We start from the raw sequence: 45,159 nt of genomic DNA, 5'->3' as shown, positions 1-45,159 counted from the left end.
CGTTTGGTGATGATGGCGGAAGGGAACCACGCGTACCCATACCGAACACGACCGTTAAGCCTTCCAGCGTCGATGGTACTTGGACCGCAGGGTCCTGGGAGAGTAGAACGTCGCCAAGCAAATGTATTCAAAAAGCCTGCAAGTCATATTAAATGACTTGCAGGCTTTTTGTACTTCAGGATAATATTACGCTTATACATGGAAGCCTCCCTCGATGTAAATTGGATTTTAACATACATAACATTCCGATATTCCCTTTATTGGTAAAGAGCGGTTGAATGAATCAGGGCAAACAGACTGCATACTAACTGAAGATTTGCAACTTTAGAGCTGTAATGATATCCAGCAAGAAAGCTGATATATGGAGATGACGGATCTAGATTCGAATACTCCAAAAAGCTCGGAAGCTACGTCGAAGGAAAGCGTAAATTCACAAACCACACCTCAAGGAGGAATGAGTTCATGAGCAAAGTGCAAAATAACAACGAAAATGAAGAACTGGCCGAATTAGGAACCCATGCCGCGGGAGCAACCGACCTGCATCATACGCGGACAACGAATGAGGCCGTACAAATCGATCCTCCTGTAGGTAATCAGCCGGGAGCCGTTGATAACCGAAGCGGGAAGTTTGATGTGAAGAAGAACGGAAAGCCAATCTGACCTCATGGATCGGTTACAGGCCATTAGAGAAAGAGCAGGGATCCGGCGGAAGCACAAGGATGCCTGCTCCTGCTATTGGTCTTTTATGATTATTCCACATCTGCGAACAATTCCTTCAGCATCCGTTCCCGGTTTAGCAGGAACTGTTTCATAATGATATAATGATCGGTTTCTTCCAGAGTTATCTGTTCAATGCCCTTGTCCGTAAGATTGTACATCAGAGCGTCGGGATATCCCATTAAAATGGGAGAATGAGTAGAAATAATAAACTGGGAGTTTCGGTTCACTAAAGCGTGAATACGGGTTAGCATGGACAGCTGCTTAAAAGGAGACAAGGCCGCCTCGGGCTCATCCAAAATGTAAAGGCCATTCCCTCCGAAACGGTGAAGGAAAGCCGCGAAGAACGATTCTCCATGGGATTGCTCGTGCAGTGATTTGCCGCCATATGACCGTATGATAGGGGGGCCCGAGGACTGCTCACGATCCATTTCATCAATGTTCGTTGCCAGGTTGTAATAGGTTTCGGCGCGGAAAAAGAAGCCGTCTTTCGGTTTACGGACTCCGCGTACCAAACGGATATAGCGGTGCAGCTCGGAATGCGATGAACGGGTAGAAAATGTAAAATGGAGACTGCCGCCCTCCGGATTAAATCCCCATGCGATAGCCGCCGCTTCAAGCAGCGTGGATTTTCCCATTCCGTTCTCGCCTATAATATAGGTTACTTTGGGGTGCAAAGGCAAAGAGGTGAGTTCGCGCAAGGAAGGAAGATTAAACGGGTATGCTGTAAATGAGGGAATCCGGTCCCTTAACAGCTCGATACTCCTCAAGTAAGCGTGTTGCTCTCTGAAAACCATGCGGCGCCGCTCCTTTCCCATGATCCTGAACAAGTTTATGATACAAAAAACAAAGGCAAAGGCACCCCATCCCAACCAAGAGTGAGGTGCCTTCATTTGAACACCAAGCGTGGTCCTGAAACCCTAAGCGATAAAGCTACATACGTGAAAATCCTTCATCGTGCAGATATTCGATCGCCTCAGCATAGGTGTCAAAAGCGGACTCCAGATGAAGTCCCGAGTACACATACCACATTTCGTCTTCTTCCAGCAGCACAAGCGTATGGTTATCCGGACCGATCCATCTTTCTTCTTTTGCATCTCCAATAATGGCCTGTTCCTCTGTTGTTCTCGGGGAGAGAGAGCGGATGGAGGCCTCTATGATCGCATGAAGCTGTTCCTTGGAGAAATCACGAATATTGACCAAGCCTTTGTCATCCTGATCGTAACCATACAGAAGACCGGCATAAACAAAACCGTTACCGTTCGGATGCAGATGATAAACCACAATCTTTTTGTCATGGGCGCTTTTTTCATAATGATAATTGATCCGGCCCAAGGATACATTTTTACGTTCCAACTCCGGGAACGATTCCACAACGGCACGTTTTTCTTCAAAAGAAAGCATGATATCCCTCATAACATAGCTTATTGAATTCCAATTGATTATATCATAGGACATCCCGACCGCACCATGATCACATCTTTTGAAGATAAACGGTTTATTTGCGTGTTTTGGCAATCAAATCTGATACGGTGACGAACTGATAACCCCGCCGCGTCAGCTCGGGTAAAATTTGTTTAAGAGCCTCTACGGTCTGGGTGCAGTCCCCTTGAAGATCGTGGAACAGCACAATATCGCCGTTGTGGGCATTGTCCAGAACCTGGCGGACAATTTTGTCTACGCCCGGCTTTTTCCAATCCTGCGTATCCTGATACCAAGACCACATCACGACCGTAAGTTGATCCTTTTTGACAGATTGAAGCAAGGCATCATTGTAAAAACCTCCAGGGGGACGGAAAACGTGCGGCATTTGTTCTGTGATATCGAATATAACCTCCTGGGTTTGGCGGATTTCTTCTACGAGACGTTCGGGGGGAAAGTTTTTCAAGTAATGATGATCGAACGTATGATTGGCGATTTCATGTCCCTCGTTTACCTCGCGGATGGCAATGGCAGGGTACATCTGCACGCGTTTGCCAATAACGAAAAAAGTGCCTTTAGCCCCGTATTGATTCAGCAAATCCAAAATCTGCGGCGTATACACCGGATTCGGCCCATCATCAAACGTAAGTGCGATCAGCTTCTGATCCGTCTCGACGTTCCATACGACCTCGCTGTTTGAGGGTGCGGCGCCGGTAAGAAACAGGACCACCAAAGCAATCATGAACCTACACATACGGCGATGCATAACGAATCGACCTCCGTTCTGACATGACCATCTTAGGTTTTGGACGTCAGAACAAAAGTATGCGGCAAGTCCGGCAGCCAAAAAAAAGCAGCCGCCTCGATGGAGAGACGGCCGCTTCGTGCTATGGATGAGAATCAAATAAGATCATGAACCGAGAATATATACTTTTACTTGTTGAATTCCGAACATTCTTGCTTTATTTTTGCTCTCAGGCAGGAAAATGTCTATGCGGTTGCCTTTCACCGCACCTCCTGTATCGGTTGCCGTGGCGTACATTCCGCCGGCAGGAAGACCATCATACGTATAACCCTCGACATACACTTTAGAGCCGAGCGGGATCACGGACGGATCTACGGCAATGGTGCCCAGACGCAGCGGGTTGCCCATATAGTCGAGTCCCGCATAACCGCCGTTCTCATCGGCAGAAGCAGTATAGGCCGTAGCCTTGGCTACGATCACTTTGGAATAATTCGGTACCTTGCTAACCTTGTTCACCGGGCGGTACCATGCGGGAGCATGATATTGGCCGTCCGTGCTGAGAATCGCGATCCGGTTGATCTTGTCCCATTGGGTTTTGATTCCGAAAGTATCGGAAATCAGCCGAAAAGGGACATACACGCGTCCGTCTACAAACTTGGCCGGGTCCGTAATTTGAGTCGGCTTTCCATTAACCGTCATGCTCCGGTCACCGGTCGACAGCGAAACGGTTTTGTCGCTGCTCTGTATTGTAATGGTGAATCGGGAACCGTCTTGTTCCCACTGAAGCTTGTACCCGAGCTTGTCCGTAACCGCTCTCGCGGGGACCTGAAGTTTGTGATTCTCATCCACAAAAGGCTGTGCATCCGGAAATGCCACGAGCTTTTTGTTTACCTGTACCTTGACGTCATCAGCCAGGCGTACAGGTTCCTGCGCATGTGCGGGTATAGATGCCGTTAAAACTGAAGGCACGGCAAATACACATGCCAGGAGCATGTTTTTGAAACGAAAATTCATGATGCGTTCCCTCCTGTTTTTGCCTCCGAGGTTAGTTGTCGGGTTCGGGAAGAGGTTGTTCCCTAGCGCAGCCGTGCAGCCTGCAAGCATTCACCCCAAGTGCTTAGTCCCCCGTACGTACACATAATTAAGCTGTACGATTCGGCTTTTAAAAGCCTAACATAGGATAATGTTCCGGTTCAATGCACAAAATCATCCAATCATTCCCTCATAATGGAATTGCTTCTAGCGCCGGTTTTCCTCATGCTGCATAATCCTGTACAATAAAAAGAACGACACGGCCAGAATTGAAGGGAAGAGATCATGTACAGACGCGATTATCTCATGCGGTTGATTGAGCAGACGACGGAAGTGCTGCATAAAGTAATGTTCGCAAGGAAAAATCAACGTTTGCAGGAAGCCCTTGAACTGTTGAATCAGGCCATGCGTCAATTGTTAGGGCTGAATTCCAGGCTGATTCACGCTTTATCTACCAAGGATTTGCTCGCACTGCTTTCCAAGGACGGACATGTCGATCAAGGAAAAGTGCTGGCTTTAGGAGATATGCTGAATGCGCGGGGCGCTGCACAGAAAGAGAGCGGTCACGCGGCTGCTGCAATTAAGGACGGCTTAAAGGCGCTGGACTTGCTGCTCACCGCCAGGGAGATGGATCCCCGGGATGAATTGGGCGGGATGTTCAAAGAGCGGATCGATGCGGCGCTGGCTCTTGCGAACCGTGCGTCTATGCCGACGGATACCATGCATAAGCTTGTTTTTTATTATGAGGATTGCGGACAATATGCCAAAAGCGAGGATGTTTTATTTCATTTATTGGACGAGCTAAACGAGGATGAACATCTCCGTGAGGAGTGGATAACGGTGCTGGATGAAGGGATACGTATGTACGAACGCTGGCGTTCTGTCGAAGAAGAGCGGCTGGCTGCAGGCAATTTATCCAAGACAGAAGTCGAAGACGGCCTCGAGGAACTGAAGAATATAAAAATAAAACATGCCACTATCAGGAAAAATCTGAATGAATAGGGTACGAAATGCGAACTATTATTTATGTCTTTTTAGTTAATGTTCGTCTTTTGTAGTTGACATCCGGTGTTAAAGCCTGTTAAACTGAAAACGTATCAGCGAATGGATAATCATTCGGAAAAAGTCGAATAATCTCTCGTATATCATCGGGAATAAGGCCCGAAAGTTTCTACCCGAAAACCTTAAATTTTTGGACTACGAGTGAGCGATAGTATAGAAGGTCTGCACTGCGGTGCAATGGCCTTAGCTTTCGCTTGTGGATATTTCTTGTCGTCCTGCCGATAGACTGTGCATTAGCGGTCCAGCGTCTATCAAAAGGACGTTTTTGTTTTTATATCAGCCAGATGATAAACGACATGGAGGTTTACGGATGTCAGTTCTTGTAGGAGTCATTATGGGCAGTCAATCGGACTGGGAGACGATGAAGCATGCATGCGGCGTGCTGGAGGAACTGGGTGTGCCCTATGAAAAAAAAGTCGTTTCAGCACACAGAACGCCTGACCTGATGTTCGAATATGCAGCGTCGGCACAAGAGCGGGGGCTGAAGGTGATTATTGCGGGCGCGGGCGGAGCCGCGCATCTGCCGGGTATGGTAGCCTCCAAGACAGTGCTGCCTGTGATCGGCGTTCCGGTCAAAACGTCCACGTTGAACGGTCTGGATTCTCTGCTGTCCATCGTACAGATGCCAGGCGGCGTTCCCGTCGCTACGGTGGCCATCGGACATGCCGGGGCGACGAATGCCGGTCTTCTCGCAGCGCAGATGCTTGGGGCATTCGATCCGGAGCTGCAGCGGAAAATAACGCAACGGCGCGAGCGCATCGCAAAGACGGTAGTGGAAAAGAGCGTGCTGGAATGACGCAAGAGAATATGGCAAGCAAGGCGTACAATCCTGATCGGGTGCATGCACCGGGGGCAACCATAGGCATCCTTGGAGGCGGGCAGCTTGGCCGGATGCTGGCTTTGGCCGGACGCGCGATGGGCTACCGCTTTGTTACGTTGGATCCGATGCCGGATGCGCCCTGCGGACAGGTGGCCGATCGCCAGATCGTTGCAGAATATTACGATACGGCGGCGGCAAGGCAGTTAGCGGAACAGTCGGATGTCATTACGTATGAATTCGAGAACGTGGATGCGGGAGTGACTTCCCTGTTGATGGCCGAATCGTATGTACCGCAGGGCAGCCGATTGCTTTACACCACGCAGCATCGGCTGCGCGAGAAACGGGCGATTGAAGCTGCCGGAGTCAAGGTAGCACCTTATGCGGAGATCAAAAATGAAGAGGAGCTGCGTAAAGCGGTACGGCGGTTTGGAACCCCCTGCGTGCTCAAAACGGCAACGGGCGGCTATGACGGCAAGGGCCAATGGATCATCCGTTCGCTGGAAGAAGTGCATGAGGCTTATGACGCTTTGAGCAAGGCCAAAACGGAGCTGGTACTTGAGCAGTTTATCCGGTTTGAGAAAGAAATATCTGTGATTGCGGCCAGAAGCCCGCGGGGGGAAGTCAAGGTATTTCCGCCGGCCGAGAACGTGCATGTGAACAATATTTTGCATCTGTCCATTGTTCCGGCTCGTGCGCCGGAAGCCGTGTTGAAGAAGGCGGAAGCGATGGCGCGGCAAATTGCCGAAGAACTCGATGTGATCGGTCTGATTGCAGTAGAGATGTTTCTGACGGCCGATGGAGAGCTGTACGTCAACGAGCTTGCGCCGCGTCCGCATAACTCCGGTCATTATACGATGGAAGCGTGCCGGACATCGCAATTCGAGCAGCATATCCGGGCGATATGCAACCTTCCGCTGGGGGATACGGCGCTGCTCTCTTCTGTAGTGATGGTTAACGTATTGGGCGAGCACGTACAGCCGTTGCTGGATTGGATCGTGAATCCGGAATCGGAGCGGGTTGTGCCCGGCGTGACGGCGAAGCTCCACTTGTACGGCAAGCATGAAGCCAAAACAGGAAGGAAAATGGGACACGTCAATCTGCTGTCCGAAACGGTGGAAGCGGCATTTCATTGGATAGAGGCTTCACATATTTGGGAATCTATAGAAAAGAATTAAACGAAGGATGGGGAACAATGATCAATCGCTATACAAGACCCGAAATGGGCGCTATTTGGACGGAAGAAAACAAATTCAAGGCTTGGCTGGAAGTGGAGTTGCTTTCTTGTGAAGCCTGGTCCGAGTTGGGCGTCATTCCGAAGGAAGATGTTGTCGAGCTGCGCAAAAAGGCAAGCTTTGATATTGAGCGCATCTACGAAATTGAACAGGAAACCCGCCACGACGTCATTGCGTTCACCCGTGCGGTATCCGAAACGTTGGGACCTGAACGCAAATGGGTGCATTACGGTCTGACCTCGACGGACGTGGTGGATACGGCTCTCGGTTATTTGCTCAAGCAAGCCAACGAAATTCTGGAACGGGACATCATAAACTTCATCGATATTGTTCGTGACAAAGCCATCGCTTATAAACATACGCCGATGATGGGACGGACGCATGGCGTACATGCCGAGCCTACGACCTTCGGCTTGAAAATGGCGCTCTGGTATGAGGAAATGAAACGCAATCTGGAGCGGTTCCGCTTTGCTGCCGACGGCGTACAGTACGGTAAAATCTCCGGCGCCGTAGGCACATACGCCAACATCGACCCGTTCGTAGAGGAATACGTCTGCGGCAAGCTCGGCACGAAGCCCGCGCCGATCTCGACGCAGACGCTGCAGCGCGACCGCCACGCGGAGTATATGGCTACGCTCGCTTTGATCGCGACTTCGCTGGACAAATTTGCGACGGAAATCCGCGCGCTGCAAAAGAGCGAGTTCCGCGAGGTGGAGGAGCCGTTCGCCAAGGGACAGAAGGGCTCGTCGGCTATGCCGCACAAACGCAATCCGATCGGCTGCGAAAGCATCTCCGGTTTGGCGCGTGTGATCCGCGGTCATATGGTGTCCGCATACGAGAACGTTACGCTGTGGCATGAGAGAGATATTTCCCATTCGTCCGTGGAACGTATTATTTTACCGGATGCGACGATTTTGCTTAACTATATGCTGAACCGTTTGGGCAGCATCGTGAAAAACTTGACGGTGTTCCCGGAAAATATGAAGCGCAACATGCAAAGCACATACGGCGTACCTTTCTCCGGTCGCGTAATGACAAAGCTGATCGACAAGGGCTTCAGCCGCGAGCAGGCATACGATACGGTTCAGCCGCGAGCGATGCAGGCGTGGGAAGAGCAGCGCTCGTTCCGCGAAATTATTGAGAATACGCCGGCGGTACGGGAAGTTTTGAGCTTGGAAGAGATCGAGGATGCATTTGATCCGAGCTGGCATTTAAAGCATGTGGATACGATTTTCAAGCGTTTGGGCTTGAGCTGATAAAGGGGAGGCCAGAAGGACGATGAGCGCTGCGACAACGGCCATTTCAAGCGCGGAAGCCTATGTGAAGGCTCCGCTGCTGTATAAGGGCAAGGTACGGGAACTGTACGATCTCGGCGAACACTATCTGATTGCGGTCACCGACCGGATCTCGGCATTCGACTGGGTGCTCAGCCCGGCCGTGCCGGACAAGGGCAACGTACTGAACAGCTTGAGCAAGTTCTGGTTTGAGCGGACGGCTTCGATACAGCCGAATCATATGGTTCATGGGGATGTGGATAAGCTCGGCGATCTGATTACGGACCGCGAGGTGATGAAGGACCGCTTTATGGTTACGCGCAAAGCAGAGCGGATCGATATCGAATGCGTGGTCCGCGGGTATATTACGGGCGGCGGTTGGCGCCAGTATCAGCAGACAGGCGAGGTGAACGGACATAAGCTTCCGGCAGGAATGCGGAAAAACGAGCGGTTTCCCCAACCGATTTTCACCCCTGCTGCAAAGAACGATGTCGGACATGACGAAGACATTTCCATCGAGCGGATGAAAGAGCTGGTTGGAGCGGAGCTCACGGAACAGCTGCAGGAAAAGAGCATCCGGCTGTACGAGTTTGCTCATGCGATTTGTGCCGAGCGCGGCATCATTTTGGCGGATACGAAATTTGAGTTTGGACTTATTGACGGCGAAATTATATTAATTGATGAAATTTTTACTCCGGACTCCTCCCGATTCTGGGCGCAGGAAAAGTACGAGCTCGATATTGAGATCGACGGTATGGATAAGGAGCCGGTACGTACGTATTTGGCAGGCACAGGCTGGGACAAGAACAGCGAGCCGGATCCTTTGCCGCTGCATGTAGTGGAAGAAACATCCAAGCGTTACCGCGATATTTATAACCGTTTGGTGCAAGGGTAATTGCCGCTCTGCGGTAGATCGAACGAACAAACATTTTGCAGGAGGTACTTATCCGATGTTTAAAGCGACCGTGTATGTAACGATCAAGCAAAGCGTACTAGATGTTCAGGGAACCGCCGTTCAAGGCGCGCTCCATTCAATGGGTTTTGACGAGGTGGAGAAAGTAAGAATCGGCAAGTATCTGGAAGTGGAATTGAACACCGATGACCGCGCGGCTGCGGAAGAGCGTTTAAAGGCCATGTGTGAAAAGTTGTTGGCCAACACGGTGATCGAGGACTACCGTTTCGAGCTGGTACAGGCCTAATAAAAGGAGGAGCACGAACAATGAATTTTGCGGTACTGGTATTTCCGGGCTCCAACTGCGATATCGACTGCTATAAAGCGGTGGAGGATACGATCGGACAGCCTGTGGATTATGTATGGCATACAGAGACGGATTTGTCGAAATATGACTGCATCATCCTTCCCGGGGGCTTTTCCTATGGCGATTATTTGCGTACAGGCGCTATCGCACGGTTTGCTCCTGTGATGAACGCTTTGGTTCAAGCCGCGGCGCTAGGCAAATATATACTCGGCATTTGTAACGGATTCCAAATCTTGCTCGAATCGGGGCTGCTTCCAGGCGCGATGCTGCGCAACCGGTCCTTGAAGTTCCGCTGCCACGCGGCACTTCTGCAAGTGGAAAACACGGATACCCCCTTCACCAAAGAATACAACAAGGGCGAACTGATCAACATTCCGATCGCTCACGGCGAAGGCAATTACTACTGCGACGAGGCGACGCTGGCTGAGCTGAAGGCCAATAACCAGATCGTATTCCGATATGAAGCAGGCAGCAATCCGAACGGTTCGGTCGACGATATTGCAGGGATTTGCAACCGTGAGGGCAACGTGCTTGGCATGATGCCTCACCCGGAGCGTGCGGTGCATGAGATCTTGGGCTCGGCGGACGGACGGAGGATGTTTACATCGATATTGAGCACTTGGAGGGAGAAGCATGGCGCAGCAGCTATCGGCTAAGGAACCAACAGCGGAACAAATTGCAGAGCAGCAGATTTACAGGCAGTTCGGCGTTACGGACTCGGAGTATGAACAGATTTGCGGGTTCCTCGGACGGAAACCGAATTACGTAGAGATCGGCGTATTCAGCGTCATGTGGTCGGAGCACTGCTCCTACAAAAACTCCAAGGTGGTATTGAAAAAATTCCCGACCAGTGGACCAAAAGTCCTGATGGGACCTGGTGAAGGGGCCGGTATCGTGGATATCGGAGACAACCAGGCGGTGGTGTTTAAGATCGAAAGCCACAACCACCCGTCGGCCGTCGAGCCGTATCAAGGCGCGGCTACCGGCGTGGGCGGCATTATCCGCGATATTTTCTCGATGGGCGCGCGTCCGGTTGCTTTATTGAACAGCCTGCGTTTCGGCAAGCTGACCAACGATCGCGTGAAATATTTATTTGAGAACGTCGTATCGGGCATTGCGGGGTACGGTAACTGTATCGGAATTCCGACGGTGGGCGGCGAAGTGATGTTCGACGAGAGCTATGAGGGCAATCCGCTCGTCAACGCGATGTGTGTCGGTATCATTGAGCATGACAAAATTCAAAAAGGCGTGGCCAAAGGCGTCGGCAACCCGGTATTCTACGTGGGTCCGGCAACAGGACGCGACGGCATTCACGGGGCGACGTTCGCTTCCGAGGATTTGTCTGAAAAGTCGGAATCCAAGCGCTCGGCCGTTCAAGTGGGCGATCCGTTCATGGAGAAGCTGGTGCTCGAAGCCTGCCTTGAGCTGATCAACTCGGGAATCGTTGTCGGCATTCAAGATATGGGCGCCGCCGGGCTTACCTGTTCCAGCTCCGAGATGGCCAGCAAAGCGGGCAACGGCATGGAGCTTTATCTCGATGAGGTGCCGCAGCGCGAAGAAGGCATGACGCCTTACGAGATGATGCTGTCAGAATCCCAGGAACGGATGCTGTTCGTGGTGAAGCCCGAGCATGAAGCGCAGGCGAAAGCGATTTTTGAACGTTGGGGCTTACCTTGTCATAAGGTCGGTAAGGTGACGGACGACGGCAACCTGAAGCTTTACCATAAGGGCGAGCTGGTCGGCAATATGCCGGTTAAAGCGCTTGTGGACGATGTTCCGATGTACCATAAGCCTTCGGCTGTGCCTGCTTATTATGAGGAAAACGGCCGTATCGACACCCTTCGCTACCCTGAGGTTACCGATCTGAACGATGCGCTCATGAAGGTATTGGCATCGCCTACGGTAGCCAGCAAGGAATGGATATACAACCAATATGATTATATGGTGCGGACTTCGACCGCGGTTCAACCGGGCTCGGATGCGGCGGTGATCACGATTCGCGGCTCCCGTAAGGCGCTGTCAATGTCGACGGACTGCAACGGACGTTTTGTCTACCTGGATCCTGAGGTTGGCGGACGCATCGCCGTAGCTGAAGCGGCTCGGAACAACGTGTGCTCGGGAGCGGAGCCACTGGCCATTACGGATAACCTGAACTTCGGCAGTCCGGAGAAGCCGGAAATTTTCTGGCAGCTGGAGAAAGCGGTCGACGGGATGGCGGAAGCATGCCGCAAGCTGAATACGCCGGTAATCGGAGGAAATGTCAGCTTGTACAACGAGAACGCCAAAGGTGCGATTTACCCGACTCCGGTTGTCGGTATGGTCGGTCTGGTTCATGATATCGACCATATTACGACACAGAGCTTTAAACGCGAAGGCGATATCGTTCTCTTGCTTGGCGAGACGAAAGCGGAACTTGGCGGCAGCGAGTTCCAATACGTATTGCACGGCGTAACGGAAGGCCGTCCGCCGCAGATCGACCTCGATGTGGAGCAAACGCTGCTGAATGCCGTGCTGCGTGCGATTCAAAGCGGACTTGTAGCCTCCGCTCACGACTTGTCGGAAGGCGGTCTGGCCGTGGCATTGGCAGAGAGCTGTATTAGCGGGAAGATCGGTGCAAAGGTGAACTTTGTCAGCGAACTGCGCAATGACGTAGCGCTGTTTAGCGAAAGCCAGTCGCGCATTCTGCTCAGCGCCGCGCCGGACAAGGCGGAAGAACTGCGGAAGCTGCTGTCGGAAGCGGGCGTACCTGTGCAGGTATTGGGTACGGTTGGCGGACAGGAATTGAACGTTCAAGTCAATGGAAAATCGGTTATTGATGCATCTGTAACACAACTAGAAAAGGTTTGGAAGGATGCGATTCCATGTCTGATGAACTGAGAGTCGGCGGACAAGGACTAGGCAATATCAAGGGCAAAGGGGCGAGTTCCGTCAAGGTGCCGAAGCTGTGGACCGGAGATTATTATAATGAAGGGGTCGGCAGCAGCCATGACGGACTGTTCGATAAGCTGAGAGAAGAGTGCGGTGTCTTCGGAGTGTTCGGCCACTCCGAAGCAGCCTCGCTTTCCTACTACGGCTTGCATGCTCTCCAGCATCGCGGCCAGGAGAGTGCGGGAATCTGCGTAACCGGAGGAGATTCGTTCAACTATCATCGCGGCATGGGTCTCGTGAAGGAAGTGTTCAATAACGAAAACCTTGGAACGTTGGTTGGCTCCAACGCGATCGCCCACGTGCGTTACTCTACGTCGGGCGAAAGCAAGCTGGCCAATGCGCAGCCGCTCGTATTCAAGTATCGGGAAGGGGATCTGGCGATTGCAACGAACGGCAACCTGACCAATGCCCCGGCCATCAAGCGCCAGTTGGAGAAGGAAGGCTCCATCTTCCAAACAACGAGCGATACGGAAGTCGTTGCGCACTTGATTGCGCGTTCCAAGCACGACGATATTGTCAGCGCCGTGAAAGAAACGCTCCTGAAGGTAGAGGGCGCCTATGCGTTCCTTTTCATGACCAAGGATAAGCTCATTGCCGCAAGGGACCCATATGGGCTGCGTCCCTTTGTCATGGGCCGTCTTGGAACCGCGAAGCTGTTCGCATCCGAGTCGTGCGCATTCGATACGGTCGGCGGCCAGTACTATCGGGACATTGAACCCGGCGAACTGTTGGTCATGGACCTCAAGACCGGCACATTGACGGAAGACCGTTTCTCACCGATTAAACAGCGCGCCATTTGCGCGATGGAATACATTTATTTTGCCCGGCCGGACAGCGACATCGATTCGACGAACATTCACTCCGCGCGCAAACGCATGGGGCGCCAGCTGGCGATCGAATCGTTCGTCGATGCGGATGTCGTCACCGGTGTGCCGGACTCCAGCATCTCTGCCGCTATCGGTTACGCCGAGCAGACAGGCATCCCCTATGAGCTGGGGCTGATCAAAAACCGCTATACCGGCCGGACGTTCATCCAGCCGAGCCAAGAGCTGCGCGAGCAGGGCGTGAAAATGAAGCTGTCTGCGGTACGCAGCATTGTGGAAGGCAAGCGCGTCGTCATGATCGACGACTCGATCGTGCGCGGGACGACGTCCTTGCGCATCGTGAATCTGCTCCGCGAAGCGGGTGCTTCGGAGGTGCACGTGCGGATCAGTTCGCCGCCGTTTCAAAACCCGTGCTTCTACGGCATCGATACGCCCAGCCGCAAGGAGCTTATTGCCGCGGTGAAGTCGGTGGAAGAGATTCGCCAGGCGATCAACGCGGATTCTCTTCACTTCCTGAGCAAGGAAGGCTTGCTCACGGCCATTGGCCGTCCCGGCGGCGAATACAACCGCGGGCATTGCACCGCTTGCTTCGACAACCATTATCCGACGCCGGTCCCAGACGAAGCCGCGCTCAGCTGTGGCTGCGATTGAGGCGGATCGTGCTTGAAAAGTGACGGGGCAGGGACCGTGCAGCGGCCCTCAGTCTCGAAGCTGTAAGGGTGAAAAACAGCGCAGCAATCCGCGCGGCTAGCCTCGATTGGCGTTCAGATGGCTAGTAAAAACCACAAGGCGGCCAACTACTGCATTGCGCGGGCGGTGTAACGATGATTTAGGCGTCGCACAGCGGCGAAATTAGGGTCATATCGATTTGGGGAGGAAATACCAAGTGTCCGATGCATATAAAAAGGCCGGTGTTGACATCGCAGCCGGTAACGAAGCGGTGGAACGCATGAAGAAGCACGTCAAGACGACGTTCCGACCGGAAGTATTGACGGAGCTCGGCGGTTTCGGCGGACTGTTCGGCTTGAACAAAGATAAATATGAAGAGCCGGTGCTTGTCTCTGGAACCGACGGAGTCGGCACGAAGCTCAAAATCGCGTTCGCGATGGATAAACACGATACGATCGGCATCGATGCCGTGGCGATGTGTGTGAACGACATCGTGGTACAGGGAGCGGAGCCGCTCTTTTTCCTCGATTATCTCGCTTGCGACAAGGTCATTCCCGAGAAAATCGAAGCGATCGTCAAGGGCATCAGCGATGGCTGCGTGCAATCGGGATGTGCTTTGATCGGCGGCGAAACGGCGGAGATGCCGGGCATGTACAGCGAAGGCGAATACGATATCGCCGGCTTTACCGTCGGTGTCGTAGACAAAAAGAAGATCATCGACGGCAAGACGATTCGTCCGGGAGATGTTGTGCTTGGCCTGGCTTCAAGCGGCGTGCACAGCAACGGCTTCTCGCTTGTCCGCAAGCTTCTGCTGGAGGAGAAGGGTTACAGCCTGCACGATCACGTAGAGGCATTGGGCGGGAGTCTCGGCGATACGCTCCTGGCGCCGACGAAGATTTATGTCAAACCGGTGCTTGCCGTTCTGGAGCAGGTAGAGATCAAGGGCATGGCGCACATTACCGGTGGAGGCTTCCTGGAGAATATTCCGCGCGTGCTGCCTGAAGGCGTGAACGTGGAGATTGATTATGGTTCATGGCCGATTCTTCCGATTTTTGAACTGATGCAGCAAGAAGGCGAAATCAGCAATAACGATATGTTCCGTACGTTCAACATGGGGATCGGGATGGTCGTTATCGTAGCCGAAGACCAAGCGGCGAAAGCGGCGGAGCTATTCGAGCGTCACGGTGAAAAGGCCTATACGCTTGGACGTGTAACGGCAGGGGAGCGCATTGTCACATTTAACGGGGCAGCCGTATGAGAAGGGCTCCTCTCGGCATTGCCGTGTTCGCATCGGGGAACGGAAGCAATTTTCAAGCGATTGCGGATGCGGTGAAGGAAGGACGGCTCGATGCACGCATCGAGCTTTTGGTTTGTGACCGCCCTAAGGCCAAGGTAGTGGAGAGGGCGGAAGCGGCCGGTATCCCTGTATTTGCGTTTAACCCGAAAGAGTATGCCTCCCGAGAAGCGTATGAGCGTGAAATTTTACAACAGCTGCAGCTAAGGAACGTCGATCTTGTCGTTCTTGCGGGATATATGCGAATTATTACCAAGGTATTGGTGGATGCGTATTGGGGACGTATGATCAATATCCATCCCTCGCTGCTGCCGTCTTTTCCGGGGCTTGACGCGGTGGGACAAGCGCTCCGTCACGGCGTGAAGGTCACCGGAGTGACGGTGCATCTGGTCGATGGAGGGCTCGATAGCGGGCCTATCCTGGCTCAACGCGCGATCGACGTTCAGCCCGGCGATACGGAGGCGTCGATCACCGAACGCATACACCAAATAGAGCACCGGCTGTATCCGGAAGTGATACAAGGCATTTGCGACGGCAGCATCCACCTGGAACAAGCTGCTGATCATAAACCAAAGGATGGGATAACACCATGAGCCAAACGACAAGCTCTAAGAACGTGTTGAATCTGCGGTACGGAATGAATCCGCATCAAAAACAAGCGAAGCTCATTAGTGAAGGAGCACTGCCGGTTAAGGTTCTGAACGGCGATCCCGGCTTCATCAATTTGCTGGATGCCCTCAACGGGTTTCAGCTGGCCCGCGAATTGCGCCGTGCTACCGGACTCCCTGCGGCCGCATCCTTCAAGCATGTAAGCCCGGCAGGGGCTGCCGTTGCCGCTCCGCTGTCACCCGAACTGAAGAAGGCTTACTTCGTTGAAGGCCTGGAGCTTTCTCCTCTGGCGACGGCCTATGCGCGTGCCCGCGGCGCCGACCGTATGTCCTCATTCGGCGACGCCGCCGCACTTAGCGATATCGTGGATGCTTCGACGGCTCAATTGTTGAAGCGGGAGGTATCCGATCTTGTTGTGGCGCCCGGCTACACGGACGAGGCGCTGGAAATACTCAAGGCTAAAAAGAACGGAGGCTATCTGATTCTTCAGATTGATCCTGACTATGTGCCGAATCCGATCGAAACCCGCACCCTGTTCGGTCTTACACTGCAGCAGGAACGCAACGACGCGGTCATTGATGAATCGGCTCTGGAAAAAATCGTTACGAAGAACAAAGAGCTGCCGGAACATGCGAAGCGGGATCTTTTAGTTGCCCTTGTCACCCTCAAATATACGCAATCCAATTCTATTTGCTATACGCTGGACGGCCAAACCATCGGCATCGGAGCCGGGCAGCAGTCGCGGATTCACTGTACGAGGCTGGCGGGAGACAAAGCTGACCGTTGGTTTCTTCGCCAGCATCCAACGGCCCTGAACATGAAATTCCGTCAAGGCTTATCCCGTGCAGAGCAGAACAATGCGATCGACCTTTGGCTTGAAGAGGAGTTGACCTCGGTGGAGCAAGCCGCTTGGGAAGCTTGCTTCGAAGAGGTGCCGGCGCGCTTGTCGCGTGAAGAGAAGCGGGAGTGGCTGAACAAGCTGCAGGGCGTTTCTTACGGTTCGGATGCTTTCCTTCCGTTCCGCGATAATCTGGATCGCGCCAGCCGCAGCGGCGTGAAATACGTCGTACAGGCGGGAAGCTCGATGCGGGACGAGGAAGTCGTGCAGGCGGCCAACGATTACGGAATGGTCATGATGTATTCCGGCGTTCGTCTGTTCCACCACTAAGCAAGCCATTAAACCGGGGAGGAAAACAACGTGTCGACGAATAGAGCCGCAAAAGCGGATCAATATATAAATGGTTTGAAAGAGAATGCTTATCCCGGCCGCGGGATCGTGATCGGTTTAACGCCGGACGGCACGCGTCTGGTACAGGTTTACTGGATTATGGGACGCAGCGAAAACAGCCGTAACCGCGTGTTTGTTCAAGAAGAGAACGGGTTTGTCCGCACGGAAGCGAAAGATCCGGCGAAGCTGACGGATCCTTCATTGATTATCTATTACCCGGTCAAGCATGTGAACGGGGCGCATATTGTGACCAACGGCGACCAGACCAACACGATTCATGAAGCGCTGCAGGCGGGCGGATCTTTCGAGATTGCGCTGGCTACCCGGACGTATGAACCGGATGCGCCGAATTTCACTCCCCGCATCAGCGGTCTCGTAGATCTGAAGGACGGTCAGTTTGCCTACAAGCTGTCAATTTTGAAGTCCGGCGACAATACGGAAGAACAGACGCTTCGGCATACCTATACTTATGAGAAGGCACTTCCCGGCTTCGGTCACTGCATCCATACGTATGCGGGCGACGGAAACCCGCTGCCTTCCTTCCAAGGCGAGCCGGCGCTCGTTCCGCTTCAAAATGATGCGAAGCAAATCGCGGACACCTACTGGCACGTTTTGAACGACGAAAATAAAATTTCACTGCTGGTCAAAACGATTCGCCTCGGAAGCGGAGAGACCGAGCTGCTGATCGTAAACAAAGATTAAGGGGGAGCCAAACGTGCGGATATTGGTAGTGGGCGGCGGCGGCCGCGAGCATGCGATTTGTTGGGCGCTCAAAAAAAGTCCGAAAGTGCAGGAGTTGTTCTGTGCGCCGGGCAACGGAGGCATTGCCGGTGTGGCTGAATGTGTGCCTATCCAGGTGAATCAATTTGAAGAGATCGCCCAATTTGCGATCGACCGTTCGATCGACCTCGTCGTGATCGGACCGGATGACCCGTTGTACGAGGGCATTGTCGACCATCTGGAGGCCAAGCAAATTCCGGTTTTCGGTCCCCGAAAGAATGCGGCGATCATTGAAGGAAGCAAAGTGTTTACCAAGCAGCTGCTGAAAAAATACAACATTCCGACGGCGGCTTATGAATCCTTTGACAACTATGAGGATGCCGCGGCCTATCTTCGTAAGCAAAAGGCGCCGATAGTCATTAAGGCAGACGGTCTGGCCGCGGGCAAAGGCGTTGTGGTGGCTCAGACGCTGGAAGAAGCGGAGAAGGCGCTGCACGACATCATGGTTGCCAAAGTATTCGGCGAGTCCGGCAACCAGGTGGTGATCGAGGAATTTCTGACCGGACAAGAAATGTCCATCCTGTCGTTCGTAGACGGGGAAACGGTACGTCCGATGGTTCCGGCACAGGACCATAAGCCGGTTTTCGATAATGATAAAGGACCGAATACGGGCGGTATGGGCACGTATACACCGCTGCCGCACATTCCGCAGTCGATTATCGATGAGGCGATTGAAACGATCATCAAGCCTACGGCCAAGGCCATGGTAGCCGAAGGCCGACCGTTCTGCGGCGTGTTGTTCGCGGGACTGATGCTTACGCCGAATGGACCGAAGACGATTGAATTCAACGCACGCTTCGGCGACCCGGAGACACAGGTCGTGCTGCCTCGGCTGAAGACCGATCTGCTGGACATTTTCCTTGCTGCGATCAACGGATGTCTCGACCGGATGAACATCGAGTGGAGCGACGAAGCTGCGGTATGCGTCATTCTCGCTTCCGAGGGCTATCCGGGATCGTACTCGAAAGGGCTGCCGATCGAAGGGTTGGACGAGGTTCAAGATGCGCTCGTGTTTCATGCCGGGACCGCTGTGAAGGATGGAAGCATCGTCACCAGCGGCGGCAGGGTGCTTGGCGTAACCGCACTGGGCCGCGATATCGCGGAAGCTCGTGCCAAAGCCTATGCGGAAGCCGACCGCATCCGTTTCCAGGGAAAACACTATCGGACGGATATTGCAAAGAAAGCTTTAGTATAAAACAAATAACGCCGGATTTGAGGGCATAGCCTTCAAATCCGGCTTTTTTTAGTATGGTCTAAGGCATATCGAAAACAGTATGGCAAAAATATTACTAGAAAACTAGCATAAGGGGGAACCGCTGCGAGTATATATTTTAATAGATCCATTTCAGTGAAGATAAGGAAGTTGATACCGTATGCATGGATTCCGTAATAAAGAGGTACTTCATGATGTCATAAAGCTGATTTTATTTCAAGTGTATCTTTTTCTCTTTCATATGACAATGACGTATGATGCAGTTTCCAGAATGATGGTATATGCAGGCTGTTTACTTTTTTTAGGCCTGTTTTTCTTTTCTATTTCCTCTTTGAACAGGCAAAAAGAAAAGGCTCGAGGCATTTTCAATCAGTTATTTATTTCTCTGATCTGTTTCCATTTGCTAATCAGCTTCATCAGCGGTTCAAAGCAAAGAGAAAGCATTATGTTATTTGCATTGACGGCGATTTTTGTGCTGACCATGAACGGATATATGTCGGTGGAGGACAGGACGGATAGGCTCATGGTCAAGCTGTTCTACTGCCTGCTGATCGGATGTATTGCCGCGGCCGCCGTACATAAATTAGTTACCGGTGTGACTTCATTCGGATAAAGGGCTTATGGCCGGGGGCTATAAGCCCGGGAACTCCGGCGGCTCATTTTCTGCCGCTGCCCTTAATGACGATATGATCCCAGTATTTATACACGAACACGGCGGCAAGGACAATCCCGGTGATCAGCACAACCGATAGCCAGTGGTGCTGCATGAAATACATGAACGAATGCATTGCTTGGGACACGCTCCTTTCAAGATCTCCTTTTATTTTTCCCAACTGTGTCCAAGGTCATCAAGGATACGCAAAATAAAAAACGCTGAGACTCATCGCAGAGCTCAGCGTTTGAATTGTTATACCACTAATGCGGCAGGCGTCTCCGTATCTGAAGCGCCATGAAGCTGTCCTGGCTGTTTGCCGCTGCCGTAAGGAACCACCATCGGGGTGCCGAACAACGGATCTTCGATAATACGGCATTCCAGATCGAACACACTGTTAATCAGTTCTTCGGTGATCACGTCCTGCGGCTGTCCTTCCGCCCATACCTTCCGGTCCTTGATGGCCACAATATTATCCGCATACCGGCAAGCCAGATTGATATCGTGCAGTACCATGACAATGGTGCGCCGCTCCCGTACGTTCAGATCGAACAGCAGGTCGAGTACCTCAATCTGGTGAGCAAGGTCAAGGTACGTTGTTGGTTCGTCGAGTAAAATGGTCGGAGTCCCTTGAGCCAGTGTCATGGCGATCCATGCGCGCTGTCTTTGACCGCCGGACAGAGAGTCGACGGAACGTTCGGCAAGGTGCTTCATGTTGGTGAGCTCCAGCGCCCGTTGAACCATCGATTCGTCTTCTTTCGACCACTGCTGCAGCCAATTCTGATACGGATACCGTCCTTGCTTGACGAGCTGAAGCACAGTTAGTCCTTCCGGAGCCGACGGACCTTGCGGGAGCATAGCCATTCGCCGTGCGACTTCCTTCGTCTTCAAAGTAGCGATATCGCTGCCGTCCAGTACCACCTGGCCGCTTTTCGGCGTCAACAGCCGGGCGAGCGAACGCAACAGCGTCGATTTGCCGCAGCCGTTGCTGCCGATAAATACGGTAATTTTTCCTTTGGGCAGGCAGATGTTCAGGTCCTGGAAGATACAAGTTTCACCGTAGCTGAGACACAGGTCGTTCGATTGAATGGCGGTCATAGGAATCTTCTCCTTCATTCGCTTTTTTGGCAAAGAGATTGTGGATATTCAATTATCCGCGATTGCGGCTGTGATATAACAAATAAATAAAGAAAGGTGCACCGATGCAGGCGGTGAACACTCCGGCAGGAATGTCCAGCGGCGTAAATAGCGAACGTCCTGCAAGATCAGCCAGCAGCAGGATGAGCGCTCCGATCAGCGCCGACACCGGCAGCAAAGCGCCAAAAGCCGGTCCCACCAGTTTGCGTGCCATATGCGGCGCCATCAATCCGATGAAGCCGATGGCCCCGCCGAATGCAACGGCCGCACCGGCCAGCGCGACGCTGAGCAAAATCAGCAGCATACGCTGCCGCTGCACAGAACTGCCGACGCTGCGCGCCACATCCTCGCCGAGCTCTTGAATATTGACGTGCCGGGAGTAAATGAATACCGCCGGCAGCAGAATCGTTACCCAAGGCAGAAGCGGAAGCACGTCTCCGTCCCAAGAAACCCCGTAAATGCTCCCGGTCATGAACGTAAGTGATTGATTCGCCATCACGATGGGGGCGGAAATCATCAGCATGTAAGATAAGGAACTCATGGCCGCCGTGAACCCGATTCCGATGAGCACAAGGCGAAGCGGGGTGACTCCGCCGTTTTTCCACGAGAGTAAGTACACGACGACCGTTGCCAGAAACGCTCCGATGATCGCGGTTAAAGGAAGCCATTGAATACTTGCTCTCTCGGATAAAAAGAAAAAAAACGAAACGGCTCCGAACGTAGCTCCGCCGGTGATGCTGATCGTATCGGGGGAAGCCAGCGGATTGCGTACCACCCCTTGGAGGATAGCGCCCGATACTGCAAGCGAGGCCCCGATCAGGACGGCAATGACGACGCGAGGCAAACGCAAGGAGCGAATGATGGTGTCGTTAGTATCCGCTCCGATTCCGAGAACAGAACGGACGACATCCGCCGGCGTGACATATACGCTTCCGATGCCTGTGCTGAGAATCATCACCAAGATCGTAACGAGGAACAAGACCGATGTTACGAGCAGCGCTTTTTTGCTGACCAGAAAAGAATACGCCTTACTGCGTACGGAAATGTATTTGCTTTTGGTTTCGCTCATCTCCATTGACCTCCTTTGCGTGCAATATACACAAAGAAGGGAACGCCGATCAATGCAGTGGTTACCCCGACGTGTACTTCCTTCGGCATGACGATAAACCTCGCGCCGATATCCGCGCCGACCAGCAGCAAAGCCCCCAGCACCGCGCAATAAGGAAGGACCCAGCGGTAATCGATGCCAACGAGATAGCGGACGATATGCGGCACGATGATGCCGACAAACACAACAGGACCCGCTACTGCGACGGAACCACCGGCAAGCAAAACGATGACGACGGCCGCCGAGGCTTTGATGATCAGGGTATGCTGCCCCAAGCCTTTGGCGACGTCTTCGCCCATTGTCAGAACATTGATATGGGGAGACAGCAGCAGTGCGCCGACCAATGCGATGAGCATATAAGGAAGCACCGAAAGCAGCATTTCCATCGTCCGTCCGGCGACAGAGCCTACGAGCCAGAAGAGTACCTGATCGAATGCTTTGCCGTCCGCCAGCAGGATTCCCTGCGTAAGCGAGGAGAACAAAGCCGTAATGGCTGACCCGGCAAGCGTTATTTTGATCGGCGTCAAGCCATCCCTGCCTACGGAACCTAACAAATAAACGGCGCATGAACTGACGGCGGCCCCGAGAAAGGCGATCCAAGCAAATTGCGATAAGCCGGACACATCAAAAAAAGCGACCGATAGTACGATAGCAAAAGCGGCACCGGCATTCACGCCGAAGATGCTTGGAGAAGCGAGAGGATTGCGCGTGATCGCTTGCATAAGGGCTCCGGCCACCGCAAGACTCCCCCCGACGATGGCGGCAATCAGCGCCCGCGGAATCCTGGACGTTTGGATGATGAGATGATCATTCGAACCGTCAGGCTGCGTATAAGACGCTACGATGGTGTCCCATGAATAATGGTTCACGCCGAACATGACGCTTGCCAGCATAAATGCAGCGAGCAGCAGCAGGGCTGCAGCCAAACCGCCGATTTTGAAGGAAAGGTTAGTATGAAGTTTTTTGCGCATGAAAAATTAGCCTGCTCTCTGTTGTAAGGTTACCTTTTGATCCGTTTAGGAATGATGCAAGAATAATGAACTAAACTCATTGTATGAGAATCATTATCAGCTGTCAATGATTCTGAGAATCATTATCAAAAAAAGATTGACAATATTTGAATACCCCATTATGATTTACTTTGTTATTGATAATCATTATCATCATTGTTCAATTTCCGGGAGGTCCAGTCAATGTTTAGTACACGCAAATCATTTCAATGGAAAACGGCGATATTTCTCGCTGCAATGCTGCTCATGACCGTATGGTTAACCGCTTGCGGGGCGAAGCAGTCGGCCGAGCCCAAGCCTTCTGCGGATCAGGCGGGGACACAGGCGGGGACAACAGAAGGATCGCGTAAAATCAAGCATGCGATGGGCGAAACCGAGGTGCCGGCAAACCCGAAGAAGATCGTCATTCTCACAAATGAAGGAACCGAAGCTCTGCTGGCATTGGGAATCAAGCCGGTAGGCGCGGTGAAGTCTTTCACCGGAAAACCTTGGTATGATCATATTAAAGCCGACATGGAAGGCGTTCAAGTGGTCGGTGATGAAAGCCAGCCGAATCTGGAGATGATCGCCGCGCTTAAACCGGATCTGATCATCGGCAATAAAATGCGTCAGGAGAAAGTCTACGAACAGCTGAAAGCGATCGCTCCGACGGTATTCTCTGAAACGCTGCGCGGCGAATGGAAAAACAATTTCAAGCTGTATGCTGAAACCGTGGGCAAGAAGGAAGAAGGCGATAAAATCATCGCAGCCTTCGACAAACGGATCGAAGACTTTAAATCGAAAGCCGGAGATAAGCTGAAGGAGAAAGTGTCTGTCGTTCGTTTTATGGCGGGGAAAACCAGAATTTACCTGAACGATACGTTTACGGGAATCATTTTCTCGCAGATTGGCATTGCACGTACTGAATTTAAGGATAAAGAAACGTTCGCAATTGAAATTAACAAAGAGCGTCTGCCGGAAGTGGACGCCGATCGATTGTTCTATTTCACTTATGAGACCGGAGACGGAAAGGGAAGCAACCAGGAACAGGAATGGACCAACGATCCGTTATGGAAAAATTTGAACGTAGTGAAGAACGGCAAAGCGTTTAAAGTAAACGACGTGACCTGGAACACCGCCGGCGGGGTGAAGGCCGCGAACATTTTGCTGGACGATTTGTATAAATTCTACGATATTCAACCATAAGCCAATGAAACCGGACCGGCTCTTACCGACAGGGAAGGAGCCGGTTTTTTTCTTTAGGCCTGCATAACCTTCGGGCGGTTAAAGCACAATAGGATGGGAATTTACAACAGCCCACTTTATAACCCAAGGAGGATGCAAAGATATGCACAATGTCATTAACCAATTGAACCAATGCCAGCACATCATCGGGCAGCTGATCCAGCAAACAGAACAAGCGAGCATGAATTACCAAAGACTGCTGCAGCAGGAGCAGCAGAACGCGCAGCAGCTGGAAATGCTTGCCCAGCGGGAGCGTCAGGCGGCTCAGCTGATTCAAACGGCGCTGCAGGGTCACCAAACGGCGGTTCAACAAATGCAGCAGATCTCGCAAATGTGTCATCAAGCAGAGCAATCGATCGCACAAATGAGCACAGTGAGCCTGCAGCCTCAGCAATCCAGCTTTGCCCGCGGCAGCATGTATCAATAAGCCGCTTTTCTGCCAAAGCCGTTTCCGCATCAAGCGGGAACGGCTATTTTCACGTTTGTTAAGCAGGGGAGGAGCCTGCTTGACAGGTTAATCTGTAATAATTATAATAACAGTAAGACGAAAGAGGAGGAGACCAGACGTGAACAGTGAATTTACGATTGCGGTACACAGTCTGGTGCTGCTTGCTTATCGGCTGGATCATATGGCCACCAGCGATATGATTGCGGCGAATGTCTGCACTCATCCCGCCCGCGTGCGGAAGGTGATGAGCTGTTTGAAGAAGCAAGGCTATGTAGCTACGAAGGAAGGCACCGGAGGCGGATATGCCTTAAACTGCAACCCGGCTGAGGTCACTTTGGCGCAAATCTATCGTGCTACTTCGATCGGTTCCCTCAAGCCTTCCTGGTGCTCGGGGAACGAGGAGGAGGATTGCATGATTGCATGCAATATGGCCGACGTGATGGACCAAATATTCTCTGAGGCTGAGGAGCAGATGCTGGCCTTTCTGTCCCGCGTTACGATCCATGATGTGCTGAACCGGATTCGGGAAGTGCAGAGCGGGAAAACGTAAGCGCGGCTTTATGTACAAACTGTTACTTAATTTGTAGCAGATTATCGATCATAGGAGGGATTGGTATGGCTTCAATCTATGATGTGAAAGTGAACGAAGGCGATTGGGTGAGCGGTACGACGCTGGAGGACGAACGCTTTATCGGGTATGTGGAGTCGGTGGAAGGTAATGGCCTGGTCAAGGTTCGGATCACTCAATGCGACCGTCCGGAAATCATCGGAGATTGGGCCGAGGCCAAGCTTTCCAAGGTCGCCAAGATGTCCGAGTACGAGCCGTCCGGCGAGGCTGCCCTGCGCTCGCTGATCGAAATCGCATTGATGACCAGGGATCGGGAATGGTTCGCGGAGCTGAGCGGCAAGCTCACCGCAGCCGCCGCCGTTGAGGCGGAGAACCGGTCGGGACAGAACCGTATGGATACGGACTTTCTTTTGCAGCGCCCGTCCCGTTTGAATTAACAGCGAGTTGGGGAATAAATGCTCTATAACTACGTTATTTATTTTCAAAATTATAGAATAGGAGTGGATTCTCATGGCTATTGTTAATGTGAATGACGTACAATTTAAAGACACCATAAAAGAAGGCGTAGTATTGGTTGATTTCTGGGCGCCTTGGTGCGGACCCTGCAAAATGATCGCGCCGGTGCTTGAGGAGCTTGACGGAAAGCTTGGAGATGCGGTTACGATCGCCAAAGTGAATGTCGATGACAATCCTCAAACGGCCGGAAACTACGGAGTCATGAGCATTCCGACCTTGAAGCTGTTCAAAGACGGCGTCGAGGTTGGAACGAACATAGGCTTCAGACCGTTGGCCGAGCTGGAGGCTTGGGTACGGGAGCAGCTGTAAGAGGTTCAGCGGATGGACAACAAACCCGGCATTTCCATGTCATCATGGGAATGCCGGGTTTTTTCGTGGGAGCGGGGACCGGGTTACGTTAAGAACCGGCTTCATAAAAGAAAAAATATAGGAAACCAAGAGCCACATCATCCGATATGGAATATAAGGAAGATGTGGTTTTTGTCTTAATTTGAAAAAAAAGGATTCTAAAAACAGGTTTAATAGAATATAGTTTACTAGAGGACAAGCAGATGAGGTGACGTTAATTGAAACCAAAGCAATGCAAACAAAAATGGAGCCGCATGGGACGGAAAGGAGGAATGGCGCTGCTGGCGGGCTGGTTGGCCTTGACAGCGGCGGGCTGCCAGACCTCCGGGAATCCGCCGGCAGAAACCGTCAAGCCAGTCGTCGTGGAGCCGAAAGTGCCGCCTCCAAAAGCGGAACCTGCCTTCCAGGCGCCTTTGACGGGGCTGCCGAGCGACAGGAAAATTGAGGACAGACCGATCATGGTCATGATCAACAACGCCCCTCAGGCGAGGCCTCAAAGCGGTCTGACGCAAGCGGATATGCTGCTTGAGGTGCTGGCCGAAGGGGAAATTACCCGGATCGTCGGCATTTTCCAAAGCAGCAGGTCTAAGGATCCCGTCGGACCGGTGCGAAGCATCCGTCCTTATTTTATCGAGATCGGAAAATCATTCGGAGCGATTCAAGTCCATGCGGGCGGAAGCCCTGACGGTTATTCAAAGCTGAAGAAAGAGCGCATCCACGCGCTGGATGAAATTACGAACGCAGGTGCCGCATTTTGGAGGGAGCGTTCCCGAAAGGCCCCACATAATCTGTATACGGACCTGGAGAAAATACGGGAGACTGCTCAGGAACGAGGCTTTACCGCTAATGCCCTCGCCCAACCGGCGTACAGCTTTGTGAAGAAGGATGCGGATGCCGTCCCGGCCATGGCCAATGATGCGCAGGATGCGCCAAAGGTAGACATTACGTTTCTGATGCAAAGCTATAAGGTGACCTATGAATTTGACCAGACAAGCGGTTTGTACAAACGGTCGATCAACGGCAAGCAGCATATCGATCTGAACAACGAAGAACAATTGTCCGCGGCCAATGTGGTTGTCATGGGGACAAGACACCGGACACTGGACAGCGAGGGAAGACTCGACGTCAAACTGATCGGGACTGGCCCTGCGCTTCTGTTTGAACGGGGCAAGGTGAAGAAGGTGGAGTGGAAACGGGATAAAGAAAGCGACCCGATCCGTTTCTTGGATCTAGGCCGCGAGGCGGTTTTGCAGCAGGGACAGACGCATATCATGATCGTGCCCGATACGCCATCGTTTGAAAGTCATGTGAATTACGGGCAGCAGCCGTAGCCGCTGCCCTTTTGATTACGTTACGGCTCTAAAAAGGCTTTCACCTGCTGTTTCCAGGACTCGACATACCGGTCCGTCGCCCACTGCGCCATAACGACCGATTCATTCGGCTGGAGCGGGATCGTCATCAGCTGCGACGGAATCAGCTGGTCGATATAAGGGTATATAATGATGTTTCTGTCCGTGACTACTGCCACAAAATCGTGCTTTGGCGAAGTAAAGACGTCGACAGCCGAAGGCTGCAGCCGCTTGATTTCACTCCACGATACCGCCAGCTCGTCATGAGAGACGACAGATGCAGGCAGTTCCATCGGCACATCTTTCAAACGGTATCCGATCTTACCATCAAGATTCTCCGCCGAACCGTAATCGGCCAGCTGCGCGATCCACCGCCCTTGCTTGCGGACGATAGTCCAGCTTTCCCCCGAGAGATCCACGGCTCCGGCAGCTCTGCCGGATTCCCCTGGCTGAACGGGAAGCCTCGGCTTCAGCTCCTGAATGATCGGCTCGGCATAGGCGGCCAGCAGCCCGCGCAGCGACACGTGGGGCTCTTCCAGCGGAGTAAGCGATATTTCCTTCCTCGTAGGCGCGATTTGCAGCAGCTCCTTGACCCAAACGTATTCATACTGGACGGCCTTCCCGGAGGCAGGATCCCGGGATTGCACGGTTTGAGCTACGGTAATATACCGGTTCCCGGCAAAAAGGAGCTTCTCCGACAGCTTAACCGGTTTGGCGGAAACCAATGCGGAAACCTGCTCATCCTCGAATGCCGGATTGGCCGCCGCTTTGGATGCGGTAATGGTCCAGGCCTCTTTCTCCTCGTTGGCTATCCGCTGGCCCCCTATTTTCCAGAAGTCCATTTTGTAAGGCATAAGAATGCCTGCGCCTTCTGCGGTTTTTTGCAGCCGATTGTGCTCCGGGGCGATGAGTACGGTACGGTAAGTGCTGTATTCCCCCTGGCTCCCGGCCGCGGGAAGGTCCGTACGCAAACCGAGCAGCAGAGCGGAACGGATGGAAGCTTCCCAGCTTTCCTTAACGGGCGCTGCGGCATGCTGCGAATGCTCATCGTACGTCGATTGGTTTATGCGCAGCAGAGAGGACAGCCGTTCTCCGTCGACGAACAGGAGCATAACCGTGACCGCAAGCAGGGCACAGGCGGCGACGAACCCAGTCTTCCGCGGCTTCGGTCTGCTGCCTTCCTCTTCTATGCGTGCTTCGATACGCTGTCTTAAGCCGTCGGTAAAGCCCTCCCTCCCGAGCGGTCCCTCAGCCAGTTTTATCTTAAGCTCATTGTCCATCGGATCCAAGATTCCAATCCTCCTTCATCCGGGAAATTTTATTTCGTGCATGGAAAAGCCTCGATTTGACCGTTCCTTCACTGACGCCCAGCACCTCCGCTATTTCCTTCATGGACAGCTGATGATGGGCATAAAGAATCAGCACTTCTCTGTATTTGACGGGCAGCTTCAGCACCATTTCCCACATCTCGTTAATGGCCATACGCTCTACGACCTCTTTTTCCGGCTGAGAATCGGCTGCCTGTTCGCCGAAAGAAGTGAGGAAATCGACCAAAGTGACTTTACGGTAAAAGGCCGATCTCAGGTAATCGAGCGTCATATTGCGTGTAATGGCAAGCAGCCATGTTTTGACGGAGGATTCGCAGCGGAATGTGTAAAGATTGCGGTATACCTTAATAAACACCTCTTGGGTGATATCGTCTGCCTGGTCCCGCTTTCGGGTCATGCTGTAAGCATAGTTCCATACGTCTTTGCCGTAAGCCGTCATCAACTCATGCAGAATCGCCTTCGGATCCGAGCTTTCCGACAAATGCTTCAAATATTCAAAATTTGCTTTCGAATCCAAAGCTGCCACCTCAAATGTTTGACGATCTTCCGGCGGTACCGGTTCAACAACGCATTCCAAAGACGTCGAGAGAGTACATCGGATTGCCTCTGTCTTTCCAGTTTACTTTGAACGACAGGGTTTATAAAGAGGAAGCAGGTTTTTGCTGCGAAAAAAATTGATCATCAGATGTTTTGGTAATATAATGATAAACATCAGATGAATATTGGAGGGATAAGGAATTGGGTTATGTCAAAAAAACTAACTTATGAAACCGTTTACGATGAAATTAAACGAAAAATTAAGAGTGGCGTCTGGAAGCCTGGACAGCAAATTCCACCGCTGGAGCAGTTGTCAGTAGAGCTCGGCGTCGGAGTCTCGTCTGTTCGGGAGGCCGTGCGGATTCTCGGTAAGCAGAAAATTTTACGAGTAGAGCAGGGGCGGGGCACTTACGTTGAGAATGATGTGACCGGGGCCGAAGGCGGAAGGACGCTAGATTTCCTGGAGAAGGCGACGATGCTGCAGCTGACGGAGGCCAGGTTGATCATTGAGCCGGAGCTTGCTGCGCTGGCCGCAGAGAAGGCGACGGATACCGAGGCGGACGAGATCGTGCGGACGGCCGAAACGATGCGGCAGAAAATACGCAAGAAGCAGGATTTTTTTAAAGAGGATTTGCTGTTTCACGAGCTGATTGCCAGAGCCTCACATAATGAAATCATGTTTCACATGCTCGAGCTGATCGGCGACCTGCTGACGGACAGCCGCCGGCGTTCGATGAAATGGGAGGGGATGGACGAGAAGGCGGCCTCCTATCACCATTTGATCGCGCAGGCTATTGCGCAGCGCAATACTACCCAGGCGAGAACGCTGATGAAAAGCCATTTGGAAGATATGCTGACAGGGTTTCGCCAGGACGTTTGGACCGGATGACCGAATGCTGGACATTTTATGAACAGGGGAGAGGAGCTTTTTATGATCATCAAATCCATGGAGCTGTTTCAAGTACCGCCGAGATGGTTGTTTCTGAAGGTAACAACGGATGACGGAATTGTCGGATGGGGAGAGCCTATCGTGGAAGGGAAGGCCGATACGGTGCGCGCCGCAGTGGAGGAAATGAGCGATTATCTGATCGGCAAAGATCCGGGACATATCGAGGATCTGTGGCAGGTGCTGTACCGGGGCGGCTTTTACCGGGGAGGTCCGATTCTGACCAGTGCCATCTCCGGTATTGAACAGGCGCTGTGGGATATTAAGGGCAAACGGCTGGGTGTGCCGGTGTACGAGCTGCTTGGCGGTCCGGTCCGGGATAAAATGCGTGTCTATGCCTGGATCGGAGGCGATAAGCCTTCCGATGTGGCGGAGGAGGCCAGAAAGAAGATGGCCGAAGGGTATACCGCGGTCAAGATGAACGGTACGGCGGAGATGGAGTGGATCGATTCGCCGCTGAAGGTGCAGGAGGCAGTGGAACGGCTGGCCGCTGTACGTGAAGCCATCGGCTGGGACAAAGGCATCGGCGTCGATTTCCACGGTCGCGTACACAAAACGATGGCCAAAGTGCTGATCAAGGAAATGGAGCCTTTGAAGCCGATGTTCATCGAAGAGCCGGTGCTCCCCGAGAACAATGAGGTGATTCCCGAAATAACCAAGGGCGTCAGCATACCGATTGCAACAGGCGAGCGCATGTATACACGCTGGGATTTCAAACGGCTGCTCATGCAGGGAGGCGTCGATATCATCCAGCCGGATCTCAGTCATGCCGGCGGGATATGGGAGGTGCGCAAAATCGCGGCGATGGCGGAGGCCTTCGACGTTGCCGTTGCGCCGCACTGCCCGCTTGGTCCGATTGCGCTGGCTGCATCGCTGCAGTTGGATTTTTGCACGCCGAATGCGTTTATCCAGGAGCAGAGCTTGGGCATCCATTACAATCAAGGCTCCGACCTGCTGGATTATTTAACAGATCCGGCCGTGTTCCACTATCAGGACGGCTTCGTCCGACGGCTTGCCGCCCCCGGACTCGGTGTGGAGATTAACGAATCGAAGGTGCGTGAGATGGCGGCTGCCGGTCATCGTTGGCGCAATCCGGTTTGGAGGAACGAGGACGGCACAGTCACAGAATGGTAGGCGTGCTGCGGTATTAAACAGCTTTGGCAAGACTCGCGAGGCGTTGTGCCACGTTATTCAAAGAAATGCCGGAGGCTCCTTTGAACTGGAAGGTACGACGCTGCCGTTGCAGGCGGGCTGTTAAGAGAAGCGCTTGGCGGCCCTGATGGAGCATGATCGAGCCTGGAACGGGAGAACGGTCCGGAGGTTGAAAAAGGTGCGTCGTATGCCGGGACAATCCCGGAAATGCAGCACCTTTTCAGATTTTACTGTGCTGTATCTGTGGTCAGGGACTGATTCACACGGTTTTTGGCCACCTTTAGATAACCATACACATTTTGCAGCTCGCTGTCCTGCACAAAACGCAGCTTGATCGGTCCCGCGGCATCGATCAGATAGGGCTTGAGCGCGGCCGCACCGCCTCCAATGACATAGAAGCATTGAATATCAGGGCACTTTTTCCATCGTTTCTTGATTAAATCCACGATACGTTGGGCCGCACGGCTAAAATAAGTATCCACAATGGGTTTAATGCTGCTCTGCCCTTCCCCGATACGTTGAATGACATAATTCTGCAGCTTGATGCGTTGGGACAGCTTGGCGCGGCTCGGAAACGTATAGCCGAACTGGTCCTCGACCTCCCGGATGATCAGATCCAAATAACCCGCTAATCCCATCTGCTCCCCGTAGCTGAAATGGTTGTCGATGTTCATGCGCCGGATCACGGGCAAATCGGTGGTCAAGGCTCCTATTTCACATACCCCTATAACCCCGTTATAAATTTCTTCGTTCTGGATCTGGAGGTTTTCCTGAGTAGCCAGATTGAATAGCGCAGCCGCTCCTTCGATCGATATCACTGCTTTGCGTATGCGGATTTTCACCTTACGGCCCCGAAGCTGCGGAGTAGACATAAACATGACTTCGTGTTCTCCGACAAGCCGCTGCTCGAATTGCTCGCGAAACCTGGTGTATGTACGGACAGGCAGACCTGTGCCGATGACGTATTCCAGCTCATCCGTCTGCGAAAAGGAAGAGGTTTGGTAGGATGAATGGGTAATGCCGGTGAAAGCCAATGCGGTCAGAGCGACCACGAGCGATTGGTCGGACAACGCTTTGTTGTCCATATCCTCAAGCTCGATATTGTCTTCCAATTCCGAGGCCAGCAAACCAACGAACCAGCGGCGGTTGTTATGGGTCAGGGAAGGACTGTAGACGGTGACGTCCAACGCTTTTAACGGCGAATCCTCCTCCTGCAAAATATGTCTTTCGTACCCCGGTGTCACAATGTTCGGCACGATTACTGGTTCACGAGAACCATCATGAACGACTTTTATACTGTCATTGCCCAAATCAATTCCGGCTATCTTCACGGATCGAATTCCCCCCTTTAAAAATACTTTCAAATGATTACCACTTCCATATACCTACTAAATTTCGAGTTAAATCAATGAATTCCTCTGCAACTTTTTACCTATTTTTCGGATTTTCGACAAAAAATGAAGGTTTTTTACACCCGGTTGGAGAATAATTGCAGTAGTGCTTTCGATGGAAAATAAACCCAAAGACTGAGAGGCTACTATGAAATTCAAGTGGGGTATGAAAAAACTGACATTCGTTATTATTCCGGAAAACGCCCAACGCGCTGTCGTTAAGCTGCGTTTCACCCATGCGGTGCTCTATACTGCCGCACTGCTGTTGATAGGCTTGATTGGCTGGACTCTGGCGATGCAAAGCCTGCATCTGCGGTCTGAACTGGTTAATGAGCGGCTGAAAGCGGATTTAAACGATAAAATGCAGCATTACGACCAGATCGTGGCCGACAAAAACGAAATGATTGAGAAGCTGCAGAATGAAGTCGTACTTTTGTCCGAACAGGCCAAAGAAGTGAAGACACAGATGGAAGAAGTCATGAAGCTCGAAAAGGACCTGCGATCGATCACGGGCGGTGCTTCCGCACCAGTAAAGGAACCGGTTGCAGCAAAGGGGACGGACGATCAGGAAAGCGCTGTTGTTCAAGGGGAAACAGGGTTAGGAGGAATCATGATTCCTGTAGAGGCAACCGAGATTCTCAAGCTTTCAGATGATACTTCGGCCGAATTCGAAGGCTTATCGGAACAGGCCGGCGAACTGAAAAATCATCTCGCTGCCGCACGTGAGGAGCTGCAGCGGAAGCAGCGGCTGTGGAGAATAACGCCAAACATATGGCCGGTGGAATCCCGAAATGTGACGTCGTCCTTCGGCTACCGCAAGGACCCGTTTAATAACCGGTTAAGCTTTCATTCGGGAATGGACATTGCCGCTCCCGTGAATACAGAGGTCGTGGTTACCGCGGACGGTACCGTGGTATCGGCCGGATATGACAGCGGCAAAGGCAATTTTATTATCGTCGACCATACCGGCGGTATCCGTACTTCATATATGCATTTGAATCAAATTCTGGTAAGCGAGGGTGACAAGGTGGCCAAGGGCGATCGGATCGGAAAGGTCGGTTCCACCGGTCGAAGCACGGGAGCCCACCTGCATTATGAAGTGATCAAGCAAGGCCAAAGCATAGATCCCCGGCCGTATTTGAAATAAATGGTATACACTTTTGAGAGGAGATCGTCAGATGTTTAAAGCAAAGAAGCAATCGCTTAATCCGGATACGATGGATACGCTTATCGGTGAGGGAACGATATTTGAAGGGAAGATTACTTCGGCCGCAGGCGTTCGAATCGAAGGCCAGCTAACGGGCGATATTTTGTCCGAGGGCGACGTCACGATAGGGGAAAAGGCGACTGTGAAATCGTCCATCTCCTCAAGAGATATTACGATTGCAGGGATCGTTCACGGGAATATAAAAGCAAAAGGAAAAATTACGATTACTTCAAAGGGAGAGCTGTACGGCAATATAAGCGCCCCTTCTTTTATCATTGAGGAAGGGGGAATATTCGAGGGCAACAGCATGATGAAGGAGCAAAACGGCAAGGCGGAGAATCAGACGGAGTCCAACGTGAAGCCGATTCAAGAGAAGTCCTCCGGATCTCCTGCAGCATCGGCAAGCATGGGGGGAAATCCATTCGCGTTGTAAGTGACCCCTTGAAGCCGGCGGCGTTTCAGGAATCGTTCTACCAGCTGGCTGTTCGGCAGACCAAGGCCGTGCTGGGCGGTAGGATTACGCTGGATGAAGCGCTGAAGCAGCTGCAGGAAGCGGGGCAGCGCGCATTGATCCAAGCCGGGGAATGAAGCGCCGCCCCTGTAGTTGGCAAGCAGCGTATTTCAGATCAGGCATAAAATCGGATTTTCCGGATACTGGTTCCAAGTATTCCTGCCTAATCAAGGGCTGTGTTGGTTAGGCAAGAGGAATATAGGGATCTGCGGAAGGACTTGCTGGAGAGAAAGCTTAAGAAGATGCAAAAGCAAGCCGCAGAGTATGATGCTTCCATGGATGAGCTATTCAGCATGATTGAAAAGCAAGCCAGGGAAAATGCAGGCAGGGTCAAAAAACGAAAATAGCCCGGTCCAGTTTGTTATTGCCATTTTTCGATCCAAATCAAGCAATACATATTTTTTGAACAAGGGACTTGCATGTTTTCATAGGTGAGAGGACGGGGGTTAGCCGCCCTCTCCTACTCGATTATCAAACAACGGGGCTACGCCCGAGCGGGCACGGCGGTGCCGCCGAGGCCTGCGCCGCCGCGCATGCGCTGCCTGAACTCCTTCGGGGAGCAGTTGTTGTGGCGCTTGAACAGCTTGTAGAACTGCGCCATGTTCGGGATCCCGACCTCAAAGGCGACCTCCATGATGCTGAGATCGCGGGTAAGCAGCAGGCGCTCGGCTTTTTTGACGCGCTTGTAGTTGACGTAATCGACGAACGAAAGTCCCATCGCTTTTTTGAAATATTTAATGAAATAATGGTAGCTCAAATTCAGCAGGCTGCACACATCTTCAACGGCAATCCTCTCGCCGAGATGGCGGTCCACATAATCGAGCGCAGGCCGCAGACGCATCAGCCCGCTTTCATCGGAGCCGCGCAGCACGCCGCGGGTATCGCTGCGCATCATCAGGAGCATCAGCCGCTTAATGGCCGAGCTGATGGCCATCTCGTAGCCGCGCTGCCGGGTTTGGGATTCGCCGAAGATATCGGTAATTAAGGCGAACGCCTCTTGACGGGCCGCCGCATTCTCCCGGAAGATATAATTGAGCGTCCCCAGCGGCTGCGTCAGTTCCGAGAAGCAGTGTAAATAAGGCATCGTGCTTTGATCGAAATGCTGGGACAAATCGACCTGGAATACGACATAACGAAGCCCTTCGGAGCTGTTCTTATGGGTGCGATGAAGCTGCGAAGAGCCAAGCAGCAGCACGTCTCCGGGGCCGAGAAGATAATAGTCGTGCTTGGTTTGAATGCCGAGATGCCCCTCCGTTACCGCAAGAAACTCCACCTCTTTATGATAGTGCCATGGCCACGTTTCCGGGATGCCGAAATAGGGGGAGCCGACTTGAATCTCCCATATTTTTAAGAACAGCAGGGGATTCTGGTATACGACTTCCTCGTTAATCGCATCGATGTTCATGGCTTCTCCATTTATGATTTCCTTGCTCAGCCCGACGGCAGTTTCCATAGTACGAATGTGCACCCCGCTTTTTTCCATTCATTGGATAAACCATTTTTGGATAGGCATAGATTTATGCCTTTAAGCCTTATCAGCATCTAGTATACCACGAATCAAGTTGTGATGACACTTTTGCATAACGATGAAACAAGATTGAGCATATCTTTTGAGCGGTTGATTCACTATACTGAATAGTAATGAAACCTATTATGCTTGGGGGGAACCACGATGGGTCAAAAGCTTAGAGTTACCGTTTGGAACGAATTCCGTCATGAATTGGAGAACGAAAAAGTCCGGGCGGTCTATCCGCAAGGTATTCATAAGGCGATCGGCGAAGGCCTGGGAACCGATTTTGAAGTCGCTTACGCGACGCTGGATGAGCCGGAGCACGGCTTGACCGAGGAGAAGCTGAACAATACCGATGTCCTGATTTGGTGGGGGCACAAAGCGCACGACGAGGTTCAAGACGCCATTGTCGACCGCGTTCATCAGCGGGTGCTGCACGGCATGGGGCTGATCGTTCTGCACTCCGGCCATTTCTCGAAAGTGTTCAAAAAGCTGATGGGCACTTCCTGCGACCTGAAGTGGCGCGAAGCCGGGGAGAAGGAGCGCATTTGGGTCGTTTCTCCGGGACACCCGATCGCAGAAGGCATCGGAGAATATTTTGAGCTGCCGCAGGAGGAAATGTACGGCGAACACTTCGACATACCGCAGCCTGACGAGCTGATCTTGGTGAGCTGGTTCGAGGGCGGCGAGGTATTCCGCAGCGGCTGCACGTATTCCCGCGGCCAAGGTAAAATTTTCTACTTCCGTCCGGGGCACGAAACGTATCCGACCTACTTCAACGAGCAGGTACGCCGAGTCATCCGCAACGGTGTGCAGTGGGCCGCGCCAACGACCCGGGAATATCCGAAATACGGCAACCACAAGCCTTTGGAAGCGATCAAAGAGAAATCCCCGGTTTAATATATCTCACTGGAGAGTACCTTACAGAGCTGCTTGGTGTTGTTATTGCGGATCGTTGAGGAACAAGTGCAGCCTCAATGATCCGCAGTATCAATATGGATCTGCATTAATATAAATCACACTAAGTCCATTCCTTTAATTGTCCAATCCTATCACTTCACCATTGGAGATCATTATAAAAACATTAGTTTTTGAATCGTACACTTTCTCTAACGGATGATTTGAAACCGTTAAACCATATACTGTGATTTCTTTAAGGAAACAAAGGGTACGAAAGATAAATGAAACATACTGATCTGTTAATTCGTGTATCAGTATGTTTTTTTTGCTGATCAAAATGGGCGGGTGAAAGGATTTCATTGCGTCATATACTCTTGGTTAATTTATATATTGTGTCTTATTTAATTATATGATATATATTATATACAGGAGTAAAAAAGACAAATCGCACTGGAGGGAATGGCATGGCAGGGACGTTAGGCATTAGTGGGGTGGGACGTATCGGCAGGCTTTTAATCAGACGCGCTTTCGAGCGGAGTGAAGACGGCATGGGACTGAAAGCGATCAATTCCATATACCCGGCCGATACCATTGCTCACCTGTTAAAATATGACACAGTACATGGAACCTGGAAAGCGGAAGTGCGTGAGGAAGGCGATGAGCTGATCATCAACGGCCGCCGCATACGGATCGTGTCTGAACGCGACCCTGGCGCGATTCCTTGGAAAGAGCTCGGTGTAGACATTGCAATAGATGCAACGGGGAAGTTCAACGATAAAGAGGGTGCAACGAAGCATTTGAACGCAGGCGCCCGCAAGGTCATTATTACCGCACCGGGGAAACGGATGGACTTGACGGTCGTGATGGGCGTCAATGACGATAAATACGATGCCGAGAAGCATACGCTGCTGTCCGCCGCATCCTGCACGACCAACTGTGTGGCACCCGTGCTGCATGTGCTGGATTCGGCGTTTCAGGTGAAAAGCGGCTGGATGACAACGGTTCATTCATACACGAACGACCAGAGGCATATGGATAATCCACATAAAGATTTGCGCCGGGCCCGCGCCTGCACGCAATCGATCATTCCGACCAGCACGGGCGTCGGCAAAGCGCTTGTCGATGTGCTTCCGCATTTGGCTCCGCTAGTCAACGGCATTGCGGTCCGGGTTCCGACACCGGATGTATCGCTGGTCGATCTTACGGTGCAGGTTCAACGTCCGGTCGATGTCCAAGAGGTGCAAAAGGCCTTCATTGAAGCGGCCGAAGGGCCGATGGCGCCGTTTCTCGGATACAGCGACGAACCGCTTGTCTCTTCCGATTTTATCGGATGCGATAAGTCCGCCGTCATCGACGGAGGATCGATCATGACGGCATTTGATCAGATTAAAGTGCTCGCCTGGTATGACAATGAATGGGGCTATGCGAGCCGTGTCATGGATTTGGCTTCTACTGTTTCTGAATCTATGAATAAGGAGCGTGTCGAGTCGTGGAAAGAAGCGTTGGTGTAAACGAACTGCATCTGGGAACGATTCTGTGCAAGCATTGTCAACAAATCATAGGGACACAGGAAACGCGTAAAGTCACCGTATATTACAGCGAATGTCCATCCGGCGACTGTGTAGGCCGGGGAACGTCGTCAACCGATTCGCAGCCGATTTCTTCTTCAGTGAAAACAGTCATTATATAATCATTCATGGACCGATATCCGCGCCGGAAGGAAACGATTCTTCTCCGGCCCGGGTATCGGCCTTATTTGTATATGAGGACGTTATATCTGGTAAAAGTTGGGGGGAGGCAGGCCGATATTCTTGCTGTCACAGCAAGAAGACCGGATGGCCCTGCAGGCCTGGTGAACATCCGGTCTTCTTGTTTACCTGCGGTTACGCTGCCTGCGGTCTCGGCGGTTACGCCGTCTTCTGCGTCTTGGCTTAACTCTGCCGCTGCTTGTATCGTTCGACTTTTTCTTTTTAAAGGCGCCCATCAGCAGCTTGATCATGGGTGACATCTGATTGAGGCTTTCCACCATCTTTTGTATTTTGCCGAACGTATCCATAATGCCTTCAATGCCGCCCAGCCGATCCACTATATTTTTCAGCTGACCGAGGTTAAAGCCGCTGCCGGTACCCAAAGCGCTGCCGCTTCCTCCGCCAAACAATGAAGCAAGGCCGCCCCCGGAGGACGGTTCGGGTACGGCAGCCGGCGCTTGCACGGGAAGCGAGCTTCCGCCCCCCAATCCCGGGTAACCCGAAAACCCTGTATAATTGGAATAGGCGCCTGGTAACTCGGAGCCCTGAGTAACGCTCCGTGTGCGTACAGGATAGGAAGGGCGACGCAGCGGATGCGCATAGTGGCTTACACCCCGGTTTCCAATCCCTTGTCTTTGATAACTCATGGCTTCACAACCCTTTTTGTTCATAGTAATGTCGCATTATTCATCAGGCCGGACTTTTACCTATCAACGTTTTCCTAGTATACTGTATGTTATAGGCGAATGGATGGATTGGACTCCTGTCACGCTGCCGATGATTTTTGCCTAACTTCAGTTTAGTCCACTACCGCATAAAAATAGTAACGTTTTGCTAATCTAAAGGGAGGATTTCGCTCCCCGCGCGTCGAATATATAGATATGCGTCCATACGAATAGAAGCAGACCATCAAGGGGTTGAAAATGCCATGCAATTAAAAAAATTAAACGATAAAGCGATTGATCAACTGTTCGAGGCGATTTTGACACTTAAGGATATAGAAGAATGCTATGTGTTTTTTGACGATTTGTGCACGGTCAATGAGATACAATCCTTGTCCCAGCGGCTTGAAGTGGCGCGGATGCTGCGCAAAGGCAACACCTATAATCAGATTGAAGCCGAAACCGGGGCCAGCACGGCGACGATCTCCCGGGTTAAGCGATGCCTTAACTATGGCAATGACGGCTACAAAATGGCGCTGGAGCGTCTGGGGCGCTAATCGCTCACCGGGAGGAAGCCTTTTATCCGCTCCGTGTACGCTTTGTCGGTGAAGAAAGGGTTCCATCAAGCTGGAAATTTGAACTGCCGTAACGGAGATGCTGGCTCCGAGTTAAACGAATGAGCGCACGAATCCTTCTCGCCCGACGGGCCGAGCAGGATTTTTCTTGTTATTGAAAAGATGCGCATAAGCAGATAATCTTGTTAGTGCGAAGACCGTATGTGCGCAGCTTTTTTTGGCAAGGAGGGATAGGTTTTGGTAAAATACGGGATATTAGTCATTAGTCACGGGTCCCGGAGCGAGGACTGGGTTCGGCTTGTGGATGAAGCGGTTGAGGCGGTTCACGTGCCTGAAGACATACCGGTGTACTCCTCCTTTCTGGAAATTGTGGAAGGGCGGCTCATCCAGGACGGAATCACGCACCTGGAAGCGCTCGGCGTTACGGATATTATCACGGTCCCGCTGTTTGTATCCTCCGGCAGTACGCATATCGATGAAATCAGCTACGCGCTCGGGGTGAAAGACAAGCCGCTGCTGCCGACGGATATGAGGCCGTTTGCGGTGAAGGCACGAATCCACTTTACATCGCCCATTGATGACGATCCGATCATTGCCGATGTCCTTTATTCCAAGATCAAAGCATTATCGTCCGATCCGCAAAAGGAGATTCTGCTGCTCGTCGGACACGGAAGCATCGAGGAAGGGTTCCATCTTCAGTGGCAAAGAGGGCTGGAAAAGCTGGCCATGCGGCTTCAGGCGCTCGGCGGCTTTGACGAGGCGGATGTTGCGATGCTGCTCCCGGATCAAATTCCGCATAAAATGAACCGGTGGTTGAGGAGTAAACCGCAGCATACGGTTATCGTAGCGCCGCTTTTTCTAAGCGAGGGCTATTTTACCGGGGAGGTTATTCCCGAACGGTTGAACGGTTATGAATACAGGTACAACGGGAAAGCGCTGCTTCCGCATTCGGGGATCTCGAGGTGGATCGAGCGGCAGGCAGAGCCTTTTATACAAGGCAGGGCAGCAGGAGACTCTGTTCGGTTTGATTCTGAAGCAAACAGGTGAGAGAGAAATGGCAGGACAGACCAAAAGAGCAAGACTGATCTATAATCCATCGTCGGGCCGTGAGGAAATCAAGAAGCGGCTTCCGGACATTTTGCAGCGGCTGGAGCGGGGCGGGCTGGAGACCAGCACCCATGCGACGACCGGCGAAGGCGATGCCACGCTGGCGGCGGCCGATGCGGTAAAAAGAGGCTTCGACATCGTCATCGCGGCGGGCGGCGACGGTACGCTATACGAGGTGATCAACGGAATAGCGGAGAAAGAGTACCGACCTCAGCTGGGGATTTTGCCGCTGGGGACGACGAACGATTTTGCCCGGGCGCTGAACATTCCGCGCAGCTGGGAGGGTGCGGTGGACGTCATCCTGCGCCAGCATACGCGCGTGATCGACGTGGGCAAGGTGAATCAGCGCTATTTTATCAACATTGCCGGCGGCGGGTCGCTGACGGAGCTGACCTACGAGGTGCCAAGCAAGCTGAAGACGATGATCGGCCAGCTGGCCTATTATATGAAAGGGCTCGAGAAGCTGCCGCGGCTGCGGCCGATCGAGCTGTACATCAAGACCGCGGAGGTCGAACTGCACGAGGAAGTGATGCTGTTCCTTATCTCCAACAGCAACTCCGTCGGCGGGTTCGAGCGCCTGGCACCGGACGCGTCCCTAAGCGACGGCTTGTTCGACGTGCTGATCCTGCGCAAATGCAACCTTGCGGAGTTCATCCGTGTCGTCTCCTTGGCACTGCGCGGCGAGCATATCACCGATCCGAACGTGATTTATTTGCAGACGCGGCAAATTCAAGTCACCTCACCGGATTACGTGCAGTTGAACCTCGACGGAGAATTCGGCGGCACACTGCCGTGCGTATTTACCAATTTGCCGCAGCACCTGGACATCTTCGTCGATGAGACAGGCCAGTCCACCTATAAGACGCATACGCTGCAAATTAAGCTTCCGTGGAAGCAAAAGCCCGGAACAGATGGGCATAAAGAGGAAGAGCATGAATCTTGATCATCTCCCGGAAGCCGACGCTGGCTGGGACTGCGGTTAGAGCCGCTAGTTAGGGATGGTCAAGGTATTCAAGGTATGAACGCTAGAAGAAGAAATGAGCCTGTGAGGTTAACATGAGAAAGAAGAACAATCAACGCCGGGAACAACCTCCAGAGGGTGTGCCGGTGGAAAAGAACGGAGAATACATTGCCGACGTGGTCGGGTTCGGGCATGACGGGGAAGGGGTAGGCCGTGTGGACGGCTTTACCCTTTTTATTCATGGCGCCCTGCCGGGTGAGCGGGTACGGGTCAAGGTGCTGAAGGTCAAGAAGCAGTACGGCTACGCCAAGCTGCTCGAGATCCTGGAGGCCAGCCCTGACCGTGTCGACGCGCCGTGCCCGATCTACAAGCAGTGCGGCGGCTGTCAGCTGCAGCACCTGAGCTATGAGGCGCAGTTGCGCTGGAAGCGGCAGCTTGTCATCGATAACCTGACGCGGATCGGCAAGCTGCAGGTGGCCGGGGAGGAACAGGAAGAGGGTGTGGCGGTTCATCCCACCCTCGGCATGTCCGACCCGTGGCGCTACCGCAACAAAGCGCAGGTGCCCATCGGTTTGGGCAGTGAAGAGGGCGGTCTGGTCGGAGGCTTCTACGCCCAAGGCAGCCACCGCATCATCGACATGAAGGCATGCCTCATCCAGCATGAGAACAATGATACGGTAGTCGCCGCCGTCAAACGCATCGCCCGCGAGCTCGGCATCCGTCCCTATGACGAGGAGAGCGGCAAAGGCCTGCTGCGCCACGTCATCGCCCGCTGCGGCTTCAATACGGGCGAGATCATGGTCGTCCTGGTGACGAACGGCAAGGATATCAGCCGCGCGGACGAGCTCGTCGGCTTGATCCGTGAAGAGATCCCAGGCGTCCGCAGCATATGCCAAAATGTGAACATGGAGCGGACGAACGTCATTTTCGGCAGCGAGACGAAGGTGCTGTGGGGCAGCGATGTGATCTATGATACGATCGGAGACATCCGCTTCGCCATCTCCGCCCGCTCGTTCTATCAGGTCAACCCGGTGCAGACGGAAGTGCTGTACGGCAAAGCGCTGGAGTACGCGCAGCTGACCGGTGAGGAAATCGTAATCGATGCGTATTGCGGCATCGGCACGATTTCGCTTTTCCTGGCGCAGCGCGCAGGCAAGGTCTACGGCGTCGAGATCGTCCCCGAGGCGATCGAGGACGCGCGGCGCAATGCGCTGCTGAACGGCGTGCGCAACGCGGAGTTCGAGGTCGGCGCGGCGGAGGCCGTCATCCCCGCGTGGAAGCAGCAGGGCGTGACGCCCGACGTCATCGTCGTCGACCCGCCACGCAAAGGCTGCGACGCCGCGCTGCTGGAGACGATCGTCGCGATGCGCCCCGAGCGCGTGGTGTACGTCTCGTGCAACCCGTCAACGCTGGCGCGCGACCTGCGCGTGCTGGAGGACGGGGGCTACCGCACGGTGGAGGTGCAGCCTGTGGATATGTTTCCGCATACGGTGCATGTGGAGTGCTGTGTGTTGCTTATTAAGAAGTAATATCTCTGAGCCACATTTACCTATATCAAAAGCCCAATCCTTTGTGAGAGGGCTTTTGTTTTGCAATATGATATTTTAACAATACTGCTACTTCAATCGAGTATCTGTCTTAAGTTCTGATTTTGCTATTTTTGGGAGGATATTAGGTTCGCATAGTGAAACATCAATGTTGTGATTTTTGAAATGAAAAGTATGGAGCGTTGCAAGTGCTATAGAGATTACTGAGCAACAAAGTGAACTAGCCCGTATACCCTGATTGTAGAAAAACTTTAATTCACAGTGCAGATTCTAATATAAATAAAATGGCACGGCGATCAGGAGATCAAAATCCCACGCGATCGGCTGGTCGAATTCGAACCTGTCGTCGGTTGCAATTGAAAGATTTATTTGTAAAATTTTGCAGGACTTTGTACCGGGTCTATAGAAGTAATTCTAGCATCATGGGTATTTTATCATTCTAAATAAATAATTGACTAAACGGAAGAACGGCCGGGACGCCTACATTCGCTTGGTGACCAGCTATCTCATCGAATAGAGTGAAGTCGGGGCTACAGGTTGCTCCTACATCCATCCTAAGATCATTGAACAGATTAACCAAAGACCTGCATAAGCCTCTTGGGAGGGCTGATGGTTTTTGCAAACTTAGCAGGTCACAAAATATAAAACAAAGAAATACAGTTCAAAGAAATAAATAAATAAAACTAAGTGAGGGAAATATGGGGAAAATCCAAAATAATATTAATCAAAATAACTTTAATGAAAAAACAAATTTTAATGGACCAACACAAATTGCTGCAGGAGATATAATTAACAACATACCAAACACTTATCTTCAAGAGGCAAAATATACGCCAGAACCAAAATGGCGAAGCCCATTTACTATGGCTGTTTTATCATGGATTAGCTTTGCCATTGCAATTGGAGGGTTGCTTCCTATCGGTAGTAAAATAGTAAAAAGTGGTCTGAATGTTTTTAATGGAACTCTGAAGGCATCAGTAGGTTTTGAAATCCAGATTTATTTAATAATATTTGTAATACTGACTATCTTATTTGTGGTTTTTCTTAGTCTTAGGAGAATTGCTAAAAGTCAAACGAGGTACCCTCTGCTTTTTAATTTTGCAATCAGTGGTTATGGTAAAAGATTGACATTAGAGAAAATACATATTGATAAATGTCCTCAATGTGGGGGGAAGATGAAATATTATAATAAACCAGTGGAATGGAGAGAGGTACAGTACAGTGATGGTAGAAGAAAGCGTGAAACTACAAAAAGGGTTCCTGCATTAGAGTGTAAGCGAAATTCAGAGCATTCGTATAGAGTTGATCCTGCCGAAGATATGTTATCATAGTTTTTCGTTAAGTGAATCAATTCATAATGCATTGGCTTGAAAAGTTACAGAAGACTCCAATGTCATCGCATTGCATTTTTATTTTTATGCTGTTTGAATGTCTTGTTGCTTGCTGACACGAACTACGATGAGTTTCATGCTGTTGTAAACTAAGGTGTGGATTGTCAACAGTAAATCAGACAATTTTTTTAAGGGCTTCTTGGCGATACTGAACAGGCGTCATATAGCCTAAGGTTCCATGAATGCGATACTTGTTAAACCAGTTTACGTAATCGTAT

49 protein-coding genes, 1 rRNA gene and 2 riboswitches are annotated in these 45,159 nt (G+C 52.0%); of the genes, 36 read left to right on the top strand and 14 right to left on the bottom strand.

What is annotated here, in order from left to right:
* The first annotated feature begins 2 nt into the window (after window positions 1-2).
* A 5S ribosomal RNA gene (rrf, locus tag BLT35_RS22430) occupies window positions 3-119 on the top strand.
* 343 nt (window positions 120-462) lie between these two features.
* Complete coding sequence (locus tag BLT35_RS22425) at window positions 463-660, top strand: hypothetical protein (RefSeq protein WP_062410689.1); 198 nt, start codon at window positions 463-465, stop codon at window positions 658-660.
* Window positions 661-749: 89 nt separating this feature from the next.
* Here BLT35_RS22425 and BLT35_RS22420 read toward each other — a convergent pair whose 3' ends face one another.
* The 4 genes from BLT35_RS22420 to BLT35_RS22405 form a co-directional block, all read right to left on the bottom strand.
* Window positions 750-1,514, bottom strand: coding sequence for an AAA family ATPase (locus BLT35_RS22420; protein WP_074729806.1), 765 nt, complete (start codon window positions 1,512-1,514; stop codon window positions 750-752).
* Window positions 1,515-1,650: 136 nt separating this feature from the next.
* The gene (locus BLT35_RS22415) at window positions 1,651-2,121 is read right to left on the bottom strand and encodes a hypothetical protein (protein ID WP_062410691.1); all 471 of its coding nucleotides are present in this window, start codon (window positions 2,119-2,121) and stop codon (window positions 1,651-1,653) included.
* A 94-nt stretch (window positions 2,122-2,215) separates the two neighbouring features.
* The gene (locus tag BLT35_RS22410; protein ID WP_254777640.1) at window positions 2,216-2,881 is read right to left on the bottom strand and encodes a polysaccharide deacetylase family protein; all 666 of its coding nucleotides are present in this window, start codon (window positions 2,879-2,881) and stop codon (window positions 2,216-2,218) included.
* 168 nt (window positions 2,882-3,049) lie between these two features.
* Window positions 3,050-3,898 (bottom strand): stalk domain-containing protein, encoded by an 849-nt coding sequence (locus tag BLT35_RS22405; protein ID WP_054819439.1) that lies wholly within the window; start codon window positions 3,896-3,898, stop codon window positions 3,050-3,052.
* Window positions 3,899-3,903: 5 nt separating this feature from the next.
* A riboswitch (cyclic di-AMP (ydaO/yuaA leader) is annotated at window positions 3,904-4,055 on the bottom strand.
* Window positions 4,056-4,201: 146 nt separating this feature from the next.
* On the opposite strand from BLT35_RS22405, the gene BLT35_RS22400 reads away from it, so the two are divergent.
* From BLT35_RS22400 to BLT35_RS27210, 15 genes are all read left to right on the top strand, one after another.
* A complete protein-coding gene (locus BLT35_RS22400; RefSeq protein ID WP_074729805.1) occupies window positions 4,202-4,918 on the top strand; it encodes a DUF6483 family protein in 717 nt (238 codons plus the stop codon).
* A 116-nt stretch (window positions 4,919-5,034) separates the two neighbouring features.
* Window positions 5,035-5,136: riboswitch (purine riboswitch) on the top strand.
* Window positions 5,137-5,288: 152 nt separating this feature from the next.
* Window positions 5,289-5,774 (top strand): 5-(carboxyamino)imidazole ribonucleotide mutase, encoded by a 486-nt coding sequence (gene purE / locus BLT35_RS22395; RefSeq protein WP_054819442.1) that lies wholly within the window; start codon window positions 5,289-5,291, stop codon window positions 5,772-5,774.
* The gene (gene purK, locus BLT35_RS22390) at window positions 5,771-6,973 is read left to right on the top strand and encodes a 5-(carboxyamino)imidazole ribonucleotide synthase (RefSeq protein WP_074729804.1); all 1,203 of its coding nucleotides are present in this window, start codon (window positions 5,771-5,773) and stop codon (window positions 6,971-6,973) included. Before purE ends, purK begins: the two co-directional genes overlap by 4 nt.
* 17 nt (window positions 6,974-6,990) lie before the next feature.
* Window positions 6,991-8,286: an adenylosuccinate lyase gene (gene purB, locus BLT35_RS22385; RefSeq protein ID WP_074729803.1), complete on the top strand. Its 1,296-nt coding sequence runs from the start codon at window positions 6,991-6,993 to the stop codon at window positions 8,284-8,286.
* A gap of 22 nt (window positions 8,287-8,308) precedes the next feature.
* Entirely contained in the window at window positions 8,309-9,199 is an 891-nt protein-coding gene (locus BLT35_RS22380) for a phosphoribosylaminoimidazolesuccinocarboxamide synthase (protein ID WP_062410696.1), read from the top strand.
* A gap of 55 nt (window positions 9,200-9,254) precedes the next feature.
* On the top strand, window positions 9,255-9,503 hold the full coding sequence (gene purS, locus BLT35_RS22375; RefSeq protein ID WP_054819443.1) for a phosphoribosylformylglycinamidine synthase subunit PurS: 249 nt from the start codon (window positions 9,255-9,257) through the stop codon (window positions 9,501-9,503).
* Between the two features lie 20 nt (window positions 9,504-9,523).
* Window positions 9,524-10,219: a phosphoribosylformylglycinamidine synthase subunit PurQ gene (purQ, locus tag BLT35_RS22370; protein WP_062410697.1), complete on the top strand. Its 696-nt coding sequence runs from the start codon at window positions 9,524-9,526 to the stop codon at window positions 10,217-10,219.
* Window positions 10,197-12,440: a phosphoribosylformylglycinamidine synthase subunit PurL gene (gene purL, locus BLT35_RS22365; protein WP_074729802.1), complete on the top strand. Its 2,244-nt coding sequence runs from the start codon at window positions 10,197-10,199 to the stop codon at window positions 12,438-12,440. Before purQ ends, purL begins: the two co-directional genes overlap by 23 nt.
* On the top strand, window positions 12,425-13,966 hold the full coding sequence (gene purF / locus BLT35_RS22360; RefSeq protein WP_082660949.1) for an amidophosphoribosyltransferase: 1,542 nt from the start codon (window positions 12,425-12,427) through the stop codon (window positions 13,964-13,966). Before purL ends, purF begins: the two co-directional genes overlap by 16 nt.
* A gap of 235 nt (window positions 13,967-14,201) precedes the next feature.
* Window positions 14,202-15,242 carry a phosphoribosylformylglycinamidine cyclo-ligase gene (gene purM, locus BLT35_RS22355; RefSeq protein ID WP_062410699.1) on the top strand — a complete coding sequence of 347 codons (1,041 nt, stop codon included), beginning with the start codon at window positions 14,202-14,204 and terminating at the stop codon, window positions 15,240-15,242.
* The gene (gene purN / locus BLT35_RS22350; protein WP_054819445.1) at window positions 15,239-15,871 is read left to right on the top strand and encodes a phosphoribosylglycinamide formyltransferase; all 633 of its coding nucleotides are present in this window, start codon (window positions 15,239-15,241) and stop codon (window positions 15,869-15,871) included. The genes purM and purN overlap by 4 nt, the downstream gene beginning before the upstream one ends.
* Window positions 15,868-17,055, top strand: a complete 1,188-nt coding sequence (locus BLT35_RS22345; RefSeq protein WP_062410700.1) for a phosphoribosylaminoimidazolecarboxamide formyltransferase — start codon at window positions 15,868-15,870, stop codon at window positions 17,053-17,055. The genes purN and BLT35_RS22345 overlap by 4 nt, the downstream gene beginning before the upstream one ends.
* 30 nt (window positions 17,056-17,085) lie before the next feature.
* A complete protein-coding gene (locus BLT35_RS22340) occupies window positions 17,086-17,817 on the top strand; it encodes an IMP cyclohydrolase (RefSeq protein WP_074729801.1) in 732 nt (243 codons plus the stop codon).
* Window positions 17,818-17,830: 13 nt separating this feature from the next.
* A complete protein-coding gene (purD, locus tag BLT35_RS22335; protein WP_062410701.1) occupies window positions 17,831-19,090 on the top strand; it encodes a phosphoribosylamine--glycine ligase in 1,260 nt (419 codons plus the stop codon).
* Window positions 19,091-19,553: 463 nt separating this feature from the next.
* Window positions 19,554-19,721 (top strand): hypothetical protein, encoded by a 168-nt coding sequence (locus tag BLT35_RS27210; RefSeq protein ID WP_160327410.1) that lies wholly within the window; start codon window positions 19,554-19,556, stop codon window positions 19,719-19,721.
* A gap of 43 nt (window positions 19,722-19,764) precedes the next feature.
* On the opposite strand, the gene BLT35_RS27370 is transcribed toward BLT35_RS27210, so the two are convergent.
* The 4 genes from BLT35_RS27370 to BLT35_RS22315 form a co-directional block, all read right to left on the bottom strand.
* On the bottom strand, window positions 19,765-19,908 hold the full coding sequence (locus tag BLT35_RS27370; RefSeq protein WP_160327411.1) for a hypothetical protein: 144 nt from the start codon (window positions 19,906-19,908) through the stop codon (window positions 19,765-19,767).
* Between the two features lie 107 nt (window positions 19,909-20,015).
* Entirely contained in the window at window positions 20,016-20,858 is an 843-nt protein-coding gene (locus tag BLT35_RS22325) for an ABC transporter ATP-binding protein (protein WP_054819448.1), read from the bottom strand.
* A 52-nt stretch (window positions 20,859-20,910) separates the two neighbouring features.
* Window positions 20,911-21,966: a FecCD family ABC transporter permease gene (locus BLT35_RS22320; protein WP_062410703.1), complete on the bottom strand. Its 1,056-nt coding sequence runs from the start codon at window positions 21,964-21,966 to the stop codon at window positions 20,911-20,913.
* Entirely contained in the window at window positions 21,963-22,976 is a 1,014-nt protein-coding gene (locus BLT35_RS22315; RefSeq protein WP_074729800.1) for a FecCD family ABC transporter permease, read from the bottom strand. Before BLT35_RS22315 ends, BLT35_RS22320 begins: the two co-directional genes overlap by 4 nt.
* A gap of 222 nt (window positions 22,977-23,198) precedes the next feature.
* On the opposite strand from BLT35_RS22315, the gene BLT35_RS22310 reads away from it, so the two are divergent.
* The 6 genes from BLT35_RS22310 (at window position 23,199) to BLT35_RS22285 (ending at window position 27,450) form a co-directional block, all read left to right on the top strand.
* Window positions 23,199-24,200 carry an ABC transporter substrate-binding protein gene (locus tag BLT35_RS22310; RefSeq protein WP_062410705.1) on the top strand — a complete coding sequence of 334 codons (1,002 nt, stop codon included), beginning with the start codon at window positions 23,199-23,201 and terminating at the stop codon, window positions 24,198-24,200.
* A gap of 142 nt (window positions 24,201-24,342) precedes the next feature.
* A complete protein-coding gene (locus BLT35_RS22305) occupies window positions 24,343-24,666 on the top strand; it encodes a hypothetical protein (protein ID WP_062410706.1) in 324 nt (107 codons plus the stop codon).
* A 139-nt stretch (window positions 24,667-24,805) separates the two neighbouring features.
* Window positions 24,806-25,237 (top strand): RrF2 family transcriptional regulator, encoded by a 432-nt coding sequence (locus tag BLT35_RS22300; protein ID WP_062410707.1) that lies wholly within the window; start codon window positions 24,806-24,808, stop codon window positions 25,235-25,237.
* Between the two features lie 65 nt (window positions 25,238-25,302).
* Entirely contained in the window at window positions 25,303-25,692 is a 390-nt protein-coding gene (locus BLT35_RS22295) for a hypothetical protein (protein ID WP_054819451.1), read from the top strand.
* A 73-nt stretch (window positions 25,693-25,765) separates the two neighbouring features.
* Window positions 25,766-26,080, top strand: coding sequence for a thioredoxin (trxA, locus tag BLT35_RS22290; RefSeq protein WP_062410709.1), 315 nt, complete (start codon window positions 25,766-25,768; stop codon window positions 26,078-26,080).
* A 257-nt stretch (window positions 26,081-26,337) separates the two neighbouring features.
* Window positions 26,338-27,450 carry a DUF3048 domain-containing protein gene (locus BLT35_RS22285; protein WP_254777639.1) on the top strand — a complete coding sequence of 371 codons (1,113 nt, stop codon included), beginning with the start codon at window positions 26,338-26,340 and terminating at the stop codon, window positions 27,448-27,450.
* Between the two features lie 20 nt (window positions 27,451-27,470).
* Here BLT35_RS22285 and BLT35_RS22280 read toward each other — a convergent pair whose 3' ends face one another.
* On the bottom strand, window positions 27,471-28,757 hold the full coding sequence (locus BLT35_RS22280) for a hypothetical protein (RefSeq protein ID WP_062410710.1): 1,287 nt from the start codon (window positions 28,755-28,757) through the stop codon (window positions 27,471-27,473).
* Complete coding sequence (locus BLT35_RS22275) at window positions 28,738-29,313, bottom strand: RNA polymerase sigma factor (protein WP_054819461.1); 576 nt, start codon at window positions 29,311-29,313, stop codon at window positions 28,738-28,740. Before BLT35_RS22275 ends, BLT35_RS22280 begins: the two co-directional genes overlap by 20 nt.
* A gap of 228 nt (window positions 29,314-29,541) precedes the next feature.
* Between BLT35_RS22275 and BLT35_RS22270 the strand changes: the two genes are divergently transcribed.
* Entirely contained in the window at window positions 29,542-30,222 is a 681-nt protein-coding gene (locus tag BLT35_RS22270) for a FadR/GntR family transcriptional regulator (RefSeq protein ID WP_062410711.1), read from the top strand.
* Window positions 30,223-30,264: 42 nt separating this feature from the next.
* Window positions 30,265-31,413 (top strand): galactonate dehydratase, encoded by a 1,149-nt coding sequence (gene dgoD, locus BLT35_RS22265; protein WP_062410712.1) that lies wholly within the window; start codon window positions 30,265-30,267, stop codon window positions 31,411-31,413.
* A 245-nt stretch (window positions 31,414-31,658) separates the two neighbouring features.
* Here dgoD and BLT35_RS22260 read toward each other — a convergent pair whose 3' ends face one another.
* A complete protein-coding gene (locus BLT35_RS22260) occupies window positions 31,659-32,762 on the bottom strand; it encodes a ParM/StbA family protein (protein ID WP_254777638.1) in 1,104 nt (367 codons plus the stop codon).
* Window positions 32,763-32,970: 208 nt separating this feature from the next.
* Here BLT35_RS22260 and BLT35_RS22255 point away from each other — a divergent pair, with 208 nt between their 5' ends.
* The 3 genes from BLT35_RS22255 to BLT35_RS27205 are packed head-to-tail and all read left to right on the top strand — an operon-like array spanning window position 32,971 to window position 34,617.
* Entirely contained in the window at window positions 32,971-33,969 is a 999-nt protein-coding gene (locus tag BLT35_RS22255; protein ID WP_054819457.1) for a M23 family metallopeptidase, read from the top strand.
* Between the two features lie 31 nt (window positions 33,970-34,000).
* Window positions 34,001-34,462: a bactofilin family protein gene (locus BLT35_RS22250; protein WP_054819458.1), complete on the top strand. Its 462-nt coding sequence runs from the start codon at window positions 34,001-34,003 to the stop codon at window positions 34,460-34,462.
* A gap of 8 nt (window positions 34,463-34,470) precedes the next feature.
* Window positions 34,471-34,617: a hypothetical protein gene (locus BLT35_RS27205; RefSeq protein ID WP_171006043.1), complete on the top strand. Its 147-nt coding sequence runs from the start codon at window positions 34,471-34,473 to the stop codon at window positions 34,615-34,617.
* A 407-nt stretch (window positions 34,618-35,024) separates the two neighbouring features.
* Here BLT35_RS27205 and BLT35_RS22245 read toward each other — a convergent pair whose 3' ends face one another.
* Window positions 35,025-35,945 carry an AraC family transcriptional regulator gene (locus tag BLT35_RS22245; RefSeq protein ID WP_139170848.1) on the bottom strand — a complete coding sequence of 307 codons (921 nt, stop codon included), beginning with the start codon at window positions 35,943-35,945 and terminating at the stop codon, window positions 35,025-35,027.
* Between the two features lie 267 nt (window positions 35,946-36,212).
* Here BLT35_RS22245 and BLT35_RS22240 point away from each other — a divergent pair, with 267 nt between their 5' ends.
* The 3 genes from BLT35_RS22240 (at window position 36,213) to BLT35_RS26575 (ending at window position 38,640) form a co-directional block, all read left to right on the top strand.
* Window positions 36,213-36,950, top strand: a complete 738-nt coding sequence (locus tag BLT35_RS22240; protein ID WP_054820251.1) for a ThuA domain-containing protein — start codon at window positions 36,213-36,215, stop codon at window positions 36,948-36,950.
* A 464-nt stretch (window positions 36,951-37,414) separates the two neighbouring features.
* Window positions 37,415-38,461: a type I glyceraldehyde-3-phosphate dehydrogenase gene (gene gap / locus BLT35_RS22230; protein ID WP_062410716.1), complete on the top strand. Its 1,047-nt coding sequence runs from the start codon at window positions 37,415-37,417 to the stop codon at window positions 38,459-38,461.
* Entirely contained in the window at window positions 38,440-38,640 is a 201-nt protein-coding gene (locus tag BLT35_RS26575) for a GapA-binding peptide SR1P (protein ID WP_074729797.1), read from the top strand. Before gap ends, BLT35_RS26575 begins: the two co-directional genes overlap by 22 nt.
* Before the next feature lie 183 nt (window positions 38,641-38,823).
* Here the strand turns inward: BLT35_RS26575 and BLT35_RS22220 are convergent, their stop codons facing one another.
* Complete coding sequence (locus BLT35_RS22220) at window positions 38,824-39,345, bottom strand: hypothetical protein (protein WP_062410717.1); 522 nt, start codon at window positions 39,343-39,345, stop codon at window positions 38,824-38,826.
* Between the two features lie 281 nt (window positions 39,346-39,626).
* Between BLT35_RS22220 and BLT35_RS22215 the strand changes: the two genes are divergently transcribed.
* The 5 genes from BLT35_RS22215 (at window position 39,627) to BLT35_RS22195 (ending at window position 44,881) form a co-directional block, all read left to right on the top strand.
* Window positions 39,627-39,917, top strand: coding sequence for a YerC/YecD family TrpR-related protein (locus BLT35_RS22215; protein ID WP_062410718.1), 291 nt, complete (start codon window positions 39,627-39,629; stop codon window positions 39,915-39,917).
* 255 nt (window positions 39,918-40,172) lie between these two features.
* On the top strand, window positions 40,173-40,982 hold the full coding sequence (locus BLT35_RS22210) for a sirohydrochlorin chelatase (RefSeq protein ID WP_054820254.1): 810 nt from the start codon (window positions 40,173-40,175) through the stop codon (window positions 40,980-40,982).
* A 7-nt stretch (window positions 40,983-40,989) separates the two neighbouring features.
* Window positions 40,990-41,985 carry a diacylglycerol kinase gene (locus BLT35_RS22205; RefSeq protein WP_054820255.1) on the top strand — a complete coding sequence of 332 codons (996 nt, stop codon included), beginning with the start codon at window positions 40,990-40,992 and terminating at the stop codon, window positions 41,983-41,985.
* 113 nt (window positions 41,986-42,098) lie between these two features.
* Window positions 42,099-43,532 (top strand): 23S rRNA (uracil(1939)-C(5))-methyltransferase RlmD, encoded by a 1,434-nt coding sequence (rlmD, locus tag BLT35_RS22200; protein ID WP_083351377.1) that lies wholly within the window; start codon window positions 42,099-42,101, stop codon window positions 43,530-43,532.
* A gap of 716 nt (window positions 43,533-44,248) precedes the next feature.
* Window positions 44,249-44,881, top strand: a complete 633-nt coding sequence (locus tag BLT35_RS22195; protein ID WP_074729796.1) for an ABC transporter permease — start codon at window positions 44,249-44,251, stop codon at window positions 44,879-44,881.
* A 175-nt stretch (window positions 44,882-45,056) separates the two neighbouring features.
* Here BLT35_RS22195 and BLT35_RS27980 read toward each other — a convergent pair.
* Window positions 45,057-45,159, bottom strand: a 103-nt coding sequence (locus BLT35_RS27980) for an IS3 family transposase (RefSeq protein ID WP_139170847.1), incomplete at its 5' end; no start/stop codon positions are given.

It is taken from the genome of Paenibacillus naphthalenovorans, assembly GCF_900099895.1.
Lineage (GTDB): Bacteria > Bacillota > Bacilli > Paenibacillales > NBRC-103111 > Paenibacillus_G > Paenibacillus_G naphthalenovorans.
This window is presented reverse-complemented; position numbering and strand designations above follow the sequence as displayed.

Excerpts from the sequence above, each read along its gene's own strand:
- BLT35_RS22310 (WP_062410705.1), top strand. The coding sequence starts at position 23,199 with ATGTTTAGTACACGCAAATCATTTCAATGGAAAACGGCGATATTTCTC.
- BLT35_RS22380 (WP_062410696.1), top strand. The coding sequence starts at position 8,309 with ATGAGCGCTGCGACAACGGCCATTTCAAGCGCGGAAGCCTATGTGAAG.
- BLT35_RS22215 (WP_062410718.1), top strand. The coding sequence starts at position 39,627 with ATGCAATTAAAAAAATTAAACGATAAAGCGATTGATCAACTGTTCGAG.
- BLT35_RS22295 (WP_054819451.1), top strand. The coding sequence starts at position 25,303 with ATGGCTTCAATCTATGATGTGAAAGTGAACGAAGGCGATTGGGTGAGC.
- purB (WP_074729803.1), top strand. The coding sequence starts at position 6,991 with ATGATCAATCGCTATACAAGACCCGAAATGGGCGCTATTTGGACGGAA.
- purN (WP_054819445.1), top strand. The coding sequence starts at position 15,239 with ATGAGAAGGGCTCCTCTCGGCATTGCCGTGTTCGCATCGGGGAACGGA.
- BLT35_RS22250 (WP_054819458.1), top strand. The coding sequence starts at position 34,001 with ATGTTTAAAGCAAAGAAGCAATCGCTTAATCCGGATACGATGGATACG.
- BLT35_RS22415 (WP_062410691.1), bottom strand. The coding sequence starts at position 2,121 with ATGCTTTCTTTTGAAGAAAAACGTGCCGTTGTGGAATCGTTCCCGGAG.
- BLT35_RS22420 (WP_074729806.1), bottom strand. The coding sequence starts at position 1,514 with ATGGTTTTCAGAGAGCAACACGCTTACTTGAGGAGTATCGAGCTGTTA.
- BLT35_RS22345 (WP_062410700.1), top strand. The coding sequence starts at position 15,868 with ATGAGCCAAACGACAAGCTCTAAGAACGTGTTGAATCTGCGGTACGGA.
- purS (WP_054819443.1), top strand. The coding sequence starts at position 9,255 with ATGTTTAAAGCGACCGTGTATGTAACGATCAAGCAAAGCGTACTAGAT.
- BLT35_RS22325 (WP_054819448.1), bottom strand. The coding sequence starts at position 20,858 with ATGACCGCCATTCAATCGAACGACCTGTGTCTCAGCTACGGTGAAACT.
- BLT35_RS22205 (WP_054820255.1), top strand. The coding sequence starts at position 40,990 with ATGGCAGGACAGACCAAAAGAGCAAGACTGATCTATAATCCATCGTCG.
- purF (WP_082660949.1), top strand. The coding sequence starts at position 12,425 with ATGTCTGATGAACTGAGAGTCGGCGGACAAGGACTAGGCAATATCAAG.
- BLT35_RS22410 (WP_254777640.1), bottom strand. The coding sequence starts at position 2,881 with ATGATTGCTTTGGTGGTCCTGTTTCTTACCGGCGCCGCACCCTCAAAC.
- purK (WP_074729804.1), top strand. The coding sequence starts at position 5,771 with ATGACGCAAGAGAATATGGCAAGCAAGGCGTACAATCCTGATCGGGTG.
- BLT35_RS22320 (WP_062410703.1), bottom strand. The coding sequence starts at position 21,966 with ATGAGCGAAACCAAAAGCAAATACATTTCCGTACGCAGTAAGGCGTAT.
- BLT35_RS22315 (WP_074729800.1), bottom strand. The coding sequence starts at position 22,976 with ATGCGCAAAAAACTTCATACTAACCTTTCCTTCAAAATCGGCGGTTTG.
- dgoD (WP_062410712.1), top strand. The coding sequence starts at position 30,265 with ATGATCATCAAATCCATGGAGCTGTTTCAAGTACCGCCGAGATGGTTG.
- trxA (WP_062410709.1), top strand. The coding sequence starts at position 25,766 with ATGGCTATTGTTAATGTGAATGACGTACAATTTAAAGACACCATAAAA.
- BLT35_RS22195 (WP_074729796.1), top strand. The coding sequence starts at position 44,249 with ATGGGGAAAATCCAAAATAATATTAATCAAAATAACTTTAATGAAAAA.
- BLT35_RS22255 (WP_054819457.1), top strand. The coding sequence starts at position 32,971 with ATGAAATTCAAGTGGGGTATGAAAAAACTGACATTCGTTATTATTCCG.
- BLT35_RS22220 (WP_062410717.1), bottom strand. The coding sequence starts at position 39,345 with ATGAGTTATCAAAGACAAGGGATTGGAAACCGGGGTGTAAGCCACTAT.
- BLT35_RS22400 (WP_074729805.1), top strand. The coding sequence starts at position 4,202 with ATGTACAGACGCGATTATCTCATGCGGTTGATTGAGCAGACGACGGAA.
- BLT35_RS22270 (WP_062410711.1), top strand. The coding sequence starts at position 29,542 with ATGTCAAAAAAACTAACTTATGAAACCGTTTACGATGAAATTAAACGA.
- rlmD (WP_083351377.1), top strand. The coding sequence starts at position 42,099 with ATGAGAAAGAAGAACAATCAACGCCGGGAACAACCTCCAGAGGGTGTG.
- BLT35_RS22305 (WP_062410706.1), top strand. The coding sequence starts at position 24,343 with ATGCACAATGTCATTAACCAATTGAACCAATGCCAGCACATCATCGGG.
- BLT35_RS22240 (WP_054820251.1), top strand. The coding sequence starts at position 36,213 with ATGGGTCAAAAGCTTAGAGTTACCGTTTGGAACGAATTCCGTCATGAA.
- purL (WP_074729802.1), top strand. The coding sequence starts at position 10,197 with ATGGCGCAGCAGCTATCGGCTAAGGAACCAACAGCGGAACAAATTGCA.
- purE (WP_054819442.1), top strand. The coding sequence starts at position 5,289 with ATGTCAGTTCTTGTAGGAGTCATTATGGGCAGTCAATCGGACTGGGAG.
- BLT35_RS22425 (WP_062410689.1), top strand. The coding sequence starts at position 463 with ATGAGCAAAGTGCAAAATAACAACGAAAATGAAGAACTGGCCGAATTA.
- BLT35_RS22405 (WP_054819439.1), bottom strand. The coding sequence starts at position 3,898 with ATGAATTTTCGTTTCAAAAACATGCTCCTGGCATGTGTATTTGCCGTG.
- gap (WP_062410716.1), top strand. The coding sequence starts at position 37,415 with ATGGCAGGGACGTTAGGCATTAGTGGGGTGGGACGTATCGGCAGGCTT.
- purQ (WP_062410697.1), top strand. The coding sequence starts at position 9,524 with ATGAATTTTGCGGTACTGGTATTTCCGGGCTCCAACTGCGATATCGAC.
- BLT35_RS22245 (WP_139170848.1), bottom strand. The coding sequence starts at position 35,945 with ATGAACATCGATGCGATTAACGAGGAAGTCGTATACCAGAATCCCCTG.
- BLT35_RS27210 (WP_160327410.1), top strand. The coding sequence starts at position 19,554 with ATGTTATTTGCATTGACGGCGATTTTTGTGCTGACCATGAACGGATAT.